Below are 57,671 nucleotides of genomic sequence, written 5' to 3'. Positions count from 1 at the left end.
CCGGGTGCCACAAATCCGGCATGGCGTGCTGCCGCGCGCTGTTCGCCGCTTGCTGGTGCAACTGCTGTTGCACCTCGTCCATGGACATCTGCAGGTAAAGGCTGGTCAGGTACTGCCAGCGTTCGCTGTGCGGACTGTCCCAGGCCTGATGCGCCGACAGCGCCAGCCCATTGGCCAGCAGCACGGTATTGGCCGGCTGATTGAGCCAGCGGCGCAGGGTCGGGTCATCGTCGAGGCGGTTTTGCTGGCGCAACGGATGTTCGCTGTCGCGGGCGATACGCAGCACCTGCACCAGTTCACGCTGTTCGTTGAGCAGCAGTTTATAGCCTTGCTGGACCCAGATCGGCAGACGCCAGGCCTCGACCAGCGCATCGGCAATTTTCAGCAGGCGTACGCCAAACAATTGCCTTTCGACGAGGTGCGCCGGTTCGCGTTTATGAATCACCCGCAGCTCCCATTCCTCAAGCAGTTGCGGAAAGGTCAAGGCCAGCGGCCACAGCGGCGAGAGAAACAGCAGGCTGCCCCAATGGATGTCCTGCCACAGCCGCGCCAGGCGACTGGCAAAAAAACCGTTGGCCTGTTGCGTCGCGTGCTGACTGATCAGCTGCAACTGGCGCAGGGCCTTGGGAATCTGCATCTGTGGTTCGGCGGGCAGGCGTGCGAGCAGTTCTTCGGTACGAGCAAGGCCGAGGCGGTTGATGGCGACCTCGAGATTTTCCGCCGGCGTGGCCATGGTGCCGTGGGTGTGACGATTGGCCTCACGCAGGATGCTCAAGGCCAGCGCCGGGCTGTCCTGCATAAGATCGGCGATGTCACGCAACGAGCTGCGATTGTCGCGGATCGCCCGGCAGACTTTGTCGTGCGCCGCTTGCGGGACGGGCAGACGGACGCTGTCGAGCAGCTTGACCCAGCCGTCGAGGGTGGTCGGTTTTGCGTGTGGGACGTTCGTTTCATTAGCCATGTCTGGACGGGATCTTCACTGACTGTAGACGCGCCCGGCATGGGCTAAATTGGCTTTTCGCCTGAACTGGCTATAGTCTGGCGCAGTTTTGCCGATAAGTAGAAGAAGAGATTTTTTAACTTCCGAATATGACCTTGAACCCGACTTAAACAAGTACCTTCTACCTATGGCTAAAATTATCGGCATCATCGTCGTATTCGCGAGCGTGCTCGGCGGATACGTGCTCTCCCACGGCAAGATTGCCGCCCTGATCCAGCCCTTCGAGGTGATGATCATCGGCGGTGCGGCCCTCGGCGCATTCCTCCAGGCCAACCCTGGTTATATGACGATGCACGTGCTCAAGAAATCCCTGAGCATGTTCGGTTCGCGTTTCACCCACACCTTCTATCTTGAAGTGCTCGGGCTGATCTACGAGATCCTCAACAAGAGCCGCCGCGAAGGCATGATGGCGATCGAAGGCGACATCGAAGATGCCGCCGCGAGCCCGATCTTCGCCAAGTACCCGGCGGTGCTCAAGGATGAGCGCATGACGGCGTTCGTCTGCGATTACCTGCGCATCATGTCCTCCGGCAACATGGCTCCGCACGAACTGGAAGGCCTGTTCGACATGGAGCTGTACAGCCTCAAAGAAGACCTCGAACACCCCTCCCACGCGGTCAACGGCATCGCCGACGGCATGCCCGGTTTCGGTATCGTCGCGGCGGTACTCGGTATCGTGGTGACCATGGCCTCGCTGGGCGAGGGCGACCAGGCGTCGATCGGTCTGCACGTCGGTGCGGCGCTCGTCGGTACGTTCTTCGGTATTCTCGCGGCGTACGGTTTCTTCGGCCCGCTGGCGCACTCGCTGGCTCACGATGCCAAGGAAGAACTCAACGTCTACGAAGCCATCAAGGCCTCGCTGGTGGCCTCCGCTTCCGGCATGCCGCCGTCGCTGGCGGTCGAGTTCGGTCGCAAGGTTCTGTATCCGGCCCACCGTCCAAGCTTTGCCGAGCTGGAACAAGCCGTTCGCGGTCGTTAAGAAATGGAAAATAATCAGCCGATCATAGTCAAGCGCGTCAAGCGCATTGCCGGCGGGCACCACGGCGGGGCGTGGAAAATTGCCTTCGCCGACTTCGCCACCGCGATGATGGCGTTCTTCCTGGTGCTGTGGCTGCTGTCCACGGCGACGCCGGAGCAGAAAATCGCCATCGCCGGTTACTTCAAGGACCCGGTCGGCTTCTCCGAAAGCGGTACGCCGTACATCATCGATCTGGGCGGCACGCCGACCCTGGCGCCGGAAAACACCCTCAACCCGGAAGTGAAGTCGCAGCCGCAGCCCGACAAGGTCACGGTCGACACCGAGCAGGTTGAAGGCATGGCCGAGCAGGTCGAGAAAGAGCGTCTGGAGCTGTTGTTGCAAGAATTGCAGAACAAGGTTGACGAGAACCCGCAGCTGCAGAAATTCAAGGACCAGATTCTCTTCGAAATCACGCCGAACGGCTTGCGCATCCAGATCATGGACGCCGAGAACCGGCCGATGTTCGACTCAGGTTCCGCACGCCTGAAGCCGTACTTCGAAGACATCCTGCTGGCGATGGCCGACACCATCAAAGCGGTGCCGAACAAGATCAGCATCAGCGGTCACACCGACGCCAAGCCTTACATCGGCAGCGGCGACTACGGCAACTGGGAGCTGTCGGCCAACCGCGCCAACGCCGCCCGGCGTGCCTTGGTCGCTGGCAGCTACCCGGATGCGCAAGTGGCGCGGGTGGTCGGTTATGCCTCGTCGGCGCTGTTCGACCGCGAGAACCCGTTCAACCCGGTCAACCGCCGTATCGATATCGTCGTGCTGACCAAGAAGGCCCAGGCGGCCATCGAGGGTGCGCAAGGTGCCGATGCTGCCAAGCCGGCGGATCAGAGTCAGAACGGTGCTGCACCGGCGGCGCCTGCTGATCCGAACGCGTTGCCGGCGGATCAGCAACCGGTGCCCGCGCATGAACTGCGTGAGCGGCTGAATCTGTTTGATGATGCCGCGCCGAAGCCGGCTGAGCCGGGTGGGGCGGTGCCAGCGCCGAAGCAGTGATTGTTAAAAAAACCGACAGTGATGTCGGTTTTTTTTGCCTGATTGTTTCGGCTTGAGGATTACTGTGCCGCGAAGATCGCAGCCCCTCACCCCAGCCCTCTCCCGAGGGAGAGGGAGCCGATCTCCGGTATCTCAGAACCAGAGTTCGACCGTGATATCTCGGGTCGGCGTACCCCTTGAGCGCGGCGCGGTCAGTCCCCTCTCCCTCCGGGAGAGGGCTAGGGTGAGGGGCTCTTCAGGCATGACAATGGTCTAGAACCCGCGCCGAATCCGGTTCTTCAGCTGTTCATGAAAGAACTCGGCATTGCGCTTGTAGCTGCCCTTGATCGATTCATTGATCGAATCCAGCGCCATCGAGCGTTTGCTCATGACTTCATCGCGATAGGCGTCGATGAAAAAATCCAGATCGCTGTTGGTGCTCAACTTCGGCCATTTATCCAGATACAGCGGCAGCTCCGCCGGGCCGGTCTTGAACGAGCAAATCCGTCGGTTGCTGATGGTCGCTTCGCCAATCTCGAACGGCACCCACCACGACAGCGCCGTCTTCTCTGAAACCACTGCCAGCAAATGCGTGCACTCGGTGATGTTGCGCGTGATCACCCCGGTGATGTCATCGGTGGTCTGCGATTCCGGGTCGAGCACGTCGAGGTAAGTCTTGATCTTCGCCTGGGTCAGGCGGGTATTGATAGCGATCGCGTGGGCGCGGTCCATGTGGCGGTAGCTGATGAATACGGGCATCAGAAATGTCCTTTAATGGCGAGTTCACGGTAATACGCACCGAGGGCCGTCAGGCGGCAACCGGTGGAGTGGAGGGCGGCGTAGTACATGTGTTCGGCGTCGACCGGCTCGATCAGGCTGTGGCGGTTGCATTTCTGCAACTGAGCGAAGATCTCGCCATGCTCGGCCACGAACGTCGCTTCGGTGGGTTCGTAGCTGGGGTCCAGTGCGAACACCGACTCGGCTTCGGCGAACCAGTCCGGCAATTTGCGCAGGATTTCCTTGGGAATCAGCGGCGAGACCTCGCGCAGGGAAATGAACTGCGAAACATTGGTCTTGAAGACCGGCCGCTGCTCCCAGGCATCCAGAGCGTTGTCGACAAAGGAATACAGGCTGCCGGGGGTGATCTTGCCAAGAATGTTCGCCGCGCCTCCGTGCAACGCTTGCAGCAGCAGACCGGTAAACACCCCATGCTGCGCGCCTTCCATGGCCGGCTCCTCTTTCTTGCAGGCAGTCAAAATGCTCATGCCTTCGCCGATGGTGCTGCTTTCGCTGCGCAAGGCGCGCACTTCGCCGGCCGAACCGCTCTGACAGCAGTCGAGGATGATGACCTTGTTTTTGATGCGCGTGGCTTTGGTCGCCCAGTTGAGAATGTCGCTGATGCGGATGCCGTCTTTCGCGTTGCGGTAGTCCTGCGGTATCAGCATGCCCTCATCGGTGCCGGCATCAAAGCCACCGTGACCGGCGAAATACAGCAGGGCGACATTGCAGTCGCCGGAAAACAGCTCGCGGATCTGATCCTCGAGTCTCTCGCGGCTCAGATAATCTTCGGCAGACGTCAGCACGACATTCTTGAAATTGGGGTCGCCATTGGCGTTGGTCTTGAGCACCGAAGCCATGGCCATGGCGTCGTTGCAACAGCCGCTCAATCCGGAAATATTCGAGTAATCGTTGATGCCGATAAACAGTCCCTTGCGCATGCTCACACCGCCGTATGCAGGCGAATCGCACTGACGATGCTGTTGGTGTTCCAGGCGCATTCGGCGTGTGCGGCGTTGCGCACCACGGTCGAGATGCGCTCGGCGCCGAACGGTTTGATCGCAATGATCACTTTGCCCATGCGTTTGGCGATCTCGATTTCCTTGTTGATCCACTTGCTGTAGGTCGAATACATGCCAGCCATGATCAGCACCGCCGAGCAGGAACGAATCTTGTTTTCGATGGCTTGCTCAAGCTCCTGATCGGTGCGGGCATCAAGAATCGGATTGTGCGTAGGCACTGAAAAATTCTTGTAGGTAAAACCCGGTTTCGCATTGAGCAGGCGCACCAGATTGTCGTGGGCGTGGGCGTAGCTCCACGAATGGCTGATGAACAGGTGATAGGTTTGCATGGCGTTCCTCGGAGATCGCAAGAAGCGAGAGAGGAACCGAATGTAGGCATCTGGAACGCGCTCACAAGGTCTGCGCGGCAAAACAGAAACGTCTTGCAAACAGGCGTGCGAACGCCCTACAGCCAAGTCTGACGTTTAAAAGAAGCGGTTGAGATCAGGCTCAGACTGACACGCGGCAGCCCCGCGCAAGGGGCTGCCGACAGGCCTGTTTAATAGCCGTTTTCAGGCAGGCTGGCGATGATCGAGCGGTAGCTGTTCATCCGTTGCTGCTGGATGCGCCCGTCTTCCAGCGCCTTGAGCAGCGCACAGCCCGGTTCGCGGTCGTGCTTGCAGTCGCGGAAACGGCAGGTGCCGAGCAAATCGTCGAATTCGATGAAGCCGGCTTCAACATCGGCACGGCTGACGTGGCCGAGGCCGAATTCGCGGATGCCCGGGGAGTCGATCAGTTCGCCGCCGCCAGGGAAGTGGAACAGCCGCGCGGTGGTGGTGGTGTGCGTGCCCTGGCCGGACAACTCGGACAACGGCCCGACCCGGGTTTCCACCTCGGGCAGCAAGCTGTTGACCAGCGATGACTTGCCGACGCCGGACTGGCCGACGAATACGCTGATGCGCCCGTCGAGCTGTTTCTGCAGCTGTTCCATGCCGTTGCCGTGGTGCGCGGAAACCTCCAGCACTGGATAACCCAGCGTGCGATAGACCGCCAGCAACGCGTTGAGCGCAGGCGCGTTCTGCTCGTCGATCAAGTCGAATTTGTTCAGCAGCAACAACGGACGGATGCCAGCGTGTTCGGCGGCCACCAGATAGCGGTCGATCAGGTTGGCATGCGGCTCGGGCAGCGGCGCGAAGACGATGACGATCATGTCAACGTTGGCCGCTACTGGTTTGAGCTGGCCACGGCTGTCCGGGCGGCACAGTTCGGTGCTGCGCGGCAATTGCGCGACGATCACGCCGATGCCCTGGTTGCCGGCGCGCCAGACGACTTTGTCGCCGGTTACCAGCGCCGGCAGGTTGGCGCGCAGGTGGCAGCGAAAGACCTGGCCCGCCAGTTCGCCGTCAACGGCTTCGACTTCGACCTGCACGCCGAAGTGCGCGATCACCAAGCCGTGTTGTTCAGGGCCGAGGTCGCCGCCCTCGAGGGCTTCGACCGCCGAGGACTCGCGTTTGGCGGCGCGGGCGGCGCGCTCGCCCTGAATCTTTTCGATGCGCCAGTTTTGACGACGATTGAGTTGGCGTTTGGCCATGGGTGTTCCGTCTGAAGAATGCAGCGATTAGGTAAAACGGCCGCGAGTTTAGCACGCCCGGGCAACGGCCTAGGCTAAACTGCGCAGCATTGCCTAGGAGCCCGAATATGCAAAACCCGCAGAACCTGATCTGGATCGACCTGGAAATGACCGGTCTGGACCCGGACAACGACGTCATCATCGAAATGGCCACCATCGTCACCGACAGCGACCTCAACACGCTGGCCGAGGGGCCGGTGATCGCTATCCACCACAGCGACGAAGTCCTCGCGCGCATGGACGAGTGGAACACCCGCACCCACGGCAACTCTGGCCTGACTCAGCGTGTGCGCGACAGCCGCATCAGCATGGCCGAAGCCGAAGCCGAAACCATCGCCTTCCTGGAGAAATGGGTACCGAAAGGCAAATCGCCGATCTGCGGCAACAGCATCTGCCAGGACCGTCGCTTCCTCTATACCCACATGAAAGCGCTGGAAAGCTACTTCCATTACCGCAACCTCGATGTCTCGACGCTCAAGGAACTGGCCGCGCGCTGGGCGCCGGACGTGCGCGACAGCTTCAAGAAGGGCAGCACGCACCTGGCGCTGGACGACATCCGCGAATCGATTGCCGAGTTGCAGCATTACCGCAAGCATTTCATCAAGTTCTGATGGGGTTTGTGCAGGAGCTGCCGCGGGTTGCTCCTGCATTGGAACGTGTCGCTCGCGCCGTGTCGTGCCAGCGTAAAACGGGTTGGTGGCGCTTGCCGCTGATCGTCGCATTTGTCGCAAATGGCCTGCCGTAAAACTTTCGAAGCAGTTGTTATCTATTATTACTGTTGTGAAAGGCTGTGCTTGAGTGTTGAACGGAGTTTAATTCGCATCGAACTGTAAGTTCAGGTTCGTCATTTTCAAAAAAAAAGTGATGATCGGTTTTTTTGTTTTTTATTACACATTTCCAATGCGGGTCAGATTTGCCTCGTGCTATTACTTTCGCTCTATTTCGAGTTGCGAAGTGTTCGAAACTCAAGTCTGGCAAGGAAGAAATTCATGAGTGAACAGTTGGATTCATTACAAGGTCAATCCGACCAGTCGGGTGCGGCGGAAAGTATCGGTAGTTTGGCCGTGAAGTTTGACGCAGGTGGATTCAGTCGAAACAAAGTTCTATATGCCAATGGGCGCATGCAGGTTAAAGTCCAGGTCGTAGTCTCTGGTCTGGATCGCGATGGTGATGTCGTTGCGGTTTCCGACGAGGTCATGGAGAGTATTCGTCTCATTCACTATGACAGCGGCAGGACCTTGCGCAACGGTTGGCAAGCCAGCACGGAGCAGGGCCGTTTCACCCTGGCGGTAACGCAGACCGCCACCTCCACCGTTGCGGATGATGAGGATAACGGAGGCGAGGATTCTTCGGGCCAGCGCCGGGTCCGCACGTTTTGGGTTTCCAGCGAAAATGTCGAAACCATCCAGATCGGTGCGTCCATAAAGTTTGATAACACAATTATCCGCAGCAACGGCACAACGCTTTCGAGCAGGCATGACAGCAGCGTCAGCGTTGAGGCCATCCTGCCAGTTACCTATGCGGTGGAGCAATTCCGTTGGGAGGGCGTCTGGTATGACGGTGGGTTTAGAAACCAGCGTATTTACAAGTACTACCTCGGCCTGTATCCAGGTTCGCGACAAATAAAATTGGTGGACTGGATTGCTGAGGGGTCTGACAAGAACGTTGTTTTTGCCTTTGGTAATAAAACCAAAGGATGGAACGCAGCGTTCCAGGCAGGCATTATTGTCCGCCCTGACCGGCAAAGTATTGACGTGTCGTTACCGTATAGCGACGTCGTCGGATGGACGCCAGACTCCATCAGAAATATTTATCATGAGAAGGACTACGAGGTTCGAGTCAACGACCGCATCGGAGAACTGACTGTTGTCCAGTTACTGTCTCCAACTGCACGAGACCAACCGCCGGTCGATAGATCGGAAGTTTTCCGCTTTACCGCTCTGGATCAATTTGGTACGGAGCATAAGCTGGCTATCCGCACTGACTTCAAAGAACGAAGCTTCAGGCTGGAACGAGGCTAACGTCATCTCTTTTGATACCGGTGCGAAGTGGCTAGACTGCGCGCCTCTCTGCCGGGATCGCCGCCATGTTGCTGATGCTCTATCTGATTGCCATTACCGCTGAAGCCATGACCGGGGCTTTGTCTGCCGGTCGTCGCGGTATGGACTGGTTTGGTGTGGTGCTGATTGCCTGCATCACAGCGTTGGGTGGCGGTTCGGTTCGTGATGTGCTGCTGGGGCATTACCCGCTGACATGGGTAAAACACCCGGAATACCTGGTGTTGACCTCGGTTGCGGCAATGTTCACCGTGTTCACCGCGCGCTGGATGCGCCACCTGCGCTCATTGTTTCTGGTGCTCGATGCAGTCGGTCTGGTGGCGTTCACCCTGATCGGCTGCATGACCGCGCTGGAAATGGGCCACGGCATGCTGGTGGCATCGGTCAGCGGGGTAATCACCGGGGTATTCGGCGGCATTCTTCGCGATATTTTCTGCAATGATATTCCATTGATCTTCCGGCGCGAACTTTATGCGAGCGTGTCGTTTGCTGCGGCGTGGTGTTACATGCTGTGTCTCTATCTTGACCTGCCCAGCGAACAGGCCATTCTCATCACTTTGTTTGGCGGATTCCTGTTGCGTCTGCTGGCGATTCGTTTTCATTGGGAAATGCCCAAGTTTATTTATAACGATGAGCACTGAGTATTCCTATTTGCAGGCATAACGCCGTAGCTCGTCGAAGATATTGCAAAGGTATGTTTCTTACATTTTTCATTTTGCCGATTTTTTTAAAGTGATGTATTTCTCGGTGTGGCATCTGCGATGTCAGCCGTTAATGCATCTCTTAAAAGGATTTTCGTCATGAGTGAAAGTATCGAAACTGCAAGCGACCAGCCAGATATCCCTCCCGTACTCGAAGCTATTGCCCGTTTCAGGGTCAAGTTCGATGCCAGTGATAGTAGTTACAACAAAACGCTGTTCGGTAATGGCCGAATGCAGGTCAAGGTACAAGTGCTGGTTTCCGGGGTGGACGTCAATGGCAGCGCAGTACACATACCCGCCGATGTAATGGAAAGTATTCAGCTGATTCATTACAACACAGGGAATACCTTGCGCGACGGTTGGACGGCCAGTACCGAACAAGGGCAATACACTCTTGAAGCGCCAGGCTCGTCCAATAATGCAAATGTTGTGGACGACGGATCAGAAGATGACAGCCTGCATCCGCAGGTCCGCACGTTCTGGGTGTCCTCAGCGGTCGCCGGCACCACCCAGGTTGCTGCCCGCTTGCTCCTGAATGGGGAAAAGATTCTCAGTAACGGCACCACGCTTTCCAGCGTTCATGACAGCAGTGTCACCCTTGAAGCAAAAGCGCCTGTGACCTACGCCATTGAACAATTCCGCTGGTACCAGACCCGTCGCGGCAATGAGCACTATGGCAATCGTATCTTCAACTATTATCTGGGACTCTATCCGCATGGGCAGCAGATCAAACTGGTCGATTGGATAGTAGATGGAGTCGAAAAAGGTGCCAATCATCTGTTTGCAGGGGGGAATAAACTCAACGAACCGAAAACAAATTATATGAAGGTCTTTCTGGTTAGCCCTGAAACGAAATCCTTATTTGTATCCTTGCCGGCGAAAGGTGATCCTTTTGCGTATGCCTTTTTCCCTGATGCCCCGTCCTGGAATGACGAGAATTATCAAGTAAGGGTCAATGATCATGACGGTGAGCTGACCGTCATGCAGGCCCTTTCCGAATATTCGATAACGACCGGGAAGGCAAGCAAGTACGGAGGCTCCCTTCACTTCATTGCCATTGATGAACACGGTACTGAGCATAAGCTCTCGATCCGAGTCAACTTCTACGAGCGTAACTTATACCTGGAACGAGGCTGACCCCAGACCTCGCTGATGCAATGTCGGCGTATGTAATAGATGTATATATCCTTGATTGCTCCAGCTGTCGGTAAGCTGTGATGTTAAATGACCGGGTATTGCATCAATGGTGCTTTACTTATATCCGGCGCTGGCCCCTCTGTTTTGGGGGCCAGCGCAACACCCCTCAAGGATGAGCACTCATGGCTGGAAAACCGCCAAAAAACAAACCTGTTTCTCTCCCCATCAAAACGCCCGACTCAATTGCGGACGGGCTGCATAGGCCTCCGGTGGCTTCCGCAACTTCACCGCTTCCAATACCGCATCATTCGCTGCCATCGCCACCCTCACCGAGGCCAGGCAGCGTCACGGTGCGGCCTGCAAACCTTATGGTCACGGCCCCTATTGATCCGGTCATGAGCGAGGGTGTCATGCTGACCGCGAAGTCTTCGCTGGGAACTTACGGGCTACCTACACCTGAATACTTTGGCCAAGCGGATGCACAGGGCATCCTGTCACTGAAACAGCGCCAATATGTTGCTGTTACCGATGACATTATTGTGCAAGTGGTGGTGGACGCCGAGACCGGTCTGTTTCGTGCTAAACAGGCGCGAGAGCTGAAGCCTTCCGGTCCATTGATGACGCGCGACAGCGAGGGGCGATATTGGCTTGCGCTGGAAAGTGGCGACGTCATCTTGCCGAATTCCTCAGTCGCGCAAATCGCAGAGCTGTTTCGCCGTGCAGGAGGTTCCGTCACGCAATTTTCAGACATTACCGTTGCACGCGTGCTCGCAGTCACCGGAGTTGACGTACCCGTGTTAAGTGATGTGCTCGCTCGCAAGCTTCCTGCGCCATTTTTGCTGGAGGACTCCGTCAGACGATTCGAGCTTGACCAGCAAATTCAGGCAATAGCGCGAACAGCCGATGAGCGCTTGACGCGCTTCAAATCCATTGAAGATGCGTTTGAGGCCGACTGTGATGAAGTTACCTTGCGCATGCGCCGTTTTTTTCCGGAACTGCCGAAAACCGCCGCTCAGGCAATCTGGCGCGATACCAGTGCTGCCGAGCGTTTGCATATGCACAACCAACCGGGCCTGCCGCGATCAGTAGCAGAACAGGCACTGTTGGCGTTGCGAGACGTGCGGCTGGCGAGAGCGTGCGAAGGCATTTATCTAGACTCGGTATCGAGCCTGGACAGTGACCTGCTGGTATTGCAGATGATCGGGCGTCTTGCTGCCTGGCCCCCGACGGTGCGTGTGGAGATCAGGCAACGCGTGGATGGCGACGTTTTGAGTGCTATTGGCGACGCCCGATCAGCGACTCGTCATGTACTGATCCGTCAACAGGAAGGCTATGTCACCCAGCACAGCGGAGAACGGTTACCTTTTCAAGTGAAGGATTTGTACTCAGTGGTCTGGGGGCTGTTGCTCCCTCACCAGCGTCAATTGCTGGGCATCAGTGACGCTCCGGCGATGCGGCGGTTGATCCGTGCACAGCCGTTGCCATCACGCCAGGCTGTGAGCGAATGGCTGGGGCTCGGGCCGTTGCCGAGCGATGTCACTCGTGCCACTGCGCAGCACAGGCAAGCGGGACAGTTGCGAGGCGGTGGCGGCGGCGACCCTGAATCACCGAAGTCCTTTGAGGATCGTGTACGCGATCTTTATCCGCAGCTTTCGGATGAGGAGGTGAGTTCGTTTGTCGCAGAACGCTTGAAAAGTAATCCAGCCGGCGTATTGACCCGCCTGGAAAAAGAATTTGCGACATTGCGTGATGAATTGGCGATATGGAATGCCAATGGGGCATCACCTCATGCGCAAACGTCGGGACCAGAAGGCGCGCCAGCCGCCGCCGGACAACGCCAGGCTCGCGAGCAGTTCAGCGCAAAGCTGCAGGATATCTGGCAGCGCAAGTCGGTTTCGAAGTGGGGGTACGGTGACTTTCATTTCTCTTATCATGTCGATTTTTCTGATGAGTTACCAACGTTGTCCGCCAGATTTGAGTATGTAACAGAGTTAATCTTGACCGTAAAACAACCGGGTGCACGGATCGGTGAGTTTCTTGACAGTTTTCCAGGTATCCAATATTTGATGGTTACAGGCGTAAAGATGGAGGCGTTTCCATTAGGGATATTTCAAATGCGCCAGTTGCGCCAACTTACGCTGGGCGAGTGCTCGCTCAAACTGTCTGAAGCCACGGCTGAGGGTTTGTCCAGAATCGAAACACTCAATTTGTTGAATCTTGCGAAAAACCCTCTGACAGTCGCTCCGCATGTAGGCTACATGACAGGTTTAGCCGAATTGATGCTGTATGACGCAAATCTTTCCAGCATTCCTACGGGCATAGACAGGCTTAAGGAACTTCAGGTCCTGGCATTGCAGGGTAATAATATTTCCGACGTCGGAAATGAATTGTTCGAGATTCCGGATACGCAGGATTTATACGTTGGCTTATTCAATAATCCGCTCAGTAGCGTAACCAGGCAACGGATTAATCATTATCTGGAGAATTCCAGCCTGGATCGGAAGCTGGAAATCCAGACCGAGGATGTGGTTTCAGATTCTGACTCCGAGAGTGAGTCCTCGGAGAGCGGATTTTCCACAGGTTCGGACAGCGACTGAACATTTGTGAAAGTAACGGGATCTTTTTCTCATAACATACCCCGACAAGATTAAACTGTATGGCCGCTCCCTTTCTGATTCGGTACGCTTGAATTCAGGAGGGGAGAGTGAGCCTCGAGAACCGAAATCAAAGGGGCAGGAATGGCGTTGTTGAATTCTGTATCGTAAGTTTCGCGATTTTTAGATCCATAAGCTTTTGTAAATGTTGTTGGTGGTGATGTTGAGTTATTACCTGATCACAATTTGTCGAATGTCGCGGCTGTTCTTATTTAAATCGAGCCTCAATACTTTGCTGAGTCCCTAAAGGATCAAATCTATCCGTCAGCAAGGTGGTGTTAAATGTTTGATGATCAAATTGGTATTTCCCGTATCGAGGTGAAACTCGACTCCACACGTTCAGGCCAGCACAAAGTGCTTTATGCCAACGGTCGGATGCAGGTGCGTGTATTGGTGCTTCTGCACGGCGTCGATAACAATGGCGACGGCGCGTCGCTGTACGGGCATCCCGGCTTGCAATCACTGCGATTGATTGCCTATAACGGCGCGCGGCCGCTGGAGGGAGACTGGAGTGTATCGCTTCAAGAGAATCGTTATGCTCACGAAATGTCGGGTGGGCAAACGCGCCTGACAGAAGTTCCGCGCAGCACGGACCACCGGATAAGCGACCCCTCTGATCCGGTACAGATCTTTCAGTTCTGGGTGTCGGCTTCCAGACCTGGAATCATGGAAGTGGCTGCCGAGATTTCCATGGATGGCGTGGTATTGCGAAGTAACGGAATCGGTTTTGACAGCAGTGTTACGCTGGAGGCGATCCCGCCGAAGAAATTTACCCAGAGCAGTTTTTCTCTTCATAAGTACGGCACGTTCAGCGAAAGGGTGTACGAGGAGCGAATTCAATATTTTCATCTCGGACTTCACGCTGATGGCCGTCAGATCAACTTGCTTGATTGGTACAGTAATGCCATAGCGCTTAATCCGTATGATGCTGAAGATGCGGTAATGGTGTACTCGTCAGGTACGATCAATCACAACAGTGGCGGCGGCAGAAGTTTTTATGGTTATCTGGCGCCGATCTATGGGCGATCGGCCTCGGTCAAGACTCCTCTCGGTTATATCACTTTTCCGATTAACGATGTTCCGGGGGTATTGACCCTCGTGCAGCGCACTACGCTTCAGACAGAGGAAAAGCCGGGCAACGACGGTGCGTTTGAACTTGCAGTTATTGATGAGTTCGGTTCGGAGCACTGGATTGCTATTGATGGTGATATAGAACAGCGGACTTTCATTTTGGGTGAATCGAAGCGGTCAACAAAGCAGTTTTCCTGATTTTCAGGTGTGTGGTCAGCGATTGTCAGCTGATCAACGTGATCTGCCATATCTACATCTGAAATAACGGAGATTTTTTCTATGGAAAGTAATTCATCTTCCGCTGTTCAATCAAACGCTTTCAACTTCGGTGAGTTTGTTTCCGGAGGCGTTGATCCCCGCACGGGCATGTACACGTGCGCCTTTTCGTTGGGGAAATTGCATTCGGCAGATCTCAATGGTCCTGAGCTTGCACTTTCGCTGGGCTTCAATCCGCTCAATCAGGCGGATGCCGGCTTCGGCATTGGCTGGTCTTTGACCATGACCAGTTACGACGTGCTCAGCAAAGTCATGACGCTGTCCAGCGGCGAGCGCTATAAAGCCGTAGAAACGCCTGGCAGTCTGCACTTCAAGGAAATGAAACTGCAAACGGCAAAGGTTCTGGTGACCGGACCAGGACGCTATGAAGTTCGATACAAGGATGGTCGGCGTGAACTGCTCAAAGTTCTGGCTGGCACTCAAGTCGCCGTAGCGGAAAAAATAATAGCGGCGAACGGTGTGAGCATCACGTTGAAGCACGAGTTGTTCAACCGGTTTCCCAGGTTGAGCGAAGTCCGTGACGCCAAGCGATGCCTGCTGAAAATTACCCGCAATGCAGGTCAGGTAACATTGACCCGGCACCCCGATACTTCTTCCAGTTCCGCCTACAAATTGATTTTGAGGAACGCTCGGGTAACGTCAATCGAGCTTCCGGTCGGTAAAGGTTGGGAGCTGGAATATGAAGTCATCGATGAAGCCAGCTATCTGTACCGCGTCGTCAACCCATTGCGTGGCGTGGAAATCATTCGCTACAAGCGACAAGGTCATCGTTTCGTAAGTGATGGGGAAAAGACGCTGCCGTTTGTCATTGCTCACGATGCTTACCCTGGGCGCGGCCAACCCAGACTCTGCAAGACATACACGTACTCCGACCATAACTTCCTTGGGCAGGGCCTCCTCCCGGCCAAGGGTAATGACCTGGACCCTCTCTACCTGGCGCCCGGCCACTATGTCTACACCTCGGACGAGCACTTGTTGGTAAAAGGCAAAGTACATACGCGCATTAAACGCACCTACAACAAATTCCACCTGTTGGTGGCTGAAGTCACAACCTGTGGCGATGCCCAGGTCGCCACCGCTACCGAGTATCACTGCTCGGTCACCAAGCCTTTCAATGAGCAGGTGGCTCAGTTCCGCATGCCGAAAGTCCATACAGTGACTCACCTTGATCGGCTCACCCAACAACAGCGTGTGGAAACCACCGTCACCGAGTTTGACCAAGAAGGCAATTTGCTCAAGCACGTCGAGCCAAGTGGAGTGACGACCACGACAGAATTTTATCCGGCAAGTGGTGGCGATGATTGCCCGGAAGATCCGCTGGGTTTTTCCAGATTCCCTAAAAAGAAGACGGTCACCGCTGCGGCGTCGGATGATGCTGCGACAGTCACGTATTACGACTATGCCCTGCATCCCGCGCTGGAAGGCGCGGAATTGGCCTTCGTGTTACCGGTCGGGGAGCGTTTTTTTGAAGTGGTGGACGGTGTTGAGGTATTACGTTCGAAAACCGAACACAGTTATCTGAACTCCCCAAAGGACCCCCTCAAACACGGGGCCACGAAAGAGCAAAGTTTCACCCGCAATGATAAAAAAACCTCTACCGCATTTTCCTATGAGCTTGAGGGCGACGGATTGCGGGTCAAATCCAGCACGCGCGGGTTTGACGATGCACTGCAGATCAGTGAAAAGGTGCTCTCGACGCTAACCGGGGTGCAAGTGTCGCAAGTCGGTGTCGACGGCGAGCACATCGGGTATGAGTACGATGCGATCGGCCGGGTAGTGCGCAAAACGGTTGCGCCCGGCACGCCCTATGAGGCCGCTACGCAATTCGCCTATCTGGCCGCCAGTCTGGTGCAGCCGGCGACGGTGGTGACCACCGATCCCGCCGGCGGCGAACAGCGGGTGACTTATGACGGTCTGGAGCGGGTGATCACCGTTCAGGAAAAGGACTGCGACCATCCAGACAAGGACGGGCTCATCCACACTCGCACGCTTTATTGCGCCCTGCATGATGCAGTGGGGCACAAGGTGCAAGTGACATTGACCGATTGGCGTGATGGCAAGGCCTGTCCGGTCAGCACCCGCTACGAATACGATTCCTGGGGTCAGGTCAGAAAGACGCTGCATGCCGATGGCCGAATTGAACACAGCGAGGTGGATCCGGTTCTTCGCCAGCAAACCAGTTGGCTGCAGGGAATGGGCAAGACCATCACTCTCGTCAATGACTTCGGTAAACCGACTAGTGTTGAAGGCTTCAATCTGAAGAACAAGAGTCTGGGCAAAACCGTTTACGCCTACGACGGATTCGGCCGCACAACCAGCGAGACAGATCCTGTCGGCAATACCACTCGATATGAGTACGACGTTTTTGACCGGATAATCCGCACTGTCCTGCCGGATGCCAGTGAGGTGGTTACTGATTACGCCGAGCACAGCGACGAACAGTTAGCGATCGGCATCAAGGTCGATGACAAAACATTGGGGCAACAAACGTATGACGGTTTGAGTCGTTTGATCCAAAGTACCGTGGGCGGACGAAAGTCCGAGGCAGGTTATGAGGCGGGCTTCACTCAACCTCAGTGGTACAAGACGGCTGATGGCAAAAAAACCGAATTCACCTATTTGCGCGATTTGGGCGGTTTGCTGACGGAGCGCAAGGCAGGGGAACTGGTCACCACCCTGACTTATGACCCCGTCAGTGGCAATCCCTTGAGCTGTACCGAAAGCGGCAGGCAACGCAGTTTTAGCTATTACCCTTCCGGGCGTCTCAAGTCCGAAACGACGACCTTCGGCGATATCACGAGAGCAGCGTCCAGTACCTGGTCCCTGCATGGGCGGCCGATCACCCATGTCGATGTACTCGGAACCGAAAGCACATCCGCGTACGACGCGCACGGTCGCCTGCTGGCCACCACGCAGGGTTCGTTGAAAACCGAATTCCACTACGACATCCAGACCGGGATGCTCGGCTGGACGAAAACCGAAGACACATCGATCAAGCGTCAGATGATCACCCGGTTTGCCTATGACGATATCGGTCGAGAAGTCCGCCGTACATTCGAGATCCAGGGCCAGCCTGACCAGACGCTGGAATCGACTTACACGCTTGCGGGCAAACTGGCGCAGAAGGTGTCCAGGCGCGGCACGCAACTATTGTGTGATGAGCAATTCACCTACGATGTGCGCGGGCGTCTGAGCCAGTACGACTGTGCCGGTACTCAAAAGCCACACGATCCGTATGGCAAGGAAATTGTTCAGCAGAAATTCACCTTCGATGCACTGGATAACATTCTTGCCGTGCAGACCAAGTTCCCGCTGGGCGTGAATCTGACGACTTTCAGTTATGACAATCCAGATCCCGTACAGCTCAGCGCCGTCAAACATTCCCATGTCGACTATCCGCCGGCCGTGACGCTGGAATACGACGCCAACGGCAGGATGATCAAGGACGATCAGGCGCGAACTCTGGCCTATGACGCGTTCGGACGTCTTGAGCAATTATCCGGCACAGGGGAATCAGTCATTCGTGGCTACCATTACGACGGTTTCGACGATCTGGTTGAACTGTCGCAACCTGACAAGGTAACTACGCAGCGTTACTACTATGCCGGCCGGGTCGCCAATGAGGTGAGTGGTGAGGATTCATCCATTGTCGTGCGTCACGGTGGCGCGCTTGTAGGGCAACAGCAACTCGGCTTGAACGCCGGAGCGCAGCTGTTTGGCACCGATCAGCAGCAAAGCGTGCTGGCGACGCTGGGCAAGGAACAGCTCACCGATTGCGCCTACAGCCCTTACGGCCATCGTCCTGCCGAGGGTGGCTTGTTCAGCCTCGCGGCGTTCAACGGCGAGCAGCTGGATCCGGTGACCGGGCTTTATTTGCTGGGTAACGGTTACAGGGCCTACAGTCCGACACTGATGCGTTTTCTCGCCCCCGACAGCATGAGTCCGTTTGGCGCGGGCGGATTGAATGCCTACAGTTATTGCCTGGGCGACCCTGTCAATCGTGTCGACCCGACCGGGCATATCTCCTGGCAATCAATATTGGGCATCGGGGCGAGTATTCTCGGGATTGTTGCCAGCGTGTTGACGATGGGCGCGGCGACGCCATGGGCAGTGGCGGCGTTGGGGCTGGCGGTTGCTTCAGGCCTGGCGAGTATTGCCAGCGAGGTGGTCAATGAGCTGGCACCGGATTCTCAAGCAGGCGAGATATTGGGCTGGATCAGTTTCGGTCTTGGCCTGGCTTCGCTCGGTGCAGGTCTGGCGGCGGGTGCAAAAGCTGCGGTGAATGCTGGCAGGAAACTGGCAGGCGCCTTCAAGCAAGGGCTGAGTGGTAAAGGTGCGGGCAAAAGTTTTGCCAATGGAAAAGGCGCCAAGGCTGCGCAAAAGGCAAAAACTGCGAAAGCCAGTGCGGTGGCAGAGGAAGAGGTCGAAACGAAATGGACGCTGGTCAGGCCCAAAGACAAGCTGAACTATCTCAGGATAGAGGCGCGTGAAGCCTCGTTGGCCAGAGCAGAGCAATTCATGAGCCATATCGAGGAGGGAAACTCGCCGACATCGGCTGCCGCGCTCATTCACGCTGAATATACGCCAATGAAAGGTCCATCCAGTTCAACGTCAAAGTCGATGCATCTTTATTTGTCGAAGGGCGATCGCGTGTATCTGACGGAAAATGCCAAAGACCGGATTGCCACCATTAAACAGCTGGGTGGCCACTATAACGAAAAAAAATAGGCATAAGTCGTCCAATCAGATAGCCCCAAGTGTGAGGCCGAGGACCTCACTGTCCCGGCCAGGATTTGGGCATTGTACTTGTCCGTTCTGCGTGAACACGTCGGGCGTGCTGTTCCAGCGCCCACTCCACATGCTCTCTAACCAACTCTGACGGATAATCCCGTCGCGCCTTCAACGCTTCCAGCACCGGGATCGTTGAAGGCGCATTGCCCAGCCCCACCGCCAGATTGCGCAACCAGCGCTCATACCCCGCCCGCCGCAACGGCGAACCTTCAGTGCTGCTCAAGAACTTCTCTTCATCCCACAAAAAAAGCTCAGCCAGTTCGGCATTGTCGAGATTGTGACGTGGCTTGAAATCGCTTTCCCCGGAAGGCTTGGCGAAACGGTTCCACGGGCAGACGATCTGGCAGTCATCACAGCCGAACACGCGATTGCCAATCAACGGCCGCAGCTCTTCGGGGATGGCGGATTTCAGTTCGATGGTCAGATAGGAAATGCAGCGCCGTGCGTCCAGCACGTACGGGCCGACGAAGGCGTTGGTCGGGCAGATATCCAGGCACGCAGTGCAACGGCCACAGTGCTCGGTGCTGTGCGGTTCATCCACCGGCAACGGCAGATCGACGAACAATTCGCTCAGGAAGAAGTAGCTGCCAGCCTTGCGATTCAACACTAGGGTGTTCTTGCCAATCCAGCCCAGCCCGGCCTGTTCGGCGATGGCTTTTTCCAGCACCGGCGCGCTGTCGACGAACGCACGAAAACCGAACGGGCCGATTTCGGCCTGAATTTTGTCAGCTAATTGTTGAACACGTTTACGGATCAATTTGTGGTAATCGCGGCCCAAGGCATAACGCGACACGTAAGCTTTTTCCGGTTGCGCCAGACGTTTGGCCATTTCGGTATCGCCCGGCAGGTAGTCCATGCGCAGCGAGACCACGCGCAAAGTCCCCGGCACCAGTTCCTCGGGATGCGAGCGTTTGCTGCCATGGGCGCCCATGTAGTCCATTTCGCCGTGGTAGCCGGCCGCGAGCCAGCGCTCGAGGTGCTGCTCATGCTCGGCGAGGTTCAGGCCGCTGATGCCGACTTGCTGAAAGCCCAGCTCGCGCCCCCAGTCCTTGATGGATTGGGCGAGGGCGGGCAGGTCTGTGGTGATGGCGGACATGAGGCGAGAGAAACCGGAGCTGAGGTGCGTATAATTCTGCCAGACATCGGAGCCCGAAGACGCATGCCGCAGACGAAAGATGAATTACCCGACGCACTGTACGGCGCCGCCCAGGTACGTGAGCTCGACGCGCGGCTGATTGCCGCCGGCACGCCGGGCATCGAATTGATGCAGCGCGCGGCCCGGGCGACCTGGCGCGCGCTGGTGCGGCAATGGCCGGACGCGAACGAACTGACAGTGCTGGCCGGGCATGGCAACAATGCCGGCGACGGTTACCTGATTGCCGTTCTGGCGTTGCGCGCTGGTTGGGCTGTGCGCGTGCTGGCGGTGGGCGATCCGCAGCGCTTGCAAGGGGATGCGGCGCTTGCTCATGCCGAGGCACTGGCCGTCGGTGTTGATGTGCAGCGCTGGGCTGTTGAGCGCGAGCTGCGTGGCGTTGTCGTCGATGCCTTGCTGGGCACAGGTTTGAACGGCGAGGTGCGCGAGCCTTACGTGGCTGCGATCAGCGCTATCAACGCCAGCGGTCTGCCGGTAACGGCGGTCGATATCCCTTCCGGACTCTGCGCCGACACCGGGCGCACCCTGGGTGTCGCGGTACGCGCTGATCTGACGGTGACGTTTATCGCTCTCAAGGTCGGCCTGTTCACTGGCGATGCCGCCGATCACATAGGTGAGCTGGTTTTCAATGATCTGCAGGCCAGCGCCGACATTTATAGTGACATTGCTGTCCGCGCCCGACGCCTCAGCCCGTCTAATCTTCCGCTGCCAGCCCCGCGCGCACCGACGGCGCACAAGGGCCGCTTTGGCCATGTGCTGCTGATCGGTGGCGATCACGGGTTTGGCGGGGCGATCCTGCTGAGTACGGAAGCGGCCCTGCGCAGCGGCGCGGGCATGGTGTCGCTGGCGACGCGTCCCGAGCACGTTCCGGCTGCGCTGACCCGGGTGCCTGAAGCCATGGCCCTCGGCACCTCGTCGGCCAATCAGTTGATGGGCCTGCTGGAAAAGGTCTCGACGCTGGTCGTCGGTCCCGGGCTGGGGCAGGCCAGTTGGGGGTGCGCGTTGTTGTCTGCGGCGGCCAACGCACCCTTGCCACAGGTATGGGATGCTGATGCGTTGAACCTGCTGGCCCGCGTTTTCGTTCAATTGCCCAAGGATTGCGTGATCACCCCGCATCCGGGTGAGGCGGCGCGGTTGTTGGGCGTCAGCACTGCCGACGTGCAGGCGGATCGTCCGACGGCGACGCTTGAATTGAGCAAAAAATATACAGCAGTGGTGGTGTTGAAAGGCGCAGGCAGCCTGATCGCGCATCCCGACGGGCGTCTGGCGCTGTGTCATCAAGGCCATCCGGCAATGGCCACGGGCGGCCTCGGCGATGTGCTGGCCGGTTTGATCGGCGCACTGCTGGCGCAGGGCATGCAGGCTTTCGATGCCGCAAGCCTCGCCGTGTGGCTGCATGCCAATGCCGGCTTGCAACAAGGCAAATTCGGCCGTGGGCTGGCGGCCAGTGATCTGATTCCAGCCATTCGTCAGTTGTTGGAGGAGCAAGCACCGTGTCTGAAGTAACCCTGTACCTGGCCGATGAACAGGCGATGAGCGACTTTGGCGCACGGATCGCCCGCGTCACCCAGGGCCATGGCCTGATTTTTCTTGAAGGCAACCTGGGCATGGGCAAAACCACGCTCTCGCGTGGCATCATTCGCGGGCTTGGGCATGTCGGCGCGGTAAAAAGTCCGACCTTCACCTTGGTTGAGCCCTACGAGATCGGTGACGTTCGTGCCTTCCACTTCGACCTGTACCGACTGGTCGATCCGGAAGAGCTGGAGTTTCTCGGTATCCGTGACTACTTCGAAGACGATGCGCTGTGCCTGATCGAGTGGCCCGATAAAGGTGCAGGCTTTTTGCCAAAGCCTGACCTGACCATTACCATTAGCCCGCAAGACAGCGGGCGTTCGCTGAAAATTTTGTCCCAGGGCTCGCGTGGCGAGGCCTGGTGTGCCGCTTTGGCATTGGAATCCAATTAAATGATGGGGTTTGGTATGCGCTTTCGCGCGTTGGTGGCTGCCGCTGGACTGATGTTGATGGCAGTAACCGTCAACGCTGTGGCCGATTCAAAGGTCAACAGCGTGCGCCTGTGGCGGGCGCCGGACAACACGCGACTGGTCTTCGACTTGAGCGGCCCGGTACAGCACAGCGTATTTACTCTGACTGCACCGGACCGTTTGGTCATCGACATCAATGGTGCCACTCTCGGTGCACCCTTGAATGTACAGACCGCCAACACGCCGATCACCGCCATGCGCTCGGCCCAGCGCACGCCCACCGATCTGCGGGTGGTCATCGACCTGAAGAAAGCCGTCACCCCGAAAAGCTTCTCGCTGGCGCCGAACGCACAGTATGGCAACCGGCTGGTGGTCGACCTGTTCGACAACCCGGCCGATGCCGCGCCGCCTCCTGCGCCAACGCCTTCGGTGGCAACCGTGCCGGCAGTGCCGGTGACCCCGACGGAACCGGCAATCAAACTGCCGCCAGCCCCGGCCGGCAAGCGCGACATCATTGTGGTGATCGACGCCGGCCACGGCGGTGAAGACCCCGGTGCCTCCGGCTCGCGCGGCCAGCGTGAAAAAGACGTGGTGCTGCAGATCGCTCGCGAATTGCAGCGTCAGGTCAACGGCATGAAAGGCTTCCGTGCCGAGCTGACGCGTACCGGCGACTACTTCATTCCGTTGCGTGGGCGTACCGAAATCGCCCGCAAGAAGGGCGCTGACCTGTTCGTCTCGATTCACGCCGACGCCGCGCCATCCGCTGCAGCGTTTGGTGCTTCGGTATTTGCACTGTCCGATCGCGGCGCTACGTCGGAAACCGCCCGTTGGCTGGCCGACAGCGAAAACCGTTCCGACCTGATCGGTGGTGCCGGCAACGTCAGCCTGGATGACAAGGACCGCATGCTCGCCGGCGTGCTGCTCGACCTGTCGATGACGGCCTCGCTGACCTCCAGTCTCAACGTCGGCCAGAAAGTTCTGACCAACATCGGCCGCGTTACGCCGCTGCACAAACAGCGCGTGGAACAGGCGGGGTTCATGGTACTGAAATCGCCGGACATCCCATCGATTCTGGTCGAAACCGGTTTTATCTCCAACGCCAACGAGGCCAACAAGCTCTCGGCATCGAGCCACCAGCAAGCGCTGGCCCGCTCGATCAGCAGCGGCGTGCGCCAGTTCTTCCAGCAGAACCCGCCGCCGGGCACCTACATCGCCTGGCTGCGTGATTCCGGCAAGATCGCCCAAGGCCCGCGCGATCACCGCGTCGGCCCCGGTGAGACGCTGGCGATGATCGGCGTGCGCTATCAAGTGTCGCCGGCGACGCTGCGTGCGGCGAACAACCTGAAAACCGATGAGCTGAAAGTCGGCCAGCACCTGACCATTCCCGGCACTGAACTGGCGTCGAAAGAATGAATCAGGTACTGAACAGCGCCCGCATCGAACTGCTCAGCCCGCGGCTGGCGAACCAGATTGCCGCCGGTGAGGTGGTTGAGCGTCCGGCCTCGGTAATCAAGGAGTTGCTGGAAAACAGCCTCGATTCCGGCGCCAAGCGTATCGATGTCGATGTCGAGCAGGGCGGCGTCAAGTTGCTGCGGGTGCGTGACGACGGTAACGGCATTTCCGCCGACGACCTGCCGCTGGCGCTGGCCCGTCACGCCACCAGCAAGATTCGCAACCTCGAAGACCTCGAGCAGGTCATGAGCCTGGGTTTTCGCGGCGAGGCGCTGGCGTCGATCAGCTCCGTGGCGCGCCTGACCCTGACCTCGCGCACCCGCGACGCCGATCAGGCCTGGCAGGTCGAGACCGAGGGCCGCGACATGGCGCCCCGCGTGCAACCGGCCGCGCACCCGGTCGGCACCTCGGTGGAAGTCCGCGACCTGTTTTTCAACACCCCGGCGCGGCGCAAATTCCTCAAGACCGAAAAAACCGAATTCGATCACCTGCAAGAGGTGATCAAGCGTCTGGCGCTGGCGCGTTTCGACGTGGCCTTCCATCTGCGCCACAACGGCAAAACCATCCTCAGCCTGCACGAGGCCCACGATGATGCGGCCCGCGCCCGGCGGGTGGCGGCTATCTGCGGCTCGGGTTTCCTTGAGCAGGCGCTGCCGATCGAGATCGAACGCAATGGCTTGCACCTGTGGGGCTGGGTCGGTTTGCCAACGTTCAACCGCAGTCAGGCGGACTTGCAGTATTTCTTTGTGAATGGCCGCGCGGTGCGCGACAAACTGGTCGCCCACGCGGTGCGCCAGGCCTATCGCGACGTGCTGTTCAATGGTCGCCATCCGACGTTCGCGCTGTTTTTCGAAGTGGATCCGGCGGCGGTCGACGTCAACGTGCACCCGACCAAACACGAAGTGCGCTTTCGCGACGGGCGCATGGTCCATGACTTCCTGTATGGCACCTTGCACCGTGCGTTGGGCGACGTGCGTCCGGAAGACCAGTTGGCCGGCTCCGTGACCACGGCCATCGTGCGACCCAGCGGAATCGAGGCGGGCGAATTTGGCCCGCAAGGCGAAATGCGACTTGCCGCGAATGCGTTGCTCGAGCAGCCGCAGGCGCAACCGGCGTTCAATACCTCGTCCGGTGCCAGTGCTGGCGGCGCTTATCAGTATCAGTACACGCCACGCCCGCAGTCGGCCCTGCCCGCTGCCGAGGCTCAAGCCGCTTACAAAGAATTTTTCGCGCCGCTGCCCGAGGCCAATGCCAGCGCGCTACCGACCGGCCAGGAAGATATTCCGCCGCTCGGCTATGCGCTGGCGCAGCTCAAGGGCATCTACATTCTTTCCGAGAACGCCCATGGCCTGGTGCTGGTGGACATGCATGCTGCCCATGAGCGGATCATGTACGAACGCCTGAAGATCGCTATGGCCAGTGAAGGCCTGAGCGGTCAGCCGTTGCTGGTGCCGGAGTCGCTGGCCGTGAGTCAGCGCGAAGCCGATTGCGCCGAAGAGCATGCCGCGTGGTTCCAGCGGCTTGGCTTCGAATTGCAGCGGCTGGGCCCCGAGACCCTGGCGATCCGGCAGATTCCGGCGTTGCTCAAGCAGGCCGAGGCCAACCGTTTGGTCGGTGACGTGCTGTCGGACCTGATGGAATACGGCACCAGCGACCGCATTCAGGCGCACCTCAACGAATTGCTTGGCACCATGGCCTGCCACGGCGCGATTCGCGCCAACCGGCGCCTGGCCCTGCCGGAAATGAACGGCCTGCTGCGTGATATGGAAAACACCGAGCGCAGCGGTCAATGCAACCATGGCCGACCGACCTGGACCCAACTGGGTCTGGACGATCTGGACAAACTGTTCCTGCGCGGTCGTTGATGAGCCAGCTTCCTCCAGCGATTTTCCTGATGGGCCCGACCGCTGCGGGCAAGACCGACCTGGCCATCGAGCTGACCAAAGTGCTGCCGTGCGAGCTGATCAGTGTCGATTCGGCGCTGGTCTATCGCGGCATGGACATCGGCACCGCCAAGCCTTCAAGAGCGCTCTTGGCCGAACATCCGCACCGCTTGATCGACATTCTTGATCCGGCCGAAGCTTATTCGGCTGCGGATTTTCGCCGCGATGCCCTGCCAGCCATGGCCGACATCACCGCACGCGGCAAAATTCCGCTTCTGGTGGGCGGCACCATGCTCTATTACAAGGCTTTGGTCGAAGGTCTGGCCGACATGCCCGCCGCCGATCCCGAGGTCCGCGCGCAGATCGAAGAAGAGGCCGCGCGCCTTGGCTGGCAGGCCCTGCACGATCAATTGGCAATCATCGACCCGGTGTCGGCGGCGCGGATTCATCCGAACGATCCGCAGCGCCTGAGTCGCGCCCTCGAAGTTTATCGCGTCAGCGGTCGCAGCATGACTGACCTGCGTCAGCAACAATCTGCGCAAAGTACCGAAGCAGCCGCTTCGGGACTGCAACAATTGCCCTATACTGTCGCGAACCTGGCCATTGCCCCGGCAGATCGCCAGGTACTGCATGAACGCATCAAACAAAGATTCACAAATATGTTGGAACAGGGATTCATCGACGAGGTCGTAGCCCTGCGTAATAGAAGTGACCTGCATGCCGGGTTGCCGTCTATACGTGCGGTAGGCTATCGCCAAGTCTGGGACTACCTGGATGGCAAGCTGACGTTGGCCGAAATGCAGGAGCGCGGCATCATCGCCACGCGCCAATTGGCCAAACGCCAGTTCACCTGGCTGCGCAGCTGGGAAGATTTACACTGGCTGGACAGTCTTGATTGCGACAATCTGCCACGCGCCTTGAAATACCTTGGGACCATCTCCATATTGAGCTGAGTCCTTGCAATTGCCGTCTATCCTTGGGGGTGTGGCGGCCAAAGCCATCTGAATTACCTATTTTTTATTATTGAATCCTTAAAGGAGTGCGGCACATGTCAAAAGGGCATTCGCTACAAGACCCTTACCTGAATACTTTACGTAAAGAGAAAGTCGGGGTTTCCATATACCTGGTCAACGGTATCAAACTGCAAGGCACGATCGAGTCGTTCGACCAATTCGTGATCCTGCTGAAGAACACCGTCAGCCAGATGGTTTACAAACACGCTATCTCGACCGTAGTGCCGGTTCGTCCGATTCGTCTGCCTAGCGCAACCGAAAACGAACAGGGCGACGCAGAGCCAGCTCCGGGTAACGCCTGATAGGAGTCTCCTTTGTTCTTTGAGCGCCACGGTGGTGGTGAACGAGTGATCCTCGTTCACTTGGATGGACAGGACCCTGAGGCGCGCGAAGATCCGCAGGAGTTTCAGGAGTTGGCTAATTCGGCCGGCGCCGAGACCGTTGCGTTTTTTAACGTGCCGCGTCATCGGCCAACCGCCAAATACCTGATTGGCAGCGGCAAGGTCGAAGAGCTACGCGACCTGGTCAAGGCTGAAGAAGCCGATCTGGTGATTTTCAATCACGTCCTCACGCCCAGCCAGGAACGCAACCTCGAACGTGTTTTCGAGTGTCGCGTGATCGACCGCACCGGTCTGATTCTCGATATTTTCGCCCAACGCGCCCGTACCCATGAAGGCAAGCTCCAGGTCGAACTGGCCCAGCTTGACCACATGAGCACCCGGCTGGTCCGCGGCTGGACGCACCTTGAGCGTCAGGGTGGCGGCATCGGCATGCGCGGTCCGGGTGAAACCCAGCTCGAAACCGACCGGCGTCTGCTGCGGGTGCGCCTGCGTCAGATCAAGGGGCGGCTGGAGAAGGTGCGCAGCCAGCGCGAGCAATCGCGTCGCGGCCGTTCGCGGGCAGAGATTCCGACCGTATCGCTGGTCGGCTATACCAACGCCGGCAAGTCCACGCTGTTCAACAACGTGACGAAATCCGAGGTCTATGCGGCTGACCAGTTGTTCGCCACGCTCGACCCGACCCTGCGTCGTCTGGATCTGGATGACCTGGGGCCGATTGTCCTGGCCGATACGGTAGGTTTCATTCGGCACTTGCCGCACAAGCTGGTTGAAGCATTTCGGTCTACCCTCGAAGAGTCGAGCAACTCGGACTTGCTGTTGCACGTCATCGACGCAGCGGAGCCGGATCGCATGTTGCAGATCGAGCAGGTGATGGTGGTGCTGGGCGAGATTGGTGCCCAGGACTTGCCGATCCTCGAGGTCTATAACAAACTCGATTTGCTCGAGGGTGTCGAGCCGCAAATCCAGCGCGACGAAGACGGCAAGCCCCAGCGGGTCTGGTTGTCGGCACGTGATGGCAGCGGTCTGGAATTGCTCGAACAGGCGATTGCCGAATTGCTCGGCAGTGATCTGTTTGTCGGTACCTTGCGTTTGCCGCAACGCTTCGCGCGACTGCGTGCGCAGTTTTTCGAACTCGGCGCGGTGCAGAAAGAAGAGCACGACGAAGAAGGTGTCAGTCTGCTGACCGTTCGTTTGCCCCGGATCGAGTTGAATCGACTGGTAAGCCGCGAAGGATTGCAGCCGATGGAATTCATCGAGCAACACACTTTGCAATAAAAGCCTGAAAAAGCGGTTGTGCCGCAACGGCAGGCATTCTGTAGCATTGGTCGGCGCGCCGTGGGTGCGTCTTTGCTTTATCAGATGGAGAGCGCTATGGCTTGGAATGAGCCGGGTGGCAACTCGAACAATCAGGATCCCTGGGGCGGCAAGCGCCGCAATAACGGCGACCGCAAGGGGCCACCGGATCTCGACGAGGCCTTCCGAAAGCTGCAGGAAAGCCTGAACGGGTTGTTCGGTGGTGGCAAGAAACGTGGTGATGACGGCGGTGGTTCGGGCAAGAGCAGTGGCGGCTTCGGCGGCCTGCTCGGCATCGGCCTGGTCGTGCTGGCGGCCGTCTGGCTGTACAGCGCCGTCTACGTGGTGGACGAGCAGGAGCAGGCCGTGGTGCTGCGCTTCGGCAAGTACTACGAGACTGTCGGCCCGGGCCTGAACATTTATTTCCCGCCGATCGACAAGAAGTACATGGAAAACGTGACGCGTGAGCGTGCGTACTCCAAGCAGGGCCAGATGCTCACTGAAGACGAAAACATCGTCGAAGTGCCGCTGACCGTGCAGTACAAGATCAGCAACCTGCAGGACTTCGTGCTGAACGTCGATCAGCCGGAAATCAGTCTGCAGCATGCGACTGAAAGTGCCCTGCGCCACGTGGTCGGTTCGACCGCCATGGACCAGGTGCTGACCGAAGGGCGTGAATTGATGGCCAGCGAGATCAAGGAGCGTCTGCAACGTTTCCTCGATACCTATCGCACCGGCATCACCGTTACCCAGGTCAACGTACAGAGCGCAGCGGCACCGCGTGAAGTGCAGGAAGCCTTCGACGACGTGATCCGCGCCCGTGAAGACGAGCAGCGTTCGCGCAACCAGGCCGAAACCTACGCCAACGGCGTGGTGCCGGAAGCCCGTGGTCAGGCCCAGCGCATCATCGAAGATGCCAACGGTTACCGCGACGAAACGATCTCCCGCGCCAAGGGTGAGGCCGATCGCTTTACCAAACTGGTCGCCGAGTATCGCAAGGCACCTGAAGTCACCCGCGAGCGTCTGTACCTGGACACCATGCAGGAAGTCTTCAGCAACACCAGCAAGGTACTCGTGACCGGCAACAAGAACGGCCAGAGCAATCTGCTCTATCTGCCGTTGGACAAGATGATCCAGAACAGCTCGGGCAACGCACCGATCACCGGTTCGGCCGCCAGCAACAACACGGACGTCACGCCGCATGTCACTGACGTGCCGCAGACACGTACAAGGGAGACCCGCTGATGAGCAATAAATCGCTGATCGCCCTGATCGTTGGCGTCGTTGTGGTACTGGTGGGCTGGAATTGCTTCTATATCGTCGCTCAGACCGAGCGTGCGGTGCTGCTGCAATTCGGTCGCGTGGTTCAGGCGGATGTCCAGCCGGGTCTGCATGTGAAGGTGCCTTACGTTAACCAGGTGCGTAAATTCGACGCACGCCTGTTGACGCTGGACGCACCGACGCAGCGCTTCCTGACCCTGGAAAAGAAAGCCGTGATGGTCGATGCCTACGCCAAGTGGCGAGTGAAAGATGCCGAGCGCTTCTACACCGCGACTTCCGGTCTCAAGCAGATTGCCGACGAGCGTTTGTCGCGTCGTCTGGAGTCGGGCCTGCGTGACCAGTTCGGCAAGCGCACCCTGCACGAAGTGGTGTCGGGTGAGCGCGATGCACTGATGGCTGACATCACTGCATCGCTGAACAAGATGGCGGAAAAGGAGCTGGGTATCGAAGTCGTCGATGTCCGGGTCAAGGCCATCGATCTGCCGAAGGAAGTGAACCGCAGCGTGTTCGAACGTATGAGCACCGAGCGTGAGCGTGAAGCTCGCGAGCACCGCGCCAAGGGTAACGAGCTGGCCGAAGGCATCCGTGCCGACGCTGATCGTCAACGCCGCGTGCTGCTGGCTGAAGCCTATCGTGAATCCGAAGAGGTTCGCGGTGATGGTGACGCCCAGGCCGCTGCGATCTATTCCAAGGCCTACGGCCAGGATCAGGAGTTCTACGGTTTCTACCGTAGCCTGCGTGCCTACCGTGAAAGCTTCGCGAACAAATCCGACGTCATGGTCCTCGACCCAAGCAGCGACTTCTTCCGTTATCTGGAAAAAGCCAAGCCTTGATGCGACGTTGACCTGAATCGCTCCGCCCGGCGGCTAAATCCTCGGGCGGGGTGATCCTTTGGGAAAACGTGTGTATGATGCGGCAGCCGGGAAATTCCCGGCTTTTTTGCGTCTGCACGTTTGATTGCTGTTTTTTGTTGCAGGCATCGGGTTGAATGGCCCGAACGTTTTTCGAGGAAAGTGGTGGGCGAAGCCGGTAACAGGCCTTTTGCCGCGTCGTTCATGCGCGTGCGTTTTGAACGGGTCAACCATTTTCTGCTTCACTCAAGGCTCGCCCGCAGGCTGGCCGCCCGGATCAAAGGGGAATGGCGTAATGGCAACGGTAGACCGCTGGCTGCTGCCAGATGGCATCGAAGAAGTACTGCCACCGGAAGCGGCGCGCATCGAAGTCGCGCGTCGTCAGGTGTTGGATCTGTTCCAGAGCTGGGGTTACGAATTTGTCGTGACTCCCCATATCGAGTACCTGGAATCCCTGCTGACCGGTGCGGGCCAGGACCTGGATCTGCGCACCTTCAAGGTCATCGACCCGCAGTCGGGTCGGCAGATGGGATTCCGCGCCGACATCACACCGCAAGTCGCGCGCATCGATGCGCACACCCTGCGCCGCGAAGGCCCGAGCCGCCTGTGCTACGCCGGCAGCGTGCTGCACGCCCAGCCGCGGGCCTTGTCGTCCTCGCGCAGCCCGATCCAGTTGGGTGCCGAGTTGTACGGCGACGCCAGCCCGAGCAGCGACGTTGAAGTGATCAGCCTGATGCTGGCCATGCTGCAACTGGCCGACGTGCCGGACGTGCACATGGACCTTGGTCATGTCGGCATCTATCGGGGGCTGGCACGCGCCGCCGGTTTGTCGGGTGAAGTCGAACAGCAGTTGTTCGATGCGCTGCAACGCAAGGCCATCGACGAGGTCATTACCCTGACCGAAGGCCTGCCGGCGGATCTGTCCGACATGCTGCGCGCTTTGGTAGGCCTGTGTGGCGGTCGCGAAGTGTTGAGCGCTGCGCGCGAGCGTCTGGCCAATGCGCCGGCGCCAGTGCTGGCGGCCCTGGAAGACTTGCTGGCGATTGCCGAGCGTCTTTCGGTGCGCTTCCCTGATCTACCGTTGTACTTCGACCTGGGAGAATTGCGTGGCTACCACTACCACACCGGTGTGGTGTTCGCCGTGTTCGTGCCGGGCGTGGGTCAGTCCATCGCTCAGGGCGGTCGTTACGATGACATCGGCGCCGATTTTGGTCGTGCCCGTCCAGCGACCGGTTTCTCTACCGATTTGAAAACCCTGGTGACCCTGGGGCGTGCTGAGATCGAGCTACCGTCTGGCGGTATCTGGATGCCTGACAGTACGGATGCGGCACTCTGGCAGCAGGTTTGCCAGTTGCGCAGTGAGGGTCAGCGTGTCGTTCAGGCCTTGCCTGGACAACCTTTGGCCGCCGCCCGTGATGCGGACTGCGACCGGCAATTGATTCAGCAGAACGGGCTTTGGCAAGTATCGCCACTGGCTTCTTGAGTTTTCCTGCCGGCCTTCGCCGGCACCAAGTTTGCGCGAATGAGGACAAGTGTTATGGGTAAGAATGTCGTAGTCCTGGGCACCCAGTGGGGTGATGAGGGCAAAGGCAAGATCGTTGATCTGCTGACCGAACATGCTGCCGCCGTAGTGCGCTACCAGGGTGGCCACAACGCGGGCCACACGCTGGTGATCGACGGCGAGAAAACTGTCTTGCACCTGATCCCGTCGGGTGTGCTGCGCGAAGGCGTGCAGTGCCTGATCGGCAATGGCGTGGTCGTCGCACCTGATGCCCTGCTGCGCGAGATCACCAAGCTGGAAGAGAAAGGCGTACCGGTGCGTGAGCGTCTGCGTATCAGCCCGTCCTGCCCGCTGATCCTGTCCTTCCACGTTGCGCTGGACCAGGCCCGTGAAAAGGCCCGTGGCGAGCTGAAGATCGGCACTACCGGTCGCGGCATCGGCCCAGCGTACGAAGATAAGGTTGCCCGTCGTGGCCTGCGTGTCGGCGACCTGCTGAACATGCCGCGCTTTGAAGACAAGCTGCGTGAACTGGTGGATTACCACAACTTCATGCTGGTTGGTTACTACAAAGAGCCGGCCATCGAGTTCGAAAAGACCTTGGCCGAGTGCAAGGAATACGCCGAGCTGCTCAAGCCGCTGATGCTCGACGTCACCGCTGAGCTGCACGACCTGCGCCGTGCCGGCAAAGACATCATGTTCGAAGGCGCCCAGGGTTCGTTGCTCGACATCGACCACGGTACCTATCCGTACGTGACCAGCTCCAACACCACCGCGGGTGGCGTGGCAACTGGCTCCGGTGTTGGCCCGATGTTCCTCGATTACATCCTCGGCATCACCAAGGCGTACACCACGCGCGTCGGTTCGGGTCCGTTCCCGACTGAGCTGTTCGACGACGTTGGTGCTCACCTGGCCAAGCAAGGTCACGAGTTCGGCGCCACCACCGGCCGTGCCCGTCGCTGTGGCTGGTTCGACGCCGTCATCCTGCGTCGCGCTATCGATGTGAACAGCATCTCGGGCATCTGCCTGACCAAGCTGGACGTACTCGACGGTCTGGAAACCATCAACATCTGCGTCGGCTACAAAGACGCGCAGGGCAACGCTGTTGCTCCGACCGATGCTGACAGCTACGTCGGCCTGCAGCCGGTCTACGAAGAAGTGCCGGGCTGGAGCGAATCGACTGTGGGTGCCAAGACCCTGGAAGAGCTGCCGGCCAATGCTCGCGCCTACATCAAACGCGTTGAAGAGTTGATCGGCGCACCGATCGACATTATTTCGACGGGCCCGGACCGCAACGAAACCATCGTTCTGCGTCATCCGTTCGCTTGACAAGTTGTTGATGTAAAAAACAAAGGCCCCTTAATCGGGGCCTTTGTCGTTTATGCCTGTTGGACGGCATGACCTTTGCTGTGAATCTGTCTACAAGAGTGCCATCAAATTAATGGCGTCAGACGTAGAGGGATTTCAAAGTGTCGGCCGTTCTCTCACTGTTACAAAGCCGTTTGCTGCGGCCCGTGTTCGTTACCTTGGGTATCGCCCTTTTGGTGCAAGTGTTGGTGGCCGTTGCCCTGACGCGGAGCACCGTCACGGCGCTGGAAGCGGATCTGGCGACGCGCCTGGGAACCGACAGCCAGAAGCTGTCCGGCGAACTGGAGCAGGCCGGGCGGGAAGTCACTTCCAGCCTCGACGCTTTGTCTGCCAGTACCCGGCAGCGACTCACCGCTGGCCTGTCTTCACGCCTCAAAGAAGAGCAGGCGCAACTGCGTGCCACGCTGGAAAAGGACCTCAAGGATTCGGCCAATGACATGGCGCAGTTGCTCGCCTCCGTTGCTCCACGGGCGATGTGGGACAGCGACGTACCGACCCTGTCGGAATTTGCCCGCCGCGCCCAGCGCAATCCCAACGTGTTGTTCGTGGTGTATGACGATGCCACCGGCCAGCACCTGACCCGCTACCTCAACCGGGAAAACCCGATCAACAAGGCCTTGCTGGAAAAAGGTCAGGGCGAGCGGGCGCTGGATAAAGTCCTCGATGCAGCAAAAAACGATCCCTCGGTTTATTACCTCGAAGCGTCGATCAATCCCAATGGTGTGGAGATCGGCAAGGTGCTGATGGGCGTTTCCACAGCCTCGGTGGAAACCGACCTGGTCGAACTCGACAAGCGTTTCTCGGCGCTGATCGCCAGCAGCGATCAACTGGTCGGGGACAGCCTCAAAGGCGCCGCGGCGGACAGCGCAAAAGCCATGCAGGCGCGCCTGCAGTCGGCGCAGTCCACGGCTGGCGAGATGAAAGCCAATACCGCGCAGACCGTTCAAGAGGCGGCGGCGACGCTGCGCTGGCGCATCGGCCTCGGCCTGGCGCTGGTCGGTTGCGCGGTGCTGCTGTTGCTGGCGGTGGTGCTGGGCCATCGCGTAGTCAATCGCCTGAAAATGCTCAACGCGGCGATGGACGACCTGGCGGCGGGCGAGGGCGATCTGACCAAGCGTGTGCAGATCAACAGCAAGGACGAAATCGGCGACATGGCCTCGGCAGTCAATCGCTTTGTGGACAAGTTGCAGCCGATCGTGCGCGAAGCTGGCGATGTGGCGCAGCGTACTGGCGTGGAAATTGGCGCGATGACCCTGCGCAATGCGGGCGCCGATGCGGCGGCAGGCATGCAGCGTGATGAAGTTGCCGAGAGCCTGCGTGCGTTGTCGCAAATGGCCGACGAGGCGCAATCGGAAAGCCATGCGATGCAGGCTGCACTCAAGCAAGTGGTGGAAATCCGTCAGGCGACCGATGAAAACACCCGCACCTCGGCCAAGGTTGGCGGCCTGATCGAAGCGCTGGCCGGGCAGGTCGACACCGGGGCGAAAGTCATCGAGCGGCTGGCGCAGCAGAGTGAACAGATTGAAGTGGTGCTGACGGTTATCCACGGCATTGCTGAGCAAACCAACCTGCTGGCCTTGAACGCGGCGATTGAAGCTGCGCGTGCAGGCGAGACCGGTCGCGGTTTTGCGGTTGTGGCAGACGAAGTGCGCGCATTGGCGAGCAAGACGCAAAGCTCCACCGGCGATATCCAGGCGCACATCGTCGCGTTGCAGCAGGGCGCGCGCGAAGCGGTCGAGGCGATCGGCCAGGCCGGGCGTCAGGCCAGTGAAGGCTTGCTGGTATTGCGTGACAGTGCGCGACTGCAGCAATCGGTGCAGGCTTCGGTTGAACAGGTGCACGCAGCGATTGGCCTCGCGACACAAGCCGCAGCACATCAGGCGCAGGGTGCGCAGGCGGTGCGCGGGCGGGTCGAAACCATTCATGCCCAGGCTGAAAAAGCCGCGCAGGCGGTGGTGGAAACCACGGCCAGTGGCAAGGTGCTGGATGGTCTGGCGGCGCAGCTCAAAGCGAGCCTGGGGCAGTTCAGGGCTTGATGTTGATTGGGCTGGCCTCATCGCGAGCAGGCTCACTCCTACATTTGGAATACGTTTCCCTGTAGGAGTGAGCCTGCTCGCGAAAGCGGTATCAACGGCTCAGATACATCCGCGTAGTAAGCAGATAAACCGGTAACCCCGACACCACAATCAACAACGCCGCATAAGGCGCCGCCGCCGCGAACTCGACATTCGCCGTATGCGCCCAGACCTCAGTCGCCAGCGTATTGAGCCCGGTCGGACTGAGTAGCAGCGTCGCCGTCAATTCCTTCATCGCATCGAGAAACACCAGCGCAAACGCCGCGCCCAGTGCCGGGAAAATGATCGGCAGCGTCACCCGGCAAAACGCCGTGAACGACGAAGCTCCGAGCGTGCGCGCAGCCTCTTCCAGCTGTGGGGCAGCCTTGTTCAGCGCGGTGCGAATCGGCGCCTGCGCCAGCGGCAGAAACAGCAGTGCATAAGCAATCAGCAGCAGTCCCGAGGTTTGATACAGCACTGGCACGTAGTGCAGAGCGAAATACACCAGCGTTAAAGCAATCACCAAGCCCGGCAGCGCGTGCAGCAGATATGGCAAACGCTCGGCCCAGATCGCCAGTTGGCCTTTGTAGCGCACCACCAGCAGCCCAACCGGAACCGCCAGCAGCAGGCAAAGAGCAGCGCCACCCAGTGACAACGCCAGCGATGACAGCAGCGCTTCGGTAATCGCCGCTACCGGGAACGCAGCCGATGAGCCGACCGCCAGCCAGTAAGCGAGCATCCCCAAAGGAACCCCGCTGCCGACAATCGCCAACGCCAGGCAGTACAGCTGACCGAGCGCAGTCCATGGTCCCAGGCGGACCTGTTCAGCCTGACGCGCTGCGCCTTGACCGGTGCGCACATGCCGGCCCTTGCCGCGCACGCGCAGTTCCAGCCACAGCAACAGCAGGCACAGCGCGAGCAATACCGCCGAGAGCATCGCTGCGTTGGCGTTGCTGAATTCCAGCTCGAACTGCTGATAGATCGCAGTGGTGAAAGTTTGCAGGCCGATGATCGACAGTGCTCCGAACTCGACCAGCATATGCAAGGCGATCAACAGCGAGCCGGCCAATAGCGATGGCCAAAGCAGTGGCAGGGTCACTCGGAAAAACACGCCCCAGCGATTCTGCCCTAGCGTGCGAGCGGACTCTTCAAGGGAAGGGTCAAGGTTGCGCAACGTCGCGGCGACCGGCAGAAAGATAAGTGGATACTTTGACAGGCTCATCACCAGAATCGCCCCGCCAAGGCCTTCGAACTGTGCGCTCAGCGAAACCCAGGTGAAGCTGCTGACAAACGCCGGCACCGCGAACGGCAGGCACAGGATCACGCCCCACAGGCGCCGCCCCGGCAGATTGCTGCGCTCCAACAGCCAGGCCAGCGACAAGCCGATCACGCCGCAAGTGATCGTTACGCCGACCATCAGCGCCAGGGTGTTACGCAACAATCCAAACACATACGGGCGCCACAGCAAATGCAGCGCTTCGGCCCAACCCGCCTGCCACGCCTTGAGCCCGACATAGGCCAGCGGCAACAGGCTCAACACCACCAGCAACAACACGGGCAGCAGCAGCCAGACCGACGGCCGTTTGCGTTTCGGCACGTAACCCCCGCGCGCGGCGGGGGCGGATAACGATGCGCTCATCAGTTCAAGCCAACTTCGCGTTCCAGTTCCAGCGCTTCCTCAGCATTGCCCAGATCGGCCGGCGTCACATTCGGTGCTTCCAGTTCGCTGAACGGCTTGAGCCCGCGATCCGACTCCATGCCTTTGTGCAGCGGATATTCGGCGGTGGTCTGGGTGATCACGCGCTGACCTTCTTCGCTGGCCATGTAGGCGAGGAATTGCTGGGCTTCTTTTGGATGTTTGCTGGACTTCAGCACGGCAGCGCTGGACACGGTGATCAGGCCGCCAGCGTCACCGCCGGTGAAGTAGTGCAGTTTCGAATCGAGCTTGCCTTTTTCGCGTTGCAGGGCGAACCAGTAGTAATTGTTCACCAGCACGGTAGCGACCTCACCGTTCTCCACGGCTTTGAGCGCGACCATGTTGTTGCTGTAAGTCTTGCCGAATGCGCGCAGGCCGGTCAGCCATTCTTCGGCGGCGTCACGCCCGTGCAGCTTGATGATCGCCACGGCCTGTTCCTGGAATGCGCCGCTGGTCGGCACGAAACCGACCTTGCCTTGCCATTGCGGCTCGGAAAATTCCATCACCGATTTCGGCAGGTCTTTTTCGTCGATCAGTTTCGGGTTGAACGCAACCACGCGCACACGAGCGGTGACGCCGATCCAGGTGCCGTTGGCGGCTACGTATTTTTCCGGTAGCACCGCCAGGGTTGCGGTGTCGGCCTTCGCCAGCAGGCCTTGTTCGCCGAGGTTGTTCAGCGGCGGCGACTCTTCGGTGTAGATCACGTCAGCGGGGGAGCGGTCGCCTTCTTCGATGATCTGGCTGGCGAGCTGATTGCTGCTGCCTTTACGAACGTTGACGTGAATGCCGGTCTTGGCTTCGAAAGCCTTGGCAATCGCATCGCCGACTTCCTTGTGCTGGCCGTTGTACAGAGTCAGGGAAACCGCATCGGCTGCCTGGGTGAGGGGAGTGGCGAGCGCCAGGCCGAGGAGGGTGAAGGTCAGGCCTCGGCGCAGGGTATTTCGAAACGTCATTCGCAGGGTTCCTCACTGTCGCATTGCAAAAACTTGCAACAATGATAAACGATATTGGTTCTCAGATGCGCCTTGCGCGAGCATTGGCGTTTTGATAACTGCTGAGGCGATTGACGTTTCCGAAGGCCGGAAACGCAAAAACCCGCTTTCGCGGGTTTCTGTGGAATTCAAGGCCTGACCTTGAATTTGAATTGGTGCCCAGAAGAAGACTCGAACTTCCACGACCGTAAGGTCACCAGCACCTGAAGCTGGCGTGTCTACCAATTTCACCATCTGGGCAATCATCGCGAGCGTTGCCGCTGTTGATGTGGCGCACTATACGGAGCGCATTTTGATCTGTAAACCCCTGATTTAATTTTAATAAATCGGTTTTAAGAAAATCCGGGCTTAGAATGCACAAAACCCGCTTTCGCAGGTTTTGTGTGAGCCTTGAAACTGATCTAGTCTCAAGCTCGAAATTGGTGCCCAGAAGAAGACTCGAACTTCCACGACCGTAAGGTCACCAGCACCTGAAGCTGGCGTGTCTACCAATTTCACCATCTGGGCAATATCGTCAGCGCATCTGCGTCGTCGATGGCGCGCACTATACGGAGGCTCTTTTTGACTGTAAACCCCTGCTGGCAAAAAATATGATTTTTTTTACCAGCGGTGGTCAAAATGGCTTTCGGACGGCAGATCATGGCATCAGTTGCGCCTTATATAGCCGGAAATTTCCCGTTTCATGGCGCCTATGCCAAACTAACCCGCATATAGACAAGGTGAAAACTCTCTAATGGCCGATTGGCAGTCCCTCGATCCCGAGGCCGCTCGTGAAGCGGAAAAATACGAAAACCCTATTCCTAGCCGCGAACTGATCCTGGCGCATCTCGCCGATCGTGGTTCGCCGGCTGCCCGCGAGCAACTGGTCGAAGAGTTCGGTCTGACCACCGAAGACCAGATTGAAGCCCTGCGCCGCCGTCTGCGCGCCATGGAACGCGACGCTCAACTGATCTACACCCGCCGTGGCACTTATGCGCCGGTGGACAAGCTGGATCTGATCCTCGGTCGCATCAGCGGTCACCGTGACGGTTTCGGCTTCCTGGTGCCGGACGACGGCAGCGACGATCTGTTCATGAGCCCGGCGCAAATGCGTCTGGTGTTCGATGGCGACCGTGCGCTGGCCCGCGTTTCCGGCCTCGACCGTCGCGGTCGTCGCGAGGGTGTGATCGTTGAGGTGGTGTCCCGCGCTCACGAAACCATCGTCGGTCGTTACTTCGAAGAAGGCGGCATCGGTTTTGTGGTTGCCGACAACCCGAAGATCCAGCAGGAAGTGCTGGTCACGCCGGGCCGCAACGCCAACGCGCAGATCGGTCAGTTCGTCGAGGTGAAAATCACCCACTGGCCGACGCCACGCTTCCAGCCGCAAGGCGATGTGGTCGAAGTGGTCGGCAACTACATGGCGCCGGGCATGGAAATCGATGTTGCCCTGCGCACCTACGACATTCCGCACGTCTGGCCTGAAGCCGTACTGAAGGAAGCCGGCAAGCTCAAGCCGGAAGTCGAAGAAAAAGACAAAGAGAAGCGCGTCGATCTGCGTCACCTGCCGTTCGTCACCATTGACGGCGAAGATGCCCGCGACTTCGATGATGCGGTTTACTGCGAAGCCAAGCCGGGCAAGCTGCGCCTGTTCTCCGGCGGCTGGAAGTTGTACGTGGCGATTGCCGACGTCTCCAGCTACGTGAAAATCGGCTCGGCGCTGGACAACGAAGCGCAGGTGCGCGGCAACTCGGTGTACTTCCCCGAGCGCGTGATTCCGATGCTGCCGGAGCAACTGTCCAACGGCCTGTGCTCGCTGAATCCTCACGTTGATCGTCTGGCCATGGTCTGCGAGATGACCATCTCCAAGTCCGGCGAAATGACCGACTACTGCTTCTATGAGGCGGTGATTCACTCCCACGCCCGTCTGACCTACAACAAGGTCAGCGCGATGCTGGAAACGCCGAAGGTGGCCGAAGCGCGCAAGCTGCGTGGCGAGTACACCGACGTCGTACCGCACCTGAAGCAGCTTTACGCGCTGTACAAAGTGCTGCTGGCAGCCCGTCATGTGCGTGGCGCGATCGATTTCGAAACGCAGGAAACCCGGATCATTTTCGGTTCCGAGCGCAAGATCGCCGAGATCCGTCCGACCATCCGCAACGACGCGCACAAGCTGATCGAGGAATGCATGCTGGCGGCCAACGTGGCCACCGCCGAGTTCCTCAAGAAGCACGAAATTCCTGCGTTGTATCGCGTTCACGCCGGTCCGCCGCCGGAGCGTCTGGAAAAACTGCGCGCGTTCCTGGGCGAGCTTGGCCTGTCCCTGCACAAAGGCAAGGACGGTCCGTCACCGAAGGATTACCAGGCCTTGCTGGCGGGCATCAAGGATCGTCCGGATTTCCATCTGATCCAGACCGTCATGCTGCGCTCGCTGAGTCAGGCGGTGTACAGCGCTGAAAACGACGGCCACTTCGGCCTGAATTACGAAGCCTATACCCACTTCACTTCGCCGATCCGTCGTTATCCGGACCTGCTGACGCACCGCGCGATCCGCAGCGTGATCCATTCGAAGCAGGATACCCCGCACGTTCGCCGTGCCGGTGCGATGACGATTCCGAAGGCGCGCATCTATCCGTACGACGAAGCGGCGCTGGAGCAGCTCGGCGAGCAATGCTCGATGAGCGAACGCCGTGCCGACGAAGCGACCCGCGACGTAGTGAACTGGCTCAAGTGCGAGTTCATGAAGGACCGCGTCGGCGAGTCGTTCCCGGGCGTGATCACCGCAGTGACCGGTTTTGGTCTGTTCGTCGAGCTGACCGACATTTATGTCGAGGGTCTGGTCCACGTTACGGCGCTGCCGGGTGATTACTACCACTTCGATCCCGTGCATCACCGTTTGGCGGGCGAGCGCACTGGGCGCAGCTTCCGTCTTGGCGATACGGTTGAAGTGCGGGTCATGCGCGTCGACCTCGACGAGCGCAAGATCGACTTCGAGATGGCAGAAAAAACCATCAGCGCGCCGATCGGCCGCAAAAAGCGGGGCGCTGAAACCGCCGTACCGGCTGCCAAGGCTGCTGAAGACAAGGCGCCGTCGAAAAGCGCCAGCCGTCGTCCGGCCAAGGAAAAAGCAGCAGAAGCCTATCGCCCGAGCGATGCCGTGGCGAAAAACGCCGAGCTGCGTAAAAGCCGCGAAATGAAGAAGGCCTTGCTCGCCGATGCAAAAAGCGGTGGTAAAGCGGCGTCTGGGGGAAAGGCCGGACGGTCGGCGCCTGAAAAGGCTTCCGGCGGCAAGCCAGCCAAACCGAGCAAGCACCGCAAGGGCCCGCCAAAAGCGGGTTCCGCTCCAGCCAAAAGTGGCGGAGCCCGTAAACCGAAGGCGAAGTCATGAGTCAGTTGGAAAAAATCTACGGCGTTCACGCGGTAGAAGCGTTGCTGCGTCACCACCCAAAACGCGTCAAGCAGATCTGGCTGGCGGAAAGCCGCAACGATCCACGGGTGCAGACCCTGGTTGAGCTGGCTAACGAAAATCGTGTTCAGGTTGGTCAGGCCGAGCGCCGCGAAATGGACGCCTGGGTCGAAGGCGTCCATCAAGGTGTGGTAGCGGAAGTGAGCCCGAGCCAGGTCTGGGGCGAAGCGATGCTCGACGAGTTGCTCGATCGCACCGAAGGCGCGCCGCTGTTGCTGGTGCTCGACGGTGTAACCGACCCGCACAACCTCGGCGCCTGCCTGCGCTCGGCCGATGCGGCCGGCGCGCTGGCAGTCATCGTACCGAAAGACAAGTCGGCGACTTTGACGCCCGTGGTGCGCAAAGTCGCCTGCGGTGCGGCGGAAGTGATTCCGCTGGTGGCGGTGACCAACCTCGCCCGTACGCTGGAAAAACTTCAGCAGCGCGGTCTGTGGGTGGTCGGTACGGCGGGCGAGGCCGAGGTCAGCATTTATGACCAGGACCTGACCGGCCCGACCATTCTGATCATGGGCGCCGAAGGCAAAGGCATGCGTCGCCTGACCCGCGAGCACTGCGACTATCTGGTGAATCTGCCGATGGCCGGTAGCGTCAGCAGTCTCAACGTCTCCGTGGCTACAGGCGTTTGCCTGTTCGAAGCCCAGCGCCAGCGTGGCGCCAAAGCCAAGGCTGCCACGAAGAAGTCCTGAGCCACTGCAAATCCCCTGTAGGAGTGAGCCTGCTCGCGATAGCGGTGCAACATTCATCATCAAAGTTGAATGTTGCACCGCTATCGCGAGCAGGCTCACTCCTACATTGTTTTGTGTCTCGGCGAAGATTGGTGGTTGTTCAAATATTCACCAATTACCTTGCACCCCCGCAGTCCCTTCTCTACAATTGCGCCCCTTGCTGTGGCGGCAGGCACGCATGTGCCCCGGGCCGGCAAGTCCATAAGTGTCATTCACTCCTTGTCTGACCGTTTTTGAGCGGCAGGCTACAACCCGTAAGGAGCATTCATGCGTCATTACGAAATCATCTTTCTGGTCCACCCGGATCAGAGCGAGCAAGTCGGCGGCATGGTTGAGCGTTACACCAAGCTGATCGAAGAAGACGGCGGCAAAATCCACCGTCTGGAAGATTGGGGCCGTCGTCAACTGGCCTACGCAATCAACAATGTTCACAAGGCTCACTACGTGATGCTGAACGTTGAGTGCACTGGCAAGGCCCTGGCCGAGCTGGAAGACAACTTCCGCTACAACGATGCAGTGATCCGTAACCTGGTCATCCGTCGCGACGAAGCCGTTACCGGCCAGTCCGAGATGCTCAAGGCTGAAGAAAACCGCAGTGAGCGCCGTGAGCGTCGCGACCGTCCTGAGCACGAAGGCGCCGAAGGCACCGACAGTGATGACAGCGACAACAGCGATAACGCTGACGAGTAATCCACGGACCTTATTAAGGAGCCTATCAAATGGCACGTTTCTTCCGTCGTCGTAAATTCTGCCGCTTCACCGCTGAAGACGTGAAAGAGATCGATTACAAAGATCTCAACACTCTGAAAGCCTACGTATCCGAGACCGGCAAAATCGTTCCAAGCCGCATCACCGGTACCAAAGCTCGTTATCAGCGTCAGCTGGCCACCGCTATCAAGCGCGCCCGCTTCCTGGCCCTGCTGGCCTACACCGACAGCCACGGCCGCTGAGACCGGGCAGTCGACAAGTAGCAAAGGATTGAATGCATGCGCGCCTTAGCTGAGTTCATCATGCGCGGCCGTATGCAGGCCACTCTCGTGGTGGCCGGATGTGCAACATTGCCGTTGTTGTATTGGTTGGGTGCTGCCGCAGGGAGCCTTGTGCTGCTGCGGCGCGGACTGACGGACGCCCTGGGTGTTCTGTCTCTGGGGCTGCTGCCGGCGTTGATCTGGTGGCTGTATGCCGATGACCCACGGGCGCTTCTGGTGCTGCTGGGGTCTTCGGGGCTTGCGCTGGTTTTGCGCGCAAGCGAGTCCTGGGTCCGTACGCTGCTGGTCAGCGTAGCAATGGGCGTGGTGTTTTCAGTGGTGCTCGGGGCCGCGTTTGCGGCCCAGATCGAGATGCTCGCGCAAGCCTTGATAAAGGTCATGCCGGCGCTTCTTGGGGAAACCTACAAGCAATTGTCGGTGGATGAGCAAGCGCGTTTTGCGTCCCTGATTGCACCGGTCCTGACCGGACTGATTGCGGCATTGTTGCAAATCGTCAGCGTGCTGAGCCTGATTGTCGGGCGGCATTGGCAGGCGTTGTTGTACAACCCGGGCGGTTTTGGTCGCGAGTTTCGCGCCATCCGCATTCCGCTGGGGCCGGCGATGTTACTGCTGGCGTTGATGCTTCTGGGCCCGAATCTCGGTGCACAGATGGCCATGTTGACGCCGTTGTGCAGTGTACCGCTGGTGTTCGCCGGGCTGGCCCTGATTCACGGGCTGGTCGGGCAGAAGCGACTGGCCGGTTTCTGGCTGGTGGGGTTGTACGTCACGCTGCTGTTGTTCATGCAGCTGATCTATCCGTTGCTCGTGGTTCTGGCCATTGTCGACAGCCTGATTGATTTTCGCGGTCGTCACGTGTCGAAAGACACCGACAGCGCGAACGGTGAAGGTTAAAAGTTAGAGGATTTTCACATGCAACTGATCCTTCTGGAAAAAATCGCCAACCTGGGCAACCTGGGCGACAAAGTAAACGTTAAGGCCGGTTACGGCCGTAACTACCTGCTGCCTTTCGGCAAGGCTACCGCTGCGACCGCTGCCAACCTGGCTGCGTTCGAAGAGCGTCGCGCCGAGCTGGAAAAAGCCGCCGCAGACCGTAAGGCATCGGCTGAAAGCCGTGCTGCCCAACTGGCCGAGCTGGAAGTGACCATCACTGCCACCGCTGGCGACGAAGGCAAGCTGTTCGGTTCGATCGGTACTCACGACATCGCTGACGCACTGACCGCTTCCGGCGTTGAAGTGCAGAAGAGCGAAGTTCGTCTGCCGAACGGCACCATCCGCAACGTGGGTGAATTCGACGTAGCCGTGCACCTGCACGCCGAAGTTGAAGCCACCGTACGCGTTGTCGTGGTAGCAGCTTAAGCAACACCGGATCGGCTGGCGGCTTGTCCGTCAGGCGGTTAACATCGGGCACGATCCTGTTTACAGGTCGTGCCCTTTGTCTTTCTGAATCCCCTGCTTTTCACCTAATTCTCAAGTGGCCATGAACGATATCTCCGCTCCCGAGCAATACGATCTGCAAACCGCTGCCCTGAAGGTGCCGCCACACTCCATCGAGGCCGAACAGGCCGTACTCGGTGGTTTGATGCTGGACAACAACGCCTGGGAACGCGTGCTCGATCAAGTCTCCGACGGCGATTTCTATCGACATGACCACCGTCTGATCTTCCGTGCGATCGCCAAACTGGCCGATCAGAACATGCCGATCGACGTCGTGACCCTGTCCGAGCAACTGGACAAGGAAGGCCAGACGTCTCAGGTTGGCGGTCTCGGTTATCTCGGCGAACTGGCGAAAAACACGCCGTCCGTCGCCAACATCAAGGCCTATGCGCAAATCGTCCGCCAGCGTGCGACGTTGCGCCAACTGATCGGCATCAGCACCGAAATCGCCGACAGCGCCTTCAATCCTGAAGGCCGCACCGCCGAAGAAATTCTCGACGAAGCCGAACGGCAGATCTTTCAGATCGCCGAAGCGCGGCCAAAGACCGGCGGCCCGGTCGGCGTCAACGAACTGTTGACCAAAGCCATCGATCGCATCGACACCCTGTTCAACACCGACAACGCGATCACTGGCCTGTCCACCGGTTACACCGACCTCGACGAGAAGACCAGCGGCCTGCAACCGTCCGACCTGATCATCGTCGCCGGTCGTCCGTCGATGGGTAAAACCACCTTCGCAATGAACCTGGTGGAAAACGCGGTGTTGCGTAGCGAAAAAGCCGTGCTGGTTTACTCCCTCGAGATGCCAGGCGAATCGTTGATCATGCGTATGCTTTCTTCGCTCGGTCGTATTGACCAGACCAAAGTGCGTTCCGGCCAACTGGAAGACGATGACTGGCCGCGCCTGACCTCGGCGGTCAATCTGCTCAACGATCGCAAGCTGTTCATCGATGACACCGCCGGCATCAGCCCGTCGGAAATGCGCGCGCGGACGCGGCGTCTGGTGCGTGAGCACGGTGACGTTGGCCTGATCATGATCGACTACCTGCAACTGATGCAGATCCCGGGCTCCAGTGGTGACAACCGCACCAACGAAATTTCCGAGATCTCGCGATCCCTGAAAGCGCTGGCCAAGGAATTCAACTGCCCGGTAGTGGCCCTGTCGCAGCTCAACCGTTCCCTCGAACAGCGCCCGAACAAGCGTCCGGTGAACTCCGACTTGCGTGAATCCGGTGCGATCGAGCAGGACGCCGACGTGATCATGTTCGTGTACCGGGACGAGGTGTACCACCCGGAAACCGAGCACAAAGGCATCGCCGAAATCATCATCGGCAAGCAGCGTAACGGTCCGATCGGTTTCATTCGGCTGGCGTTCATCGGCAAGTACACGCGCTTTGAAAACCTCGCACCGGGCAGCTACAACTTCGACGACGACGAGTAAAGACTGGCCGAAAACCGTCGGCCAGCACTCGCCTCATTCAGCTTGCACTTGTGCCAGCGGCTTCCTCCTCAGTGCCGCTGGCCTTGTATTGCGCCAGCTCCTGGCGGCTCAGCGTTTCGATAAGCGCCGCTTCCTCGATCATCCACTCTGCCTGCATCGTTTTTGATTGCGCGTCGTAGTCGGCAAACGACAATTCATTCGCCTTGAATGCATCATCCAGGTCCGCCTGCCGATCCTGAAATGGCTGACGCCGGGTTTCGAAGACTTCCTGATAGTGAGTGGTCAGGTATGTTTGCCAGAACTCCCTCGACACCAGGGCCTGAAACTCCTCGGCTGAGTTATCCCGCGCAATGACGGTTTGGTAGGCGCTTTCCAATTGCGCTTTGGAGACGCCGGCCAGGTGGGCAAACCCCATTTGTTCCGGTTGCCCGGGCAGTTGCAGGCGGTCTTTGAGGCCGTGGCGATAGAACAGCCTGATTTCGATTTCTTCCGCCACATGTGGCGCAGGCATATTCGCGACTTCGTTGGGCGTTCGGGCTGCGGCGATGGCTGCCTCGCGTTGGGCGATGTCCGCCGAGGCAATCTTGTCGACTTCATGCAAGCGGAACAATGCCTTGTTCAGCTTGAACAGTTCTGGCCCCTGCGTCTTGTCACCGGCGCGGGCTGTCGCGCTGTGCATCATTGACAGGACTTCGAGGTTGGCGAAGGTAAAGGCTGCCCGGTCACAGCAGGCCGCTTCACCTGCGCGATCGAACACCTCGTTGCGCAGGCGTTCGGACTGCGGCGTGTTTTCGGTGATGCTGTCGATCAGCCTCCAGACCCGGCCCTGAAGTGCCAGATGGCCGGTGGGAGTATCAAGCAGGCGTTCCAGTGTGTTGAACAAACCGTCCGAGCGCGGCTGCCCGCGCAGGGTTTGCCATTGGCGTCTGCGGTTAGCTACTTGCACGTCGGAGAATCCCGCTGCCCAACGCTCCATTGGGTCATTCACCATCGGGCGAAAGCGTGCAGGGCGTACGATGGCCGTACTGATGATGTTCCTTGCGCCTGTCAGCGGGGTCCTGGCTGCTAACAGGCGATTGTTGTATCGAAACAGACGTTCGTCGGTCGCGTCCGACAATGGATTATTCGAAATATCGGTGATGTTGTTGATGCGCACGGTGTTCGCCAGTTGATCATTCGGCGGCGCGATGACGGCGTCGGGAATTTCCGTGATGCGGTTGCTGTTCAGCTCGATGGTGTCCAGCAGCGGCTGATGGATGAGGCCAGAGGGAAAGGTGTCGATCCCTGTGTGGGCCAGACTGATGGAACGCAGGTCGACGATCTGGCTCAGATCCGGGACGATGCCCAAGTGCCGGTTGCCCTGCAGCTCCAATGCTCGCAAAGTGGTACGGCCCGCGAGAACGCGGGCAGTATCGGCGGTCAGGGTAATCTGGTTTCTTTCCAAAGACAGGCGCGTCAGGCCATGCATTTCGCCAATGGCCGGGGGAAGCTCGCGCAGTTGATTCAGCCCCAGGTCTAGCCAGCGAATATGGCGGAAACGCGTGAGAAAACCTTCCGGTGAAGTGCTCAGGTTCATGCTCCTGAGTCTGAGCGAGCCGACGTGAGTGAAGTCGACGTCAATGTCTGGAAGGCTTGGCAGGCGCAAGCCGCTGAGGTCCAGTTCGAGCCCGATTGGCGTCCGGTCGTGGGCCAGTTTCTGCGGCGTCTCGCGCCGCCAGCAACTGATGATCCGGTTGCTGGCGGTGACCCGGTCAGCGCGGGTTTGTGCATTGAGCGCCAGTTGGTCTGCGCGAATATACCCACCAAGATTGCCTCCACCGGAAAAAACCCAATCGTCGAGCTGGCGTTTCAGTACTTTGAATTCTCGTTCGAGACTACGCACCTTGGTAACTACGACGTCCGCGTCGAGGCTCCACAGGTATTCTCTGCATTGCTTCATGTTCTTGCCTGGAAACAGCCGTTGGTAACGCTGCGCAAGCGAGTTGTCGCTGTCGAAGTTGGGGTGAGCCAGCAGATCGGGGGCGACTGTACTGACGCGCTGCCAGAAGGTGTCGAATTTCTTCCCGTAACCGGCGGCAAAACGGTTGCCGTTGAGTACAGTCGCGGCGTTGATTCGAGCGATCGTCAACAACTGGTCCGCCGGCGGATCAAGGAATGTCGGCGGCACTTCCTTCAATCGATTGTTGCTTAAATCCAGCATGATCAGCTCGGTCTTGTCCTGTAACCCGATCGGCCACTGATCGATGCCCGTGTTGTTGAGCAACACTTGCCTTACCCGGGTCATAGCGCTGAAATCGGGCATCAAACCGAGGGCCGGATTGTCGCTCAGGTTGATCGCTTCGAGCTGACTCATGGCACTGAGGGCTGTCGCGCTGTCCTCCGTCAATTGCATACGGTTGCTGGCCAGATCCAGGTTAGTCAGGTTATGCATGGCGGCAATCGATGCGGGCAGACTTTTCAGCCCGCAGTGATTGATGACCAAGCGTTCGAGATTGGGGAAACCGGACAGGAAAGTCTCGGCGTCGCCCGACCATATAGCGGCATTGATAAACAGCGATTTGACATGGCTGAAGTCGGCGCTGAGCTTCGGCAGGGGCGCCTTGATCAGCGGCAGCCTCAGCGTGTGTGTCGAATCCAGCCAACTGGCTTTGATGATATCCCCGATACGGCGCGCCTGTATTTTTGCCGGCGTGTCAGCGCCGGATGAGTCGGTCTGACTGCCGTTGACATAGGTGTCGAGCTGGGACTCAAGTGAGTCCAGCGCTGCAACACGGCGTGCCAGTTGCGCTTTACCATCGTCATCCAGAGCCAACAGAAACGCGCGCAACTGCTTCGGGTTTTTATCGGGGTAGACCCGCTGCACGCTGGCGGACTCTGGCATGTCGGTGGGGAGTCTGAACGCATCAGCTACGGCGTTATTGCCCAGCTCCGGCTGTTCGATCGCCACTCGCTGCCAAAAGGTTTCGAGTTTCGTCCAGTAGCCGGCCGGGAATGGATTGCCTTCAAGCAGGGTGACACTGTTGATGCGCGCGAGCGTTTCGAACTGGTCAGCGGGTGGATTGAGGATTGTCTCCGGCACTGCAGTCAAGCGGTTGTTGCGCAAGTCCAGCTGCGTCAGCCGGGACTGCATGTGCAGCCCCGCAGGCCACTGATCCAGTTGTGCGTTGCTCAGGTTCAGGGTCTTGAGATTGGGCATGGCGGAAAAATCCGGTGTTTGACCCAAAGGGTTGTCGGACAGATCCAGATGCTTGAGTTTGCTCAGCGAACCCAGTTCAGCCGTCGTTTGTTCGTTGAGGGCGATACGGTTCGAACTCAGATCAAGGCTGTTCAGGCTGGACATCCGGGCAAGGGGCGCGGGAAGCGTGGCCAGTGTGGATCCGCTGATACGCAGCCCCTCCAGTCCGGAGAAATTGCCGAGCAAAGTACTCGCGGCATCTGACCAGTCGACCGATTGCAGCGTCAGGTGGCGGACATGGCTGAAGTCCGCTTGCAGCGTTGGCAGCGTGCCGTTGCCGGCCTCAAGCCACAGAATGGCACCGGTCTGGTGGCGCCAGCAGCGCTTGAGGCTTTGCGAGATCTGCCGCGCATGGACCGGCGAAGTGCCCGGCGGCGCTGCGTTGGCGGCTTGCCGCAGCCAGGCATCAAGCTCGGTTTTCAGGGATTTGTAAGCGCTCTCGCGCTGGGTCAGACCGCCAGCAACGTCATTGCCCAAGGACTCGATGTAAAGGCCGATTTCTTCATCGGTGTGGTCCGGAAACAATTTTCGCGCCCGCGATTGCGGGTTGCGCAAGCGGTTCAGGGTCTGCGACAGCCGCTCGCGCATGCTCGAACGCGCCGGCACGTTGGCGCCGTCGCCGCGCATCATGCCACCGGCGCCAGCCACGCGGATGCCAACCCAGCCATGGAGGGCATCGAACACAATCGGTTCCGAACGGCCGGGACGCGTCGCGACGTAAAGGTTGGCGCTGTCGCTGGCAACGGGGTCATCGCTGCGCACGATGCGCATTACGCTGGCCACTGGCGTCGAGGCGTCCGGGTCGTGCAGCACTTGATAGGCATGGTTGTCGATCAGGGCATAGAGTTTGCCGTCAAAGCGGTGGAGCCCGTCGCTACCGGGTTCGACGTGGTTGAACGCAAGCGTTGTGCGAAACGCTGCCAGCCGGGTATCGCTGAGCGGGAAAGTGACTGGTTCGAAATTTTCCAGCGGATGCCACAGTCCGCTGTCAGGATCGCGTAGCAGAACCGGGCCGGAAGGTTTCGATTCGCTGGGCAGTCTGGCCCGGAACAGGTCAGTCTCAGCGTCCTTGCCGACCTGCACGATCCCGACGTCGACCACGTCTGCGTATTGGCGCCCTTTGAATATACGCAAGCCATCGGCGTTGACTACCGGCAAACCGGCAGCGGCCGTGACTCGGTAATGCTCCAGCGGCAGACCGACCGCGCGTGGTATTTCGTTCGGCGCTGTCGATGGATGCACGGTAACGGTCGGCGCCGGAGTGATCGCATCGAGGTCGGCGTCGCCCGCGGGTTGATGGGCGCGTGACGGCAGGCCAAGGCTGTCAAAGCCCGGTCGCAATGTCGTATCGGTACGCGGTGTGGTGACGTCCGGAGTCGGGGTCGGGCGAACATGGGTGTTGCCTGAAAGGGTGCTTTTTGGCGGCGATTTGATTGGCATGGGTAACTTCCCTGTAGTACTTGCCAGCCACTGCCGCAAACGGGCAGTGGCGGGTCGGTTTGGCGTCATTGCCGGTTTGATTGAATCAGCAGGTTTGCTGCGGCTGCTTCACTGGCGAGGGCGAAAATCCTTTTCGCGGTCCTGCCATCGAAGGTCTGGCGCCAGATGGCCACGTGGGGCAGCCCGGCCTGCTCGTCGCGGCGTTGCGACTCGCTGCCGCGCTTGCTCTGTTCCAGGGTTTTCAGGTGGCTGCCCTTGATGGTGAAACTCAGCGGCTCGCTGATGTGTTTTTCATAGTGAAAATGTGCTTCCCATAGTGGCGCATCGTCAGCGCGGTCCCTGATCGAGTAGACGTCGAGAAAGGATTTGTCTCGGCCTTTGCCCAGCTGTTTGCGGTCCACCGTTTTCAGTGCTTTGAGTTCGGCGTGATCGATCAGCCAGTTCAGGCGCATGATGTCCAGCACGTCTTTGTTCTTGTACATGCGCACCAGCACACCATGGCCTTGCGCGGACAAGGTATCGGCGGCGCTTTGCAAGCGCTCGATCAGGCCTTGGACTTCAGTATCCTGCTGTGCATTTTCGAGGTTCTCCAGGCGTCTTGCCTGTTCCCTTAGCGAGTCGACGGCTTTTTCCAGACCTTCAAGAATCTCTGTCGGGTTGTCTTTTTGTACTTCTCTGGCTCTGGCATCGGCGCTGTGTTTTTCGACATCGACCAACAGACGGTTGGCCTCGGCAATCAACTGCGGTTTTGGTGTACTGGACAGCGGTGGGCGAACCGGCAGCCACTCACCGTGGCGCTGCTCATAGCGTTCGGCCGGGCCATCGGGTTGCAGCGGGTTGGCGACCTTGATGACGATGCTGCCGTCTGCGGCGGCTTCGGTGTCGCCAATCAGAATTCTTGAGGTGCCGTGGCGGCGAGTGCGAAAGACCTTGCGGGTCACTGGCGGCGCGGCTGTCACGCTGTCGCTTGGCCGGGGCGGCAGGAAACCGAGGTCGATGTTCTGATCCAGGCTCGGCAGTTCTGTATTGCGATCGAACGTGGCAAAGAGGTCGTTCAGCCGGGTTTCGATGCGCGTTTCGATCGGTTCGACCAAGGCGATGATTTCCCGGGCGTACTCTGCTTTGGCGCCCTCTATAGGCAACTGTGCAGCGAAAAGGCTTTTGTCGCTTCTGATCTGATCAAGCGTCAGCATCAACGCCAGCGGGTGCGAGCGTTCCGGGATGTTCTTCAACTCGCCGGTGATCAAGTCAATGGACGCGAGCGAAGGCATGGTGGCATTGGGCGAATGGTCTGGCGCGTCGGCAAACAGGTGCACGTACAGCGTCAGTTTGTTGAAGTTGATACGCTCGGCCGAGGGCACTTCCTGGCTGAGTTCGATCAGTGTGGGCTCCGCGCCGGGTGAGGCTTTCCTGACCTGTTCCATAACGCCCTGGCGGTCTTCGATCAGCTTCAGTTTCTTGTTCAGGTGCGTGATCATTTTTTTACAGTTTTCTGTACTCATCTTCGCGAACAGTGGAGCGATGCGAAAGTCCATCACGGCCATGAGCCGATTCAAATACCGCACGCGGTCCAGGCGGAACGTGTGCAGTTCTTGCTTGTAGACCCCGCCAGCTTTCACATGAATCAGCCAGTCCTTGTTATCGACAAGGGACTGGATGAACTCAGTCTGCTTTTTGATGTGCTTGAGCAAATGGACTTCAACGGCAATCAACGCTGCTGTTCTCCCGTCGTTGTCTTCCGCTTGCGCATGTACCTCGTTCCAGAGGCTGTCGTAACGTGTCACGGAGTCGACCAGTTCCTGGTGCGCGGCGGCGAACGGTGCATAGCGTTGCAACAATATCTCGCGGTTGGCCTGAGCCATCTCGCGGCGGCGCATGCCTCCGGTCAGCCCTGGGGAAACCAGCACCCAGGCGTTTTGCGCATTGCGCGTGATGGCACGGGATGCGCCGCTGCGACTGGCGTGGTAAACGTTTTCGCTGTCCGTGGCCACTGGGTCCGTGGCCTTGACGATACGCCAGACTTTTTGCGCAGGCGTCGACGCCTGCGTATCGAGCAGCGCCTGATAAGCATGGTTATGGATGACCACGAAGCGTTTGCCGTCGTGGCTGAACAAGCCGTCGCTGTCCGGTTGGCCTGTGCTGAAATCGAGCTCCGTGCGCCAGTCGCGCAGGCTGGTTTCGGTCAGCGGCACGCTGATCGCTTCGCCGTCATCGGCCGCATGCCAAAGCCCGCTGTCGGCATCGCGCAGCATGACCGGGCCGGAAGCGATCCGCTCGCTGGCAAGCGCCGCGCGCAGCAAACCGCTGTCAGCATCCCGCCCGACCAGCACGATGCCGCCGTCGCTCAGGTCGGCATAGCGGCGGCCTTTGTGTGTGCGCAAGCCCGATGCGTCTGCTGCTGGCAGCGCGTCAGAAGTGGCCAGGCGGTAATACTCGATCGGCTGCGTCGTGGGTGTCGGGCTTTCAGTCACGAGGGGCGCGGGCTGTACCTTGATGGCGAGTGCAGGAACCGGGCGGATTGCGTCGAGGTCACCGTCGGCCACGGATCTGCCCGGTTGGCTTTCTGCGCCTGGAGTGAATCGCAGCGTGCCGTCGGGGTGTAGCGCCGGCCCCCGTGGTGATGAATCCGGGCGTGTGTGGACATCGACCGATACGGTGCCGCGAATGGGCGGTTTTGCAGGCATGTTTTCCATCCTTGATCATTAATCCCCGGCAGAGGTCGGGGAGGGTTGTCGTTTGGCTTCCTGCCAGTGGACGCGGTCATGCAGGCAGCGTCTTGCGCTGCAAGGTGCGTCAGGTGCAAACGGCGGGTCGAAAAATGCTTTACTGACGCATGACGCAGTTCGCGAGAGAAACCGACCGCCGTCGTCGGAATTGGTCAAAATTTGTGCTATATTCCGCGCCCGCGATTTTTCACTTCAACACCGGTCGTCGACATGCAAGCAGCCAAGCCGTTATTTGACTATCCAAAATATTGGGCCGAATGTTTCGGACCAGCGCCATTCCTGCCGATGAGCAGGGAGGAGATGGATCAGCTTGGCTGGGATTCGTGCGACATCATCATCGTGACCGGGGATGCCTACGTCGATCACCCGTCGTTCGGCATGGCGATCATTGGCCGGCTGCTGGAGTCGCAAGGCTTCCGCGTCGGGATCATTGCCCAGCCGAACTGGCAGTCCAAAGACGACTTCATGAAGCTTGGCGAGCCGAACCTGTTCTTCGGCGTCGCAGCGGGCAACATGGATTCGATGATCAACCGCTACACCGCGGACAAGAAAATCCGTTCCGACGACGCTTACACGCCCGGCGGCATGGCCGGCAAACGTCCGGACCGCGCGAGTCTGGTCTATAGCCAGCGCTGCAAGGAAGCCTACAAGCACGTGCCGATCGTACTCGGCGGCATCGAAGCTTCGCTGCGCCGCATCGCCCATTACGATTACTGGCAGGACCGGGTGCGCAACTCGATCCTGATCGACGCCAGCGCCGACATCCTCCTGTACGGCAACGCCGAGCGGGCCATCGTTGAGGTCGCCCAGCGTCTGTCCTACGGCCACAAGATCGAAGACATCACCGATGTGCGCGGCACGGCGTTCATCCGTCGTGACACGCCGCAGGGCTGGTACGAAGTCGATTCCACGCGCATCGACCGTCCGGGCAAGGTCGACAAGATCATCAACCCGTACGTCAACACTCAGGACACTCAGGCTTGCGCCATCGAGCAAGAGAAAGGCCCGGTTGAAGACCCGCAGGAAGCCAAGGTCGTGCAGATCCTGGCCAGCCCGCGCATGACCCGCGACAAGACCGTGATCCGTCTGCCGTCGATGGAAAAGGTCCGCAACGACCCGGTTCTGTACGCCCACGCCAACCGCGTGCTGCACCTGGAAACCAACCCGGGCAACGCCCGCGCGCTGGTGCAGAAGCACGGCGAGATCGACGTCTGGTTCAACCCGCCGCCGATTCCGATGACCACTGAAGAAATGGACTACGTGTTCGGCATGCCTTATGCGCGTGTTCCGCACCCGGCGTACGGCAAGGAGAAAATCCCCGCCTACGACATGATCCGTTTCTCGGTGAACATCATGCGCGGCTGCTTTGGCGGCTGCACCTTCTGCTCGATCACCGAGCACGAAGGCCGGATCATCCAGAACCGTTCCGAAGAGTCGATCATTCGCGAAATCGAAGAGATCCGCGACAAGGTTCCGGGCTTCACCGGGGTCATTTCCGACCTCGGCGGGCCGACCGCGAACATGTACCGCATCGCCTGCAAGAGCCCGGAAATCGAATCCGCGTGCCGCAAGCCGTCGTGCGTGTTCCCAGGCATTTGCCCGAACCTGAACACTGACCACTCGTCGCTGATTCAGCTGTACCGCAGCGCCCGCGCCTTGCCGGGTGTGAAGAAGATCCTGATTGCTTCCGGCCTGCGTTACGACCTCGCGGTCGAGTCGCCGGAATACGTCAAGGAACTGGTGACCCACCACGTCGGCGGCTACCTGAAGATCGCCCCGGAGCATACCGAGGAAGGTCCGCTCAACCAGATGATGAAACCGGGCATCGGCAGCTACGACAAGTTCAAGCGCATGTTCGAGAAGTACACCAAGGAAGCGGGCAAAGAGCAGTACCTGATCCCGTACTTCATCGCCGCTCACCCAGGCACCACCGACGAAGACATGATGAACCTCGCGCTGTGGCTCAAGGGCAATGGCTTCCGCGCCGACCAGGTCCAGGCGTTCTACCCGTCGCCGATGGCCACCGCCACCGCGATGTACCACTCGGGCAAGAACCCGCTGCGCAAGGTCACCTACAAGAGTGACGGCGTGACCATCGTCAAGAGCGAGGACCAGCGTCGTCTGCACAAGGCGTTCCTGCGTTATCACGACCCGAAAGGCTGGCCGATGCTGCGTGAAGCGCTGATTCGCATGGGCCGTGGCGATCTGATCGGCCCGGGGAAGGATCAACTGATCCCGGCCCATCAGCCGGCCACCGACAGCTATCAGAGCGCGCGTCGCAAGAACTCGACACCGGCCGGCAGCCACAAAGTGGCGAAGGAAAGCAAAGAGAAGACCACCAAAATCCTCACCCAGCACAACGGCCTGCCGCCGCGTGCCAGTGATGGTGGCAACCCTTGGGACAAGCGTGAACAGGCCAAGGCCGCGGCATTCGCCCGCAACCAGCAGGCCGCCAAGGAGCGCAAGGACGCGGCAAAAGGCAAAGGGCCGAAGCCGACGCGCAAACCGGTCGTACCGCGCTAAAAGAAAACGCCAACCTTCGGGTTGGCGTTTTGCGTTCCTGCCGTTGGATTTATGTAGGCCGCTAGATCCATCCCCCTCACCCCAGCCCTCTCCCCCATGGGGGCGAGGGGGAAGGGAGCCGATCGCTGTGCTTTTCAGAATCGAAGTGCGACTCGAAGTTACAGGTCGGTGTAGCTCGCATAATCAACTCGGTCAGTCCCCTCTCCCTCTGGGAGAGGGCTAGGGTGAGGGGGGGCTTTTAGCAACATTTACGTGCAAACTCCCCAAACCATTTCCTACCCTCGCCCGATTTTGGTGCTGTACTGCCCTGAGCATTCCGCGAAAGTGCGCAAGCCTGTGCATGGCATAAGTCTTGCGCGCTTTCCAATACGCCCAGGCTCGCAGGAGGCACGCCGTGTCGATTCATGTCGCATTGCATCACGTCACGCATTACCGCTACGACCGCGCTGTCGAACTCGGCCCGCAGATCGTGCGTCTGCGCCCGGCTGCCCACAGCCGCACGCGGATTTTGTCGTATGCGCTGAAAGTCTCGCCCGAGCAGCATTTCATCAACTGGCAGCAAGACCCCCAGGGCAATTACCTCGCGCGTCTGGTATTCCCCGAGAAAACCCGTGAGCTGCGCATCGAAGTCGACCTGCTCGCCGAGATGGCGGTGTTCAATCCGTTCGACTTTTTCCTCGAGCCTTACGCCGAAAAAATCCCGTTCGCCTATGCCGCCGACGAGCGCAAGGAGCTGGCGCCATACCTCGAAACCCTGCCATTGACGCCGAAATTCAAAGCGTATCTGGACGCCATCGACCGCACGCCATTACCGGCGGTGGACTTTCTCGTCGCGCTCAACCAGCGCCTGAGTGAGGACATCGGTTACCTGATCCGCATGGAGCCGGGCGTGCAGACCCCCGAGCACACGCTCGAACATGCCTCCGGTTCCTGCCGCGACTCGGCATGGCTGCTGGTGCAATTGCTGCGCAACCTCGGGCTGGCGGCGCGGTTCGTTTCCGGTTACCTGATCCAGCTCACCTCCGACGTGAAAAGCCTCGACGGCCCGTCCGGCACCGAGGTGGATTTCACCGACCTGCATGCCTGGTGCGAGGTGTATTTGCCCGGTGCCGGCTGGATCGGCCTGGATGCAACGTCAGGCTTGTTTGCCGGTGAAGGGCACATCCCGTTGGCTTGCAGTCCCGATCCGTCTTCGGCGGCACCGATCAGTGGCCTGGTGGAGCCGTGTGAATGTGAGTTCAGCCATGAAATGTCGGTCGAGCGCATCTGGGAAGCGCCGCGGGTCACCAAGCCTTATACCGACGAGCAATGGCGGGCGATCGAGGCGCTGGGCCGGCAGATCGATGCCGACTTGCTTGAGGGTGACGTGCGCCTGACCATGGGCGGCGAACCGACCTTCGTCTCGATCGACGACCCGGACGGTGCCGAGTGGAACACTGCCGCGCTGGGGCCGGCCAAACGCCGGCTCTCCGCCGAACTGTTCGCCCGCATGCGCACCCACTACGCGCCGCAGGGTCTGGTGCATTTCGGTCAGGGCAAGTGGTACCCCGGCGAGCAATTGCCGCGTTGGTCGCTCAACTGCTATTGGCGCCGCGACGGCGTGCCGATCTGGCACAACACCGCGCTGATCGCCGATGAACAGCAAGACTACGGCGCCGACGGAGAACTGGCCGGGCGCTTTCTGGCGAGCGTCGCCGAACGGCTGAAACTGCCGCCGCGCTTTGTCTTTCCGGCCTACGAGGACAATTTCTATTACCTGTGG

General features: G+C 59.1%; 40 protein-coding genes and 2 tRNA genes (2 of these 42 running past the window's edge). 30 read left to right on the top strand and 12 right to left on the bottom strand.

Annotated features, from left to right (window positions below):
- Positions 1-961, bottom strand: partial view of an HDOD domain-containing protein gene (locus BLU24_RS26015; RefSeq protein WP_093105429.1) — the 5' portion only. The gene continues 578 nt to the left of window position 1, outside the view; 961 of the gene's 1,539 nt are visible here — the first part of the coding sequence; its start codon is at positions 959-961; the stop codon falls past the left edge of the window.
- A gap of 166 nt (positions 962-1,127) precedes the next feature.
- Here BLU24_RS26015 and motA point away from each other — a divergent pair, with 166 nt between their 5' ends.
- Positions 1,128-1,979, top strand: coding sequence for a flagellar motor stator protein MotA (motA, locus tag BLU24_RS26010; protein WP_024011357.1), 852 nt, complete (start codon positions 1,128-1,130; stop codon positions 1,977-1,979).
- 3 nt (positions 1,980-1,982) lie between these two features.
- Positions 1,983-3,023 carry a flagellar motor protein MotB gene (motB, locus tag BLU24_RS26005; protein WP_090280724.1) on the top strand — a complete coding sequence of 347 codons (1,041 nt, stop codon included), beginning with the start codon at positions 1,983-1,985 and terminating at the stop codon, positions 3,021-3,023.
- Between the two features lie 252 nt (positions 3,024-3,275).
- Here motB and BLU24_RS26000 read toward each other — a convergent pair whose 3' ends face one another.
- From BLU24_RS26000 to rsgA, 4 genes are all read right to left on the bottom strand, one after another.
- Positions 3,276-3,761: a toll/interleukin-1 receptor domain-containing protein gene (locus tag BLU24_RS26000; protein ID WP_090280727.1), complete on the bottom strand. Its 486-nt coding sequence runs from the start codon at positions 3,759-3,761 to the stop codon at positions 3,276-3,278.
- Positions 3,761-4,720 carry a caspase family protein gene (locus BLU24_RS25995; protein WP_093105425.1) on the bottom strand — a complete coding sequence of 320 codons (960 nt, stop codon included), beginning with the start codon at positions 4,718-4,720 and terminating at the stop codon, positions 3,761-3,763. Before BLU24_RS25995 ends, BLU24_RS26000 begins: the two co-directional genes overlap by 1 nt.
- A 2-nt stretch (positions 4,721-4,722) precedes the next feature.
- Positions 4,723-5,130, bottom strand: coding sequence for a TIR domain-containing protein (locus tag BLU24_RS25990; protein ID WP_093105420.1), 408 nt, complete (start codon positions 5,128-5,130; stop codon positions 4,723-4,725).
- Positions 5,131-5,339: 209 nt separating this feature from the next.
- Positions 5,340-6,371, bottom strand: a complete 1,032-nt coding sequence (gene rsgA / locus BLU24_RS25985; RefSeq protein ID WP_093105416.1) for a small ribosomal subunit biogenesis GTPase RsgA — start codon at positions 6,369-6,371, stop codon at positions 5,340-5,342.
- Between the two features lie 107 nt (positions 6,372-6,478).
- Between rsgA and orn the strand changes: the two genes are divergently transcribed.
- From orn to BLU24_RS25950, 7 genes are all read left to right on the top strand, one after another.
- Positions 6,479-7,021 (top strand): oligoribonuclease, encoded by a 543-nt coding sequence (gene orn, locus BLU24_RS25980; protein WP_053116764.1) that lies wholly within the window; start codon positions 6,479-6,481, stop codon positions 7,019-7,021.
- Between the two features lie 378 nt (positions 7,022-7,399).
- The gene (locus BLU24_RS25975) at positions 7,400-8,431 is read left to right on the top strand and encodes a hypothetical protein (protein ID WP_093105412.1); all 1,032 of its coding nucleotides are present in this window, start codon (positions 7,400-7,402) and stop codon (positions 8,429-8,431) included.
- A gap of 65 nt (positions 8,432-8,496) precedes the next feature.
- Positions 8,497-9,108 carry a trimeric intracellular cation channel family protein gene (locus tag BLU24_RS25970; protein WP_093105408.1) on the top strand — a complete coding sequence of 204 codons (612 nt, stop codon included), beginning with the start codon at positions 8,497-8,499 and terminating at the stop codon, positions 9,106-9,108.
- A gap of 159 nt (positions 9,109-9,267) precedes the next feature.
- Positions 9,268-10,305: a hypothetical protein gene (locus BLU24_RS25965; RefSeq protein ID WP_093105403.1), complete on the top strand. Its 1,038-nt coding sequence runs from the start codon at positions 9,268-9,270 to the stop codon at positions 10,303-10,305.
- 395 nt (positions 10,306-10,700) lie between these two features.
- Positions 10,701-12,902, top strand: a complete 2,202-nt coding sequence (locus tag BLU24_RS25960) for a DUF6543 domain-containing protein (RefSeq protein WP_093105398.1) — start codon at positions 10,701-10,703, stop codon at positions 12,900-12,902.
- 339 nt (positions 12,903-13,241) lie between these two features.
- Entirely contained in the window at positions 13,242-14,228 is a 987-nt protein-coding gene (locus tag BLU24_RS25955) for a hypothetical protein (RefSeq protein ID WP_093105394.1), read from the top strand.
- A gap of 81 nt (positions 14,229-14,309) precedes the next feature.
- Positions 14,310-19,034 carry an RHS repeat domain-containing protein gene (locus tag BLU24_RS25950; protein ID WP_093105389.1) on the top strand — a complete coding sequence of 1,575 codons (4,725 nt, stop codon included), beginning with the start codon at positions 14,310-14,312 and terminating at the stop codon, positions 19,032-19,034.
- Between the two features lie 46 nt (positions 19,035-19,080).
- Here the strand turns inward: BLU24_RS25950 and queG are convergent, their stop codons facing one another.
- Positions 19,081-20,193 carry a tRNA epoxyqueuosine(34) reductase QueG gene (queG, locus tag BLU24_RS25945; protein ID WP_093105385.1) on the bottom strand — a complete coding sequence of 371 codons (1,113 nt, stop codon included), beginning with the start codon at positions 20,191-20,193 and terminating at the stop codon, positions 19,081-19,083.
- Positions 20,194-20,256: 63 nt separating this feature from the next.
- On the opposite strand from queG, the gene BLU24_RS25940 reads away from it, so the two are divergent.
- From BLU24_RS25940 to BLU24_RS25885, 12 genes are all read left to right on the top strand, one after another.
- Positions 20,257-21,756, top strand: a complete 1,500-nt coding sequence (locus BLU24_RS25940) for an NAD(P)H-hydrate dehydratase (protein ID WP_093105381.1) — start codon at positions 20,257-20,259, stop codon at positions 21,754-21,756.
- The gene (gene tsaE, locus BLU24_RS25935; protein WP_007967425.1) at positions 21,744-22,214 is read left to right on the top strand and encodes a tRNA (adenosine(37)-N6)-threonylcarbamoyltransferase complex ATPase subunit type 1 TsaE; all 471 of its coding nucleotides are present in this window, start codon (positions 21,744-21,746) and stop codon (positions 22,212-22,214) included. The genes BLU24_RS25940 and tsaE overlap by 13 nt, the downstream gene beginning before the upstream one ends.
- A 51-nt stretch (positions 22,215-22,265) precedes the next feature.
- On the top strand, positions 22,266-23,645 hold the full coding sequence (locus tag BLU24_RS25930) for an N-acetylmuramoyl-L-alanine amidase (RefSeq protein WP_394505899.1): 1,380 nt from the start codon (positions 22,266-22,268) through the stop codon (positions 23,643-23,645).
- Positions 23,642-25,549, top strand: coding sequence for a DNA mismatch repair endonuclease MutL (mutL, locus tag BLU24_RS25925; protein ID WP_090280761.1), 1,908 nt, complete (start codon positions 23,642-23,644; stop codon positions 25,547-25,549). Before BLU24_RS25930 ends, mutL begins: the two co-directional genes overlap by 4 nt.
- Positions 25,549-26,520 (top strand): tRNA (adenosine(37)-N6)-dimethylallyltransferase MiaA, encoded by a 972-nt coding sequence (gene miaA, locus BLU24_RS25920; protein WP_093105377.1) that lies wholly within the window; start codon positions 25,549-25,551, stop codon positions 26,518-26,520. Before mutL ends, miaA begins: the two co-directional genes overlap by 1 nt.
- Positions 26,521-26,615: 95 nt before the next feature.
- Complete coding sequence (gene hfq, locus BLU24_RS25915) at positions 26,616-26,882, top strand: RNA chaperone Hfq (protein WP_090280768.1); 267 nt, start codon at positions 26,616-26,618, stop codon at positions 26,880-26,882.
- Positions 26,883-26,894: 12 nt separating this feature from the next.
- Complete coding sequence (hflX, locus tag BLU24_RS25910; protein WP_090280771.1) at positions 26,895-28,196, top strand: ribosome rescue GTPase HflX; 1,302 nt, start codon at positions 26,895-26,897, stop codon at positions 28,194-28,196.
- Positions 28,197-28,292: 96 nt separating this feature from the next.
- On the top strand, positions 28,293-29,459 hold the full coding sequence (gene hflK / locus BLU24_RS25905) for an FtsH protease activity modulator HflK (protein ID WP_093105372.1): 1,167 nt from the start codon (positions 28,293-28,295) through the stop codon (positions 29,457-29,459).
- The gene (hflC, locus tag BLU24_RS25900) at positions 29,459-30,328 is read left to right on the top strand and encodes a protease modulator HflC (protein WP_039756857.1); all 870 of its coding nucleotides are present in this window, start codon (positions 29,459-29,461) and stop codon (positions 30,326-30,328) included. Before hflK ends, hflC begins: the two co-directional genes overlap by 1 nt.
- Positions 30,329-30,641: 313 nt before the next feature.
- Entirely contained in the window at positions 30,642-31,829 is a 1,188-nt protein-coding gene (locus BLU24_RS25895) for an ATP phosphoribosyltransferase regulatory subunit (protein WP_093105368.1), read from the top strand.
- A gap of 54 nt (positions 31,830-31,883) precedes the next feature.
- Positions 31,884-33,173 carry an adenylosuccinate synthase gene (locus BLU24_RS25890; RefSeq protein ID WP_039756860.1) on the top strand — a complete coding sequence of 430 codons (1,290 nt, stop codon included), beginning with the start codon at positions 31,884-31,886 and terminating at the stop codon, positions 33,171-33,173.
- 140 nt (positions 33,174-33,313) lie between these two features.
- Positions 33,314-35,248 (top strand): methyl-accepting chemotaxis protein, encoded by a 1,935-nt coding sequence (locus tag BLU24_RS25885; protein WP_093105364.1) that lies wholly within the window; start codon positions 33,314-33,316, stop codon positions 35,246-35,248.
- A 91-nt stretch (positions 35,249-35,339) separates the two neighbouring features.
- Here BLU24_RS25885 and BLU24_RS25880 read toward each other — a convergent pair whose 3' ends face one another.
- From BLU24_RS25880 to BLU24_RS25865, 4 genes are all read right to left on the bottom strand, one after another.
- On the bottom strand, positions 35,340-36,905 hold the full coding sequence (locus BLU24_RS25880) for an ABC transporter permease (RefSeq protein ID WP_093105359.1): 1,566 nt from the start codon (positions 36,903-36,905) through the stop codon (positions 35,340-35,342).
- On the bottom strand, positions 36,905-37,915 hold the full coding sequence (locus BLU24_RS25875; protein ID WP_093105356.1) for an extracellular solute-binding protein: 1,011 nt from the start codon (positions 37,913-37,915) through the stop codon (positions 36,905-36,907). The genes BLU24_RS25880 and BLU24_RS25875 overlap by 1 nt, the downstream gene beginning before the upstream one ends.
- A gap of 192 nt (positions 37,916-38,107) precedes the next feature.
- A tRNA-Leu gene (locus tag BLU24_RS25870) sits at positions 38,108-38,194 on the bottom strand.
- A 180-nt stretch (positions 38,195-38,374) separates the two neighbouring features.
- Positions 38,375-38,461: transfer RNA gene (locus BLU24_RS25865), tRNA-Leu, on the bottom strand.
- Between the two features lie 226 nt (positions 38,462-38,687).
- Here BLU24_RS25865 and rnr point away from each other — a divergent pair.
- From rnr to dnaB, 7 genes are all read left to right on the top strand, one after another.
- The gene (gene rnr / locus BLU24_RS25860; protein WP_093105353.1) at positions 38,688-41,318 is read left to right on the top strand and encodes a ribonuclease R; all 2,631 of its coding nucleotides are present in this window, start codon (positions 38,688-38,690) and stop codon (positions 41,316-41,318) included.
- Positions 41,315-42,082, top strand: a complete 768-nt coding sequence (gene rlmB, locus BLU24_RS25855; protein WP_093105350.1) for a 23S rRNA (guanosine(2251)-2'-O)-methyltransferase RlmB — start codon at positions 41,315-41,317, stop codon at positions 42,080-42,082. Before rnr ends, rlmB begins: the two co-directional genes overlap by 4 nt.
- A 306-nt stretch (positions 42,083-42,388) precedes the next feature.
- Complete coding sequence (gene rpsF / locus BLU24_RS25850; protein ID WP_016771938.1) at positions 42,389-42,811, top strand: 30S ribosomal protein S6; 423 nt, start codon at positions 42,389-42,391, stop codon at positions 42,809-42,811.
- 29 nt (positions 42,812-42,840) lie between these two features.
- Complete coding sequence (gene rpsR / locus BLU24_RS25845; RefSeq protein WP_002551829.1) at positions 42,841-43,071, top strand: 30S ribosomal protein S18; 231 nt, start codon at positions 42,841-42,843, stop codon at positions 43,069-43,071.
- A 36-nt stretch (positions 43,072-43,107) separates the two neighbouring features.
- Positions 43,108-44,001, top strand: coding sequence for a hypothetical protein (locus BLU24_RS25840; RefSeq protein WP_093105347.1), 894 nt, complete (start codon positions 43,108-43,110; stop codon positions 43,999-44,001).
- 18 nt (positions 44,002-44,019) lie between these two features.
- A complete protein-coding gene (rplI, locus tag BLU24_RS25835; protein WP_003221136.1) occupies positions 44,020-44,466 on the top strand; it encodes a 50S ribosomal protein L9 in 447 nt (148 codons plus the stop codon).
- A 121-nt stretch (positions 44,467-44,587) separates the two neighbouring features.
- Positions 44,588-45,985 carry a replicative DNA helicase gene (gene dnaB, locus BLU24_RS25830; protein ID WP_090280796.1) on the top strand — a complete coding sequence of 466 codons (1,398 nt, stop codon included), beginning with the start codon at positions 44,588-44,590 and terminating at the stop codon, positions 45,983-45,985.
- Positions 45,986-46,022: 37 nt separating this feature from the next.
- Here dnaB and BLU24_RS25825 read toward each other — a convergent pair whose 3' ends face one another.
- Both BLU24_RS25825 and BLU24_RS25820 read right to left on the bottom strand, forming a co-directional pair.
- Positions 46,023-50,660, bottom strand: a complete 4,638-nt coding sequence (locus BLU24_RS25825; protein ID WP_231990176.1) for an NEL-type E3 ubiquitin ligase domain-containing protein — start codon at positions 50,658-50,660, stop codon at positions 46,023-46,025.
- A gap of 65 nt (positions 50,661-50,725) precedes the next feature.
- Entirely contained in the window at positions 50,726-53,344 is a 2,619-nt protein-coding gene (locus tag BLU24_RS25820; RefSeq protein ID WP_172833300.1) for a hypothetical protein, read from the bottom strand.
- Positions 53,345-53,596: 252 nt separating this feature from the next.
- Here BLU24_RS25820 and BLU24_RS25815 point away from each other — a divergent pair, with 252 nt between their 5' ends.
- Together BLU24_RS25815 and BLU24_RS25810 are read left to right on the top strand one after the other, a co-directional pair.
- On the top strand, positions 53,597-55,909 hold the full coding sequence (locus BLU24_RS25815) for a YgiQ family radical SAM protein (RefSeq protein ID WP_090288402.1): 2,313 nt from the start codon (positions 53,597-53,599) through the stop codon (positions 55,907-55,909).
- Between the two features lie 394 nt (positions 55,910-56,303).
- Positions 56,304-57,671: the beginning of a transglutaminase family protein gene (locus tag BLU24_RS25810; RefSeq protein WP_093105344.1), read on the top strand. 1,926 nt of this gene lie beyond the right edge of the window; 1,368 of the gene's 3,294 nt are visible here — the first part of the coding sequence; the start codon lies at positions 56,304-56,306; its stop codon lies beyond the right edge, outside the window.

Origin of the sequence: Pseudomonas sp. Z003-0.4C(8344-21) (assembly GCF_900104975.1) — a bacterium.
In the GTDB taxonomy this organism is placed as follows: Bacteria; Pseudomonadota; Gammaproteobacteria; order Pseudomonadales; family Pseudomonadaceae; genus Aquipseudomonas; species Aquipseudomonas granadensis.
Note: the sequence above shows the minus strand (reverse complement) of the source record. Positions and strands in the feature narration are given on the sequence as shown.

Excerpts from the sequence above, each read along its gene's own strand:
- motA (WP_024011357.1), top strand. The coding sequence starts at position 1,128 with ATGGCTAAAATTATCGGCATCATCGTCGTATTCGCGAGCGTGCTCGGC.
- motB (WP_090280724.1), top strand. The coding sequence starts at position 1,983 with ATGGAAAATAATCAGCCGATCATAGTCAAGCGCGTCAAGCGCATTGCC.
- BLU24_RS26000 (WP_090280727.1), bottom strand. The coding sequence starts at position 3,761 with ATGCCCGTATTCATCAGCTACCGCCACATGGACCGCGCCCACGCGATC.
- BLU24_RS25995 (WP_093105425.1), bottom strand. The coding sequence starts at position 4,720 with ATGCGCAAGGGACTGTTTATCGGCATCAACGATTACTCGAATATTTCC.
- BLU24_RS25990 (WP_093105420.1), bottom strand. The coding sequence starts at position 5,130 with ATGCAAACCTATCACCTGTTCATCAGCCATTCGTGGAGCTACGCCCAC.
- rsgA (WP_093105416.1), bottom strand. The coding sequence starts at position 6,371 with ATGGCCAAACGCCAACTCAATCGTCGTCAAAACTGGCGCATCGAAAAG.
- orn (WP_053116764.1), top strand. The coding sequence starts at position 6,479 with ATGCAAAACCCGCAGAACCTGATCTGGATCGACCTGGAAATGACCGGT.
- BLU24_RS25975 (WP_093105412.1), top strand. The coding sequence starts at position 7,400 with ATGAGTGAACAGTTGGATTCATTACAAGGTCAATCCGACCAGTCGGGT.
- BLU24_RS25970 (WP_093105408.1), top strand. The coding sequence starts at position 8,497 with ATGTTGCTGATGCTCTATCTGATTGCCATTACCGCTGAAGCCATGACC.
- BLU24_RS25965 (WP_093105403.1), top strand. The coding sequence starts at position 9,268 with ATGAGTGAAAGTATCGAAACTGCAAGCGACCAGCCAGATATCCCTCCC.
- BLU24_RS25960 (WP_093105398.1), top strand. The coding sequence starts at position 10,701 with ATGAGCGAGGGTGTCATGCTGACCGCGAAGTCTTCGCTGGGAACTTAC.
- BLU24_RS25955 (WP_093105394.1), top strand. The coding sequence starts at position 13,242 with ATGTTTGATGATCAAATTGGTATTTCCCGTATCGAGGTGAAACTCGAC.
- BLU24_RS25950 (WP_093105389.1), top strand. The coding sequence starts at position 14,310 with ATGGAAAGTAATTCATCTTCCGCTGTTCAATCAAACGCTTTCAACTTC.
- queG (WP_093105385.1), bottom strand. The coding sequence starts at position 20,193 with ATGTCCGCCATCACCACAGACCTGCCCGCCCTCGCCCAATCCATCAAG.
- BLU24_RS25940 (WP_093105381.1), top strand. The coding sequence starts at position 20,257 with ATGCCGCAGACGAAAGATGAATTACCCGACGCACTGTACGGCGCCGCC.
- BLU24_RS25930 (WP_394505899.1), top strand. The coding sequence starts at position 22,266 with ATGTTGATGGCAGTAACCGTCAACGCTGTGGCCGATTCAAAGGTCAAC.
- mutL (WP_090280761.1), top strand. The coding sequence starts at position 23,642 with ATGAATCAGGTACTGAACAGCGCCCGCATCGAACTGCTCAGCCCGCGG.
- miaA (WP_093105377.1), top strand. The coding sequence starts at position 25,549 with ATGAGCCAGCTTCCTCCAGCGATTTTCCTGATGGGCCCGACCGCTGCG.
- hfq (WP_090280768.1), top strand. The coding sequence starts at position 26,616 with ATGTCAAAAGGGCATTCGCTACAAGACCCTTACCTGAATACTTTACGT.
- hflK (WP_093105372.1), top strand. The coding sequence starts at position 28,293 with ATGGCTTGGAATGAGCCGGGTGGCAACTCGAACAATCAGGATCCCTGG.
- hflC (WP_039756857.1), top strand. The coding sequence starts at position 29,459 with ATGAGCAATAAATCGCTGATCGCCCTGATCGTTGGCGTCGTTGTGGTA.
- BLU24_RS25895 (WP_093105368.1), top strand. The coding sequence starts at position 30,642 with ATGGCAACGGTAGACCGCTGGCTGCTGCCAGATGGCATCGAAGAAGTA.
- BLU24_RS25890 (WP_039756860.1), top strand. The coding sequence starts at position 31,884 with ATGGGTAAGAATGTCGTAGTCCTGGGCACCCAGTGGGGTGATGAGGGC.
- BLU24_RS25880 (WP_093105359.1), bottom strand. The coding sequence starts at position 36,905 with ATGAGCGCATCGTTATCCGCCCCCGCCGCGCGCGGGGGTTACGTGCCG.
- BLU24_RS25875 (WP_093105356.1), bottom strand. The coding sequence starts at position 37,915 with ATGACGTTTCGAAATACCCTGCGCCGAGGCCTGACCTTCACCCTCCTC.
- rnr (WP_093105353.1), top strand. The coding sequence starts at position 38,688 with ATGGCCGATTGGCAGTCCCTCGATCCCGAGGCCGCTCGTGAAGCGGAA.
- rlmB (WP_093105350.1), top strand. The coding sequence starts at position 41,315 with ATGAGTCAGTTGGAAAAAATCTACGGCGTTCACGCGGTAGAAGCGTTG.
- rpsF (WP_016771938.1), top strand. The coding sequence starts at position 42,389 with ATGCGTCATTACGAAATCATCTTTCTGGTCCACCCGGATCAGAGCGAG.
- rpsR (WP_002551829.1), top strand. The coding sequence starts at position 42,841 with ATGGCACGTTTCTTCCGTCGTCGTAAATTCTGCCGCTTCACCGCTGAA.
- BLU24_RS25840 (WP_093105347.1), top strand. The coding sequence starts at position 43,108 with ATGCGCGCCTTAGCTGAGTTCATCATGCGCGGCCGTATGCAGGCCACT.
- rplI (WP_003221136.1), top strand. The coding sequence starts at position 44,020 with ATGCAACTGATCCTTCTGGAAAAAATCGCCAACCTGGGCAACCTGGGC.
- dnaB (WP_090280796.1), top strand. The coding sequence starts at position 44,588 with ATGAACGATATCTCCGCTCCCGAGCAATACGATCTGCAAACCGCTGCC.
- BLU24_RS25825 (WP_231990176.1), bottom strand. The coding sequence starts at position 50,660 with ATGCCAATCAAATCGCCGCCAAAAAGCACCCTTTCAGGCAACACCCAT.
- BLU24_RS25820 (WP_172833300.1), bottom strand. The coding sequence starts at position 53,344 with ATGCCTGCAAAACCGCCCATTCGCGGCACCGTATCGGTCGATGTCCAC.
- BLU24_RS25815 (WP_090288402.1), top strand. The coding sequence starts at position 53,597 with ATGCAAGCAGCCAAGCCGTTATTTGACTATCCAAAATATTGGGCCGAA.